Below are 55,816 nucleotides of genomic sequence, written 5' to 3'. Positions count from 1 at the left end.
GCCCAAGCCCTACCTGCTCGCGCTCGCCGCCGGCGCCGTCTGGATCGGCGCCCTGGTGCTGATCGCGTGGTCGAAGTCCGAGGGCGACCTGCGCGCCGTCGTATCGGGGCTCTCCGCCCTGCAGGCGAGCGTCGGCGCCGCGGCGCTGTTCGGCCCGGTGGTGCTGTTCGTGATCGCCGCCATGCTGGCGGTGCGCGCCCAGGAGATGCGCCTCGTCGCCCGTGCGGTGGGCGAGGTCGCGGTGCGTCTGGCCGAGCCCGAGAGCTTCTCCACCGACGCGGTCCTGACCATGTCGCAGACCGTGCGCCGCGAGGTGGCGGCGGTGGGCGACGGCGTCGAGCGGGCGCTCGCCCGGGCCGGCGAGCTGGAGACCCTAGTCCGGGGCGAGATCGCCACCCTGGAGCGGGCCTATTCCGACAACGAGATCCGCATCCGCTCCCTCGTGGACGAGCTCGTGGCCCAGCGCGAAGCGATCGTCACCAACGCCGACCGGGTGCGCAGCGCCATTGCCGGCTCCCACCAGAGCCTGAGCCAGGACCTGGAAGGCGCCTCGGACCGGATCGTGTCGGCCGTGACCGGCGCGGGCGAGCGGGTGACCGGCGCCCTGGAGACCCGCGGCGCCGCGATCACCGCCTCCCTGGGCGAGGCCGGCGACCGGGTGGTCAACCTCATGACCGCCCGCGGCAGCGACCTCGTCGACACCCTCGCGGCCACCAGCCAGGAGGTGCGCGGCGCCATCCAGGAGGTCGGCGAGACCCTGACCCGCAGCTTCGAGGACCGCGCCGGCGCGGCGACCGGCGCCTTCCAGGCCGCCGGCACCACCCTGGCCGATCGCCTGTCCGAGAATGCCGGCGCCCTCACCCGGACCCTGGAGGAGACCGGCAGCCGCGTCAGCGACGCGCTGGAGCGTCAGGCCGGCACCGTGCGCGAGAGCTTCGAGCGGTCCGTGACGGGGCTGGAATCCGTCTTCCTGTCCCGGGGCTCGGAGCTGACCGAGCGCTTCGGCGCGATGGGCGCCGACATCACCGCCCGCTTCGCCGAGACCGGCTCGGCCCTCACCCAGGACATCGCCGGCCGCGGCCTCGCGCTGCGCGCCGAGATCGAGAGCGCCGGCCTGTCGGTCGCCGAGACGATCGAGGGCCGCGGGCGCGATGCCCAGGCTGCCCTGGCGCTGGCGGCCAGCGGCGCCGGCGAGACCCTGACGGCCCGTGCCGGCGCCGTGCGCGACGACCTCGTCGGCACCGCCGAGCGGATCGCCGAAGGGCTGGCGGAGCGCGGAAGCGCCCTCGCCGAGCGGATGGACGGCATCGCGGCGCGCCTCGACGAGACCGTGACGGTCCGGGCCGCAGACCTGGAGCACCGGGTCGCGGCCGCGGCCGAGCAGGCCGGCGGCAGCATCGCGCACCGGACCGAGACGGTGGCGGCGCGCCTGGAGGCCGCCTTCGCGGCCCTGGGCCAGGGCTTCGAGGCGGGGGCCTCCTCGGCGGTCCAATCCCTGCGGGGCACCGTCGAGAGCCTGTCGGGCGAGATCGACGGCCGCACCGCCGAGGCGGTCGCGGCGCTCCAGCGCGGGGCCGAGGCGGCCACCAGCGCCCTGCGCGGCACGACCGACGAGGCCACCGGCGCGGTCGAGGCCCGGACCCTGGAGGCCGTGCGGGTGTTCGAGCGCCGGGTCGCGGATTCCGCCACCACCCTGTCGGCGCGCACCGAGGAGGCCGCCGCGGCGCTGCGCGCCGCCGCCGATCAGGCCGGCCAGGCCGCCGAGACGCAGACGCGGGATGCCGCCGCCCGGCTCACCGCGGCCCTGGAGACCCTGCGCACCGCCTCCGGCGAGGTCACCGGCGCCGTGGAGGCCGAGACCGCGATCCTCACCGCCCGGTTCCGCGACGCCGCCGACCGCGCCGGCACGGAACTCGGCGAGCGCGGCACGGCCGCCGTCTCGGCCGTCCGCGCCGCGCTCGACGACCTCAACCGCGAACTCGCCGCCCGGACCGGCGACGCCACCGGCAGCCTCGCCGAGGCCGCCCGCGCGATCTCGGCCGACCTCGCCGCCCGGATCGGCGAGATGGAAGCGGCCTTCGGCGCGCATGGCCGCGGCGTCGCCGAGCTGCTCGCCAGCCATGCCGACGAGACCCAGGCCCGGATCAGCGGCACCGGCCGCGACATCGTGCTCGCCGTGGCGAGCCAGGGCGCCCGCATCGCCGACACTCTCAGCCAGACCGGTGCGAGCTTCGCCGAGACCGCCGACGGCCGGGTCCGGGCGATCGACGAGACGCTGGGCAGCCGCCTCGCCGCCCTGCAGGAGACCATCGCCCGCGGCGACATCCTGGCCGACCGGATCGGCCGCGACACCGCCGCCCTCGGCGAGACCGTCGGCGCCCGTCTGGAGGAGATGGACCGGCTCCTCACCGGCAAGGGCGAGGCCGTGGCCGAGACGATCACGGCCCGGGCCCGCGAGGCCGGCAGCCTGATCGAGACCCATCTCGGGGGCCTGGAGACGCGGTCCGCGGAGCGGGCCGCCGCGATCGCCGCCACCGTGGCCGACCTCGTCGGCCAGATCGACGGTCATCTCGGCAGCCGCACCAGCGCGGCGGACGAGGCGCTGCGCGCCCGGACCGACGAGATGGCGCGGGTCATGGCCGAGGGCCATCGCGGCCTGATGGAGATGCTGGAGGGCCGCACCAATGGCCTCGGCCAGGACATCGCCCGGCACACGGGCGAGATCGCCCGCCGGATCGAGGAGAGCGCCGGCCATTTCGACACCGGCGTCATCGGCCGCCTGCAGGCGATCGCCGAGACCCTGGACGAGCGTGCCCGCCTCGTGGACGAGAGCTTCGGCGTGCAGGCCTTCGAGGCGATCCGCCTCATCGAGGCGCGCACCCGCGCGGTGGACGAGGAGCTGGCCGGCCGGACCCGCGACCTCGTGGCGATGATCGCCGACCGGACCGGCGGCCTCGACGGCGCCATGGCCGAGCGCGTCCGCGCCCTCACGGGCACCATCGAGGAGGCCACCCGCGGCCTCGAGACCGCGCTGGCGAATCGTGCGGAGTCGATGGTCCGGCTGGTGGACGAGCGCACCGAGAGCGCCGACGCGGCTTTGACCGCCCGCACCGAGGCCGTGCACGCCGCCTTCGCCGAGCGCGCCGACCTCCTCGGCCGTCTCATCGACGAGCGCATCGCCGCCATGTCGGGCGAGCTCGACGAGAAGGGCCGCGCCGTGTTCGGGGCGATCGGCGGCCGGATCACCGAGCTGGCCCGTCTGCTCGACCGCGGCGGCACCTCCCTCGCCGAGCTGATCGACCAGCGCGGCGACAGCGTGCTCGCCAAGCTCCAGCAGACCATCGCGGATGCCGAGCGTATGCTCGATGCCGGCGAGGGCCGCCTGGGCCACACCCTGTCGAGCCGCACCGCCGACATCAGTGGCCTGCTCGACGAGGGCGTGCGCTCGGTCCACACCCTGCTGGACGACCGGACCAACCAGATCCGCGTCATGCTGGACGACCACGCCGGCACCCTGGCCGCCACCCTCGACGGCCGCATGGGCCCGATCCACGCCGCGCTGGACGGCCGCGGGCAGGCGCTGGTCACCGCCCTGGAGGGCGCGTTCGGCTCCGCCAGCGGCGCCCTGGACGAACGGACCCGCCAGCTCGGCAGCCTGTTCGACGAGCGGCTCGGCCATCTCGAGAGCCTGGTCGACGGCCGCGGCAACCGCCTCGCCGACACCCTCACCGCCCGGGCCCAGGCCCTGCGCACCCTGTTCGAGGAGGCCCAGGCGGCCCTCGACGGCGTGGTCGAGGGCGGCGGCGGCCGCTTCGCCGCCACGGTCGATGCCCGCATCCAATCCCTGCGCGCGGTGCTGGAGGAGGCGCCCGCCGCCGTCTCGGCGCTGGTCGAGACCCGCGAGCGCCAGCTCGCCGCCACCCTCGACGCGCGCACGCAGCGCCTGCAGACCCTCTTCGAGGAGGCTCAGGCCGGCCTGCGCGACCTCGTGGACGGACGCGGCCAGGACGTCGCCGACGCCATCGCGGCCCGGACCGAGGGCCTGCGCGCGACCCTCGACGCGGCACCCGCCCAGATGGCGGACCTGCTGGATTCCCGCCTCTCGGACCTTCAGGGCCTGTTCGAGCGGGCGCAAGGCGAGATCGACCGCCTCGTGGACAACCGCGGCCGCCAGATCGCCGGGACCATCGAGCACCGCACCCAGGCGCTCCAGGCGACCATCGAGGGGGTGAACCCGGCCATCGCCGGCCTGCTCGAGGAGCGCGAGAACCGGCTCGCCGAGACTCTCAAGGAGCGGACGGGCGAGCTGCAGACCCTGTTCGATCGGGTGCAGAACCGCCTCGGCGCGCTGGTCGAAGGTACCGGCCGCGACGTGTCCGAGCGGGTCGACGCGCGCATCGAGACCCTGCGGTCGACCTTCGAGCAGGCGCGCGCGTCCATCGAGGGGCTTCTGGAGGACCGCAGCCAGGCCCTGGTGGCGGCGGCCGAGGGCCGTACCGGCGCCCTCGTGGAGGTCTTCGACACCCGGCTGCGGGATCTCGACGGCGTCGTCGAAGGTCGCACCGGCGCCCTGGTTCAGACCTTCGACGCCCGGCTGCGCGACCTCGACGGCGTCGTCCGAGGCCGTACCGGCGCTCTGGTCGAGACCTTCGACACCCGGCTGCGCGATTTCGACGGCGTCGTCGAGGGTCGTACCGGCGCCCTGGTTGAGGCCTTCGACACCCGGCTGCGGGATCTCGACGGCATCGTCGAGGGCCGCACCGCGGCCCTGGCGCAGGCCGTGGAGGCGCAGAGCGAGGCCCTGGCCCGTGGCGTCGACGCCCGCGCCGATGCCTTCACCCAGCGCATCGACAGCCGCATGCGGCTGTTCGCGACCCTGGTGGCGCAGCGCGCCGATACCCTGGCCACCGCCTTCGACGACCGCCACGAGGCCTTCGCGGGCCTGATGGACGAGCGCACGGCGTCCCTGGTCGCCGCCCTCGACGAGCGGGCGCGGGCCCATGCCGAGCAGGTCGATGCCCACAACGCGGCGCTGGCCGAGACCCTCAGCCGCCGCGAGGCCGCGCTCGCCGGCCTGATCGACGCCCGCACCGAGGCCCTCGGGGCCGGGTTCGAGCGCCGTGCCACGGCGCTCGGCGCCCTGGTGGATGCCCGCGGCGAGGCCCTGTCCCGCCGCCTCGCCGAGAGCGCCGGGACCCTGGTGCGCGCCATCGAGGAGCGCGGCGGCGCGCTCGTCGCCAGCGTCGAGGGCAGCGGCCGCGCGGTCGGCGACAGCCTGGAGGGCCATGTCGAGCGCCTGCGCGGCGCCATCGACGGGCCGATGATGGACCTGTCCCGGGCGCTCGCGGACCGGGCCGAGGCGATCGAGCGGGCGCTCGCCGAGACCGGCGTGCCCCTGGCCGAGAGCCTGCGGGCGCGGACCGAGGAACTGGCCGTGCAGTCGCGGGCCTCGGCCGAGCTGCTGCGCGCCGCCGTCGAGGACGGCGCGGGCCGCACCCTCTCGGAGCTGTTCGAGACCAACGACCGGATGGGTCGCGAACTCGGCAGCCTGCTGCAGCGGATCGAGGCCGCCAACACCGCGCTCACCGACCTCGTGGCCGGGGCCGACACCAACCTCGGCGCGATCGAGCGGGGTCTCGCCGGCCGGATCGAGCAGGTCCAGGGGGCCCTGGAGCGCATCGCCGCCGAGACCGGTCGTGCCAGCGCCGGCGTCTCGGCCCAGGTCGAGGCCCTGCGCGGCGCCGCCGACGGGGCGCTCAGCGAGGCCTCGCGCCTCGCCGAGACCCTCGACGGCCGCGGCCGCTCCCTCGGCGAGCAGACCGCCGCGCACGTGGCGGCCCTCGACCGGGCCGCGGCCTCCCTGGCGGCCATCGAGGAACGCCTGGACTCGGCCCTGTCGGGCCGCGAGACCAAGCTCACCGAGGCGCTGGCCACCTTCGAGGCGCGGGCCGCCGCCCTGGAGCAGAACGGCAACGCCCTGGCGCAGACCATCGAGCAGACCCTGCGCGCCGCCGAGGAGCGGGCCCGCAGCGTCGGCGAGTCCCTGGCCCAGTCGGCCCAGGGCGCCGGGGCCTCGGTGACGAGCGCCTTCGCCGACCTGAAGGACAGCGCCAGCGCCGAGGGCGAGAAGGCCGCCCAGGGCGTCCGGCAGGTCATCGAGGAGGCGGCCCGCGAGATGCGCAGCGGCTTCCAGGAGGCCCAGGCCAGCTTCGGCGACTCCTTCTCGGCTCTGCGCGAGATGGCGGGCTCGATCCGCGGCGAACTCGACGCGACCCGCGCCGAACTCGCCAAGGGCGTCCTCGAGCTGCCGCGCGAGACGCAGGATGCCACCGGCGAGATGCGCCGGGTGGTGGCGGACCAGATCAAGGCGCTCAACGAGCTGTCGTCCCTGGTCTCCCGCTCCGGTCGCTCGGTCGACGTCGCCCAGCCGCAGGCCCAGCCCCAGCGCCGGGTCGCGGAAGGCGGGGGCCGCGCCGTCGCAGCCGCGTCCGCCGCGGCCCCCGCGGCCGCGCCTTCGGTCGCGCCTTCGGCCGCACCGGCGGCCTCCGCCGCCCCGGCGCTCCCGGCCCCCGCGGCGGCGCCGCGCGCCGCCACGGCCCGGATCGAGGCGCCCCGCCCCTCCGCGACCGCCCGCCCGGCACAGGCCGGCGACAAGCGCGGCTGGCTGTCCGACCTGCTGACCCGCGCCTCGCTGGACGACGACGAGGAGGAGGTGCCCGCCGTCGACGCGCCGGCGCCCGCACAGCCGGCCCGCCGGCCCGCGGTGGCGGCCGCCGAGACCGGGCGGATCGCCCTCGACACGATCTCGACCGACATCGCCAAGATGATCGAGCATCGGACCGCAGTCGACCTGTGGGAGCGGTATCGCCGGGGCGAGCCGAACCTGTTCGACCCGCGGATCTACACGCCGCAGGGCCGGGCGACCTTCGCGGAGATCCAGCGCCGGTACCGGTCGGATGCGGAGTTCCGCCGCAGCGTCGACCGCTACGTCAGCGAGTTCGAGCGCCTGCTCGGCGACGTGGTCAAGAACGACAGCGACGCCAAGCGCACCGATGCCTACCTGACCTCCGAGACCGGCAAGGTCTACACGATGCTGGCCCATGCCAGCGGGCGCTTCGACGGGGCGTAGGACGGATCCCGCCGGGGCCGAGATCGGCTCCGGCGGCTTGCAGGCCGGGGTAAGAGCTGTTCCACCCTCCCCCTCACCTGAGGGGTCCGCGGCAGCAGGCCTCGCAGGCCTCGCAGGGATGCAGGGATCGCGGCGCCGTCTGGAGGGCTTCCTTCGCGGCCACCGCCGTGCGCCGGCGCCTCAGGAGGGCGTGCGGGGGACTGAGCGGTGGGGGGCGCTACATCCTCACAGCAGGCCGAGGCCGACCAGCTCGCGCCGCAGGGCCTCGGGCATCTCGGCGAGGTCCCCCGACGCCTCGGCGCCGAGGTCGGCCGGCGCGTCGCGCGCCGTGAGGTAGCGCCAGCCCTGGAAGGGCCGGCAGGGCCGGGGCGCCACCGGGACGAGGCGCGGATCGAAGACCAACCGGCAGCGCGGGATGCCGTCCTCGCCGGTCAGCGGTTCGATCGCGGTGATCGCCTGCCGGCAGGACAGAGTCCCCCGGATCACCCAGTAGATCGAACCGCGCCCGGTGATCTCCCGGTGACGCTTGGGCAGGGTGCGGGTGACGTGGAACGGGGCCGCGGGCCGGCCTTCCCGGAGCGCCTCCTCCCGGAACCGGGCCTGCCGGGCCTCGAGGTCGGCGATGGTGGCGGGGCCGACGCAGAGCTTGATCAGGTGCAGGGCCACGGACGTGCTTGCTCGGGATTGCCGGGGGCGGCCCTGATAGCAGGGTCTGCGTCGGGACGCGCCTGCCGAACCGCCTCAGGCGGATACGGCGGCGCGGTCTTCCGTGCGCGCGGATGGCCGGGGCCGCGTCGGCCTCGCTCGGAAGCCGTCAGGCGAACAGGGCGAGCCGCTGCTCCGGCGTCAGCGCCGCGATCTCGGCGAAGCTCAGGGCCGGATCCTCCGGCGGCATGGCCGGCTCGGGGGCTGCCGCGACGGCCTCGCCCCAGGCCAGATCGGCCATATCCGCTCCGAGCGGGTCGTGGGGCTCCGGCGCGGCGTCGGGCTCCGGCGCGGCCTCGGCGAAGGTGCCGGTGTCAGGGGGCGAGACAGTCTCGGGCTCGTCGGCAAACCCGGGAACGGTGTCCAGGTCGGCAACCAGGTCGGCCACGCTATCGATCTCGTCGACCGGCGCCGCGACGGCCTCCGGCTCGGAATCCGCGACCCGCTCCGGTGCTTCCGCATCCGGCTCGGCCTCCGCCGAGACCGGGAGGAACACCAGATCCTCGTGGAGCGCCGGGCTGCCGGGGCGCGCCACGAGGGCGGCCACCGTGATGGCCGGTACGTCCATGGCGATGTAGCGGTCGACGTCGCTCTGGTTCAGATCGGCCGGCTCGCCGGCCGGCCGCGCGCTCCGGTGGGGCGGCACCCGCACCGCGTCCTCGCCCCAGATGGCGATCATCGCGGAGACCCGGTCCTCCAGGTAGCGCAGGGTGTAGACGATCCGGGCGGTGCGCTGCGCGGTCAGGTCCTGGAAGGAGCAGGCGGTGTAGATCGCGGTGGCGTGGCGGTCGAGGGCGTCGCAGGCCTGCGCGTCGGCCCCATGCTCGCGGAGGGTCCAGGCCGCCTCCTGGATCGACTCGGCGGCGCTGAGGATGTCGGAGGTGGCCTGCTCGGTCTCGCGCACGATGGCGTCGAGGGCGAGCGACGCCTGCGTCAGCCGGGTCTCGTCGCTGTTCGGGGCGTTGAGCGCCGCGATCTCGCCCTTGGTCCGGCTGATCGCGTCGGCCATGTCGAGAAGGTTGCCGCGCAGGTGGCCGAAAGCCTCCTGCCCGCGGTCGGCGGTGACGCTCCGCTCCAGCCGTGCGATCGCTCCGAGCAGCACCTCGGTTTCGGGGCCCCGGTTGCGCCGGGCGTACTCGGCGAGGAACCAGCGGCCGCGCTCGCTGGCGCTGATCGTCGCCTCGATCGCCTCGTACTCGGCCGACGCATGCGCGCTCGGAGTGACGGAACCGAACATGGGCCTCTCTGGACGCTGGCGGCGGGCGCGGTAGCGGCCCGCCCAGGTGCGCGCCAATCCCCGGGAATTTGACAGACTCCCTTTAACGGGCGCTTACGGACGGCCTACGCCCCCCGCCCCTCCCGTCGAGACCCGCCTTGCCCCGCCCGTCCGGCCCGGCGCGCCTGTCGCTGCTCTACGCCGTGGTGTTCACCGAGATCGGCATCGCGATGCCGTTCATGCCCCTGTGGCTCGACGCCCTGGGCCTCGATGCAAGGGTGATCGGCCTCCTACTCGCGCTGCCGATCGCCACGCGGATCGCCGCCACGGCCCCGCTCATGAGCCTGCTCGACCGGGGCCTGGGCCCGCGCCGGCTGATCCTGCTCGGCAGCCTCGCGCTCAGCCTGACCTACGCGCTGATGCCGGCCGCGGCCGGGATCGCCTGGCCGTGGCTCGCCGCGCTCATCGTGCTCAACGCGGTCGCCGGCGCGCCCCTCGTGCCCTGCATCGACTACCTGACGCTCGCGGCCGTGCGCGGGGATTCCCGCCTCGCCTATTCGCGGATCCGGATGGCGGGCTCCATCGCGTTCCTGCTGGCGAACCTCGCGGGCGGGGTCCTGCTCTCGGTGCTCGGCGGGCGGCTCGCCGTGCCGCTGCTGCTGACCGGCCTCGCCCTCGGCGCGGCGCTGGTGGCGTGGCGCAGCCGCGCGGTGGCGGCCCTGCCGCCGTCCGCGGCGGGAGCCGGCCGGCCGCGGCTGCCGCTGAAGCTGTGGCTGTGCATCGGCGCGGCGGCCGCGATCCAGGCGAGCCACGGGGCGATCTACGGGTTCGGCAGCATCTACTGGACCAGTCAGGGGATCCCGGCGGCCTGGGTCGGCTCGCTCTGGGCGACCGGGGTGCTCGCCGAGATCGCCCTGTTCGCCGCCCTGCCCGCCCTGCCCGCCGCCTGGCGCAGCCCGGTGCGGCTCCTCGGCGCCGGGGCCGTCGCGGCGATCCTGCGGGCGGTCGGCATGTTCCTCCTCGGCGACCATCTCGCCGCGCTGGTGCCGCTGCAATGCCTCCACGGCCTGACCTTCGGGGCGACGCAGCTCGGCGCCATGGCGGCGGTCTCGGCCTACGCCCCGGACGGCGCCCGGGGCCGGGCGCAGGGCACGCTCAGCGCGGTCAATGCCGGGATCTCGGTGGTCGCGACCCTGGGCAGCGGCGTCGCCTACCGGGCCGGCGGCCCCCTCGCCTTCCTGCTCATGGCGCCGCTCGCCGCCGCGGGCCTGGGGCTCGCCCTGGCCTCACGCCGCGCTTCAGGGGTGAGGTTGGAGACGGATCGTCAACCGTAATGTCGTCATAACCGCCGGGCAGGGTGGTGCCTCGATCGAGGAGTATGGGTGTTGCTGAGCGAGGGCACTGTTCCCGGCGCCTTGGCCGGCGCCGCGCTGCGGGACCGGACGGCCGACGGCCGTCTGACGCTCGACGGCCGCTGGACCGCCGACCAGGGCCCGGCCGTCGAGGCCGCGGCCGCGGGCATCGCGGCGGCCGGCCGCGCCGGGCCGGTGGCGGTCGACCTGTCGGCCATCGAGCGCCTCGACACCCTCGGCGCCTGGGTTCTGGAGCGGACCCGCGCCGAGATCGAGCAGGCGGGGGGCGCCCTCACCTATCTCAACGCACGGCCGGAGCACCGCACCCTTCTGGGGGAGGTTCGCCTGCGCGAGCCGGACGCGCCGCCGCCCCGGCGGCACGGCCCGGTCGTCGGCCTGCTCGATGCCACCGGGCGCCAGACGGTGCAGGGCGGCCATGAATTCGTCACCGCCCTCGCCTTCCTCGGCGAGCTGATCGCCGCCTGCGGACGCGTCGCCCTGCGGCCCGGGACGTTCCGCGGCAACGCCCTGATCAACCAGATCCAGCAGGTGGCGCTCAACGGCACGCCGATCATCGTGCTGATCTCGTTCCTGGTGGGTGGCATCGTCGCCCAGCAGGGGATCTTCCAGCTCCAGCGCTTCGGCGCCCAGACTTTCGTGGTCAACCTGATCGGCCTGCTGATCCTGCGCGAGATGGGCGTGCTGCTCACCTCGATCATGGTCGCCGGCCGCTCCGGCTCGGCGATCACCGCCGAGATCGGCTCCATGCGCATGCGCGAGGAGGTGGACGCGCTCCGGGTCATGGGCCTCGACCCGGTCGAGATCCTGATCGTGCCCCGGGTGCTCGCCCTGATGATCGGCCTGCCGATGCTGACGCTGATCGGCGACCTCGCGGCGCTCGCCGGCGGCGGCCTCACCGCGATGCTCTACGGCGGCCTGACCCTCGACCAGTTCCTGGTCCGGCTCCAGGCGGCGGTGGGCGTCCACCACGTCATGGTCGGCCTGATCAAGGCGCCGTTCATGGCGCTGACCATCGGGGTGATCGCCACGATCGAGGGTTTCGCGGTCGAAGGCTCGGCGGAATCGCTCGGCCGCCACGTCACCGCGTCGGTGGTGAAGTCCATCTTCATGGTCATCGTCCTCGATGGCCTGTTCGCGGTGTTCTTCGCCGCGATCGACTTCTGAGGCCGACCCGATGACCGCCCCCGCCCCGATCATCCGCGTGCGCGACCTCGTGGTCGGATTCCGCGACCGCAACATCCTGAAAGGTCTGAGCCTCGACATCCGCGCCGGTGAGATCCTCGGCTTCGTCGGGCCCTCGGGCCAGGGCAAGTCGGTGCTCACCCGGACGATCCTCGGCCTCAACCCCAAGCGGGCCGGCACGATCGAGGTGTTCGGCCGGGACGTCGACGAGCTCACTTACGCGGAGCGGCGCCGGATGGAGCAGCGCTGGGGCGTGCTGTTCCAGCAGGGGGCCCTGTTCTCGGCGCTGACCGTCAAGCAGAACATCCAGGTGCCGATGCGCGAGCACCTGAACCTGTCCGAACGCCTCCTCGACGAGTTCGCCCGGCTCAAGATCGAGATGGTCGGCCTCAAGCCCGACGCCGCCGACAAGCTGCCCTCGGAGCTGTCGGGCGGCATGATCAAGCGCGCGGCGCTCGCCCGCTCCCTGGCCCTCGACCCCGAGATCCTGTTCCTCGACGAGCCGACCTCGGGCCTCGACCCGATCGGCGCCGGCGAGTTCGACGACCCTCGTCTCGACCCTCAAGGAAACGCTGGGCCTGACCGTCTTCATGGTCACCCACGACCTCGACAGCCTCTACACCGCCTGCGACCGCATCGCGGCGCTCGGCGACGGCCAGATCATCGCCGCCGGCACGATCGACGAGATGCTGGCGAGCGACCATCCCTGGCTGCGCTCCTACTTCCACGGCAAGCGCGCCCGGACCATCGCGACGGGCGGCGCCTCGGCTCATGCCTGACCCGATGCCTGATCACCGTCCCACCCAGATCCCGCCCTGCTCCCCTCCGGGTGCCGGGGCCACAGGCCCGGCCGCATCCCCGCCGGCCAGAACCGCAGGTTGAGCGCATGGAAACCCGCGCGAACTACGCCCTCATCGGGGCCTTCACCATCGCCGTCATCCTGGCGGGCTTCGGCACCGTGCTGTGGCTCTCCGGCGGCTCGTCGCGGCAGGTCAGCCAGATCGTCCGCATCGTCTTCTCCGGCTCGGTCGGGGGGCTCTCGCGCGGATCGAGCGTGAACTTCAACGGCATCAAGGTCGGCGAGGTCACCGATATCCGCCTCGCTCCGCAGGATCCCCGCCGGGTGCTCGCCACGATCAAGGTCGATCCCGCGACCCCGCTCCGGGCCGACACCCGCGCCCGCCTCGACTCGGCGATGCTCACCGGCGTCTCGGTGATCTCCCTGTCGGGCGGCAACGCCGACGCGCCGGTGCTGACCCCGATGGCCAACGGCGAGCCGCCGACCATCTTCGCCGATTCCTCCGACATGCAGGACATGATGGCGCTGGCCCGTCAGGTGGCGCAGCGGGCCGACGACATGCTCGCCCGCCTGGACAGGCTCGTCTCCGCCAACGAGGGGGCGATCAACCGGTCGCTGTCCAATGTCGAGACCTTCTCCAAGACGCTCGCCGATGCCGGCCCCAACATCTCCGCCCTGGTCAAGGCGGTGGACGGCGCGAAGCTCGGTCGGGTGATCGACAATGCCGACCGCTTCTCGGCGGCCCTGTCCAAGGCCAGCCCCGACATCGAGGCGGGCCTGCACGACGCCCGGCTGCTCGCCGGCAAGCTCAGCGCCTCGGCCGACAAGATCGACGCGGTGCTCAACGGCGCCGAGAGCTTCCTGGGCTCGGCCTCCGGCCAGGAGGGCTCCAGCACCTTCGCGGAGATCCGCGCGGCGGCGATCTCGGTGCGCGACGCCGGCAAGGCGTTCCGGACCATGTCGGAGAACCTCGACAAGCGCACCGCCAGCATCGCGACCAGTTTCGGACGGCTCAGCGGCACCGGCCGCCGGGAGGTGGAGGCCCTGTCGGGGGACGGGCAGCGGACCCTGAGCACCCTCAACCGCACGGTGCGCAGCCTGGAGCGCGACCCGAGCCAGGTGATCTTCGGCGGCAAGCCATCGTTGCCCGAATACAACGGTGGGCGCTGAAAGCGCGCGGGGCCGGACGGATGTGTCCCGGCGCACGGCACGGATGCCGCAGCGGATTAGTTTTAACCGCATAGCTTTTACAGCTCCGCTGCTCGCCGGCGGAGTTTCTCAGGTCATGTGTATGGTCCGCTCGTCCCACATCCTCGCCGCCGCGCTGTTCGCCGCCCTCCTGGGCGGCTGCGGCGGCGGTGTGGCGCCCCTCACCTTCGACCTCGCGGCGCTGCCCCCCGCGGGCCGGCCGATCGCGGCCGGCCGTTCGATCGTGGTGTCGGAGCCGGTGGGGATCCAGCCCTTCGAGGCCGACCGGATCATCGTGCGCGAGAACGGCGGGGCGCTGTCCTTCCTGGGCGGCGGCCAATGGGCCGACCGGCTGCCGCGCCTGATCCAGACGCGGCTCATCCAGAGCCTGGAGAATTCCGGCCGGCTCCGCTCGGTGAGTCGCCCCGGCGACAAGGTCGTGGCCGACTACCAGCTGATCAGCGAGATCCGCGCCTTCGATGTCCAGGCCGCGACCGGCGAGGCGGTGGTCGACCTGTCACTGAAGCTCGTGGCCGACGGCACCGGCAAGGTCGCCGCCGCGCGGATCTTCACGGCCCGGGTCCCGGTGTCCAAGATCGATGCCGGAAACGGCGCCCGCGCCCTCGATCAGGCGCTGGTGACCGTGCTCGCCGACGTGGTGCGGTGGGTGAACAGCGGGCGGTGAAACCGCCTCACTCCATCACGGCGGCCTTCATGATCACCACCATGGTGGCCCGGGCCGGGCCGTCCGTGCAGCGGATGAGGTGGGGCCGGTCGCAGCGGTAGCGCAGGGTCTCGCCGGCCCGCGCGCGCTGCACGCTGCCGCCGATCTCGACCTCGAACGCGCCCTCGGCGACCGACAGCGATTCCACCGAGCCGCGCTGGTGCGGGTCCGAGTCGAGGACGCCGCCGAGATCCGCCGTGACCTCGTACCATTGCAGCCACTCGATCGTCTTGAGCCAGCCGATGATCGCGAGCCGCACCTTCCCGTCCTCGGAGACGAGGATCGGCGTGTCGGCCCGGGAGGTCTTCTCGATGAAGGGCTCCTCGTCGCCCGCCGCCAGCACCCGCTCGATGGACACGTCCAGCGCCTGCGACAGGCGCCAGATGGTCGCGAGGGTCGGATTGGTCTCGTTGCGTTCGATCTGGCTGATGATCGATTTGGCCACGCCGGACTGCTCGGCGAGTTCCGAGAGCGACAGGTTGTAGGCCTTGCGCAGCCGCTGGATGGTCTTGCCGAGCTGCCCGGAGAGCGCCTGCGCGCCGGTCAGCAGGTCGCGCCCGCGCCCCCGGTCGGGCCGTTCCGCCTGATCCTGCATCGTCACCGGTCCGCCTGTACCGTTCCGTTATCCGAACGATCGTGCGCTTCTTCAAACGCAATCGCCGCCCGGTTGCAAGGCGGCGGGCGGCAGGGGCGCGGGAAAGTGCCGGCTCGGGCGTGGCCTACGACCAGAGGGCGTGGAAGTGGTGGACCGGCCCGTGGCCCGTCCCGACCGCGAGCTGGTCGGCGGCGGCGAGGGCGGCCGTGAGGTAAGCCTTGGCGGCCGCCACCGCCTCAGGCAGATCCAGGCCCTGGGCGAGTCCCGCCGCCACCGCGGCCGAGAGCGTGCAGCCGGTGCCGTGGGTGTTGGCCGTCGCGATTCGCGGCGCCGAGAGGGTCCGCAGGGTGCCGTCCGCCGTGACGAGGTGGTCGATGCTCTCGCGCCCCACGCCGTGGCCGCCCTTGATCAGCACCGCCCGGGCGCCCAGCCCCACGAGCCGCCGGGCCTGGGCCACGATCGTCGCCGCGTCCGTGGCGACGGCCTCGCCGAGGAGCACCGCCGCCTCCGGCAGGTTGGGGGTGATCAGATCGGCCCGCGGCAGCAGCCGCTCGCGGAGCGTCGCCACGGCCGCGTCCGCGATCAGCCGGTCGCCGCTCGTGGCGACCATCACGGGATCGAGGACGACCGGGATCGCCCCGGCGTGGCGCGCCAGCCCCTCGGCCACGGCGGCGATCACCGCCACCTGCGACAGCATGCCGATCTTCACGGCCTTCACGCCGAGGTCGGAGAACACGCTGTCGATCTGCCGGGTGACGAAGTCCGGCGGCACGTCGTGGATGCCCTGGACCCCCGTCGTATTCTGCGCGGTCAGCGCCGTGATCACGCTGGCCCCGTAGACGCCGAGCGCCGAGAAGGTCTTGAGATCCGCTTGGATGCCGGCGCCCCCGCCGGAATCCGAGCCCGCGATCGTCACCGCGATGGGCGCGGGGTCGCTCATCGCGAGGCCGCCCGCTCCGCCAGGGCGGCGTCGATCCGCGCGCGCAGGTCGCGGGCGCGCTGGCGCACCGAGTCCGCGCCGAACAGGGCGGTGATCACCGCGACGCCGTCCGCCCCCGCGGCGATCACCGCGGCGGCGTTGTCCAGGCCGATCCCCGCGATGGCGCCGAGCGGCAGGTCCGCCCCGCGGGCGAGGCGGGCGCGGAAGGCGATGCTGGCAAAGCCGTCGAGGCCCACGGGCGGGTCGGGATTGTCCTTGCTGGTGGTGGCGAACACGCCGCCGATGCAGGCGTAGTCGACGGGAAGCCGGTACAGCTCGTCCGCCTGGGCGGCCTTCTTGAGGGTGAGACCGATGATCGCGCCCTCCCCCAGGAGGCGGCGGGCATCCGCCGGATGGAGGTCGCTCTGGCCGAGATGCACCCCGTCCGCGCCTGCGGCGAGGGCGAGGTCGACGCGGTCGTTGACGAGGACCGGGACCCGGCCGCCCACGGCTTCCAGGATCGCCCGGAGCCGCCCCAGGGCGGCGCGGGCATCGGCGATGTCCTTCTCGCGGTACTGGAGCAGGGTGCAGCCCCCGGCCACCGCTTCGGCGCCGAGTTCAGCCAGCCGCGCCCCGTCGGCGCCGCAGACGCCGACGTCGAGGAGGCCGTAGAGTCGCAGGTCGACCGCCCGTCTCCCGGTCGATGCGGCGCTGGCGCTGGCTGGCATCGCTGTCGCTGTATCCTCGTTCCGGCAGAACCGCCCCGGCGGCGTCCGCGCCGGTCCCTCCCTGTTTGGGCAGGCATCGGCGCGTTGGCAAGCGCATGGGGCCGCTCCGTCCGACAGCGGCGTTGACGCGCGGCGATCCTGTCCCCCTATAGGTGGGATCCGCTCCGGCGCGTCCCGGGGGAGAGGCGGTCGAGGAACGATGAAGGGTGCCGCGGCGCAGACGGATGCGCGTGGGGCGCAGGCCTCGCCGGAGCGCTCCTCCGTAGGCCTCGTCGCGGTGATCGTCGCCGCGACCAAGGGGGAGCCGCGCGCCCTGACGATCCGCGTGCCCGACCAGGCACCGGGCCGGGGCGACGGCCTGCCGGCCGGCCCGCTGGTCCCCGAGCACGCGACCCTGGAACGGGGCCTGCGCGCCTGGGTGGAGCGGCAGACGCACCAGCGTCTGGGCTACGTGGAGCAGCTCTACACCTTCGGCGACCGGGACCGCTCCGGCACGGCGAACCTGTCCGGCGTGCATTCGCTCTCGGTGGCCTATCTGGCGCTCGTTCGCGAGGAGCGGCCGGCCGGCTTGGCCGAGGCCGCGTGGCAGAACTGGTACCGCTACCTGCCCTACGAGGATTTCCGCCAGGGGCGCCCCCGCCAGCTCGACGCCATCGAGGCGCGGCTCGCCGCCTGGGCGTCCGAGCCCGAGGATTGCGCTACCCGGACCCGCCGCCTGGACCGCCTCGGCCTGACCTTCGGCATGAACGGCGGCACGTGGAACGAAGAGCGTGTCCTGGAGCGCTACGAGTTGCTGTTCGAGGCCGGTCTGATCCCGGAGGCGAAGGGCAATCCCGGTCCGGCCCTCCCGAACGACCCGACTGGCGTGCCCATGGCCTTCGACCACCGGCGGGTGCTCGCCACCGCGATCGGCCGGCTCCGGGGCAAGATCAAGTATCGCCCGGTGGTGTTCGAGCTGATGCCGCCGGAATTCACCCTGCTCCAGCTCCAGCGCACCGTGGAGGCCCTGTCGGGGACGCAGCTGCACAAGCAGAATTTCCGCCGTCTCGTGGCGCAGCAGGGACTGGTGGAGGAGACCGAGAGCGTCACCAGCGGCGCCGCCGGCCGGCCGGCGCGGCTCGTGCGCTTCCGCCGGGAGGTGCTGCTGGAGCGGCCCGCCCCGGGGTTGCGGCTGCCGTCGCGGCGGGTGGGCTGACGAACGGGATCGATCTTTCCGTCGCGCCAGGATGCCGAGGCCCAGGTCGGCGTTGCGCCGTAGGTCCCCCAGGCCTTCAGCCTGTCCTGGCCGGCCCGGCCGTGGAAGACGCGGTCGGCGAAGCTGTCGGTGCGCCCCTCCGGCAGGCCGGACGGGACGGCGTTCGTCAGGACGAGGGTGTGGAAACCGGCCTCCGGATGGAGCGACACGAGGATCTGCGCGCCGGTGCTGAAGGCGCCGGCATGGCTCCAGGCGAGGCCGTGGCGGCCTTACGCGCTGGTCCAGCGTTGGTCGCCCCGTGTCGGATTCTCACCGTAGGTGTGGTCGTCGGCCGGTACAGACCGCGCCCGCGCCGGCCGTCACGGCACCCTCGAACGGGCGCGGCGCGTTCGGGTTTCGCATGCGCCCGCGCGTGGCCGGGCTATCGGAACGGGTTGTCGTCGGCCGGGGGCTTCACGCCATGGAGCATCCGGTAGAGCGTCCATTCCTCGACGATCTTGTTGCCCGGCAGGGAGCAGAGCCCGATCGCGCCCCCATCCGGCAGCTTCGCGATGATCGACCGTCCCCCCATCGTTGCGCAGAAGGCGGAGGCCGGGTTTTCCAGCGCCTGCGCCGGTCCCGGTCGGGCGATGGCGGCGCACAGCGCGAAGGCGATGACGAGCTTCTCGGCGCGACCGCCCGACGGCAGGATCGGAGGGGACATCGGCCGCCCCTGCCCTACCCGTAGGTGTGGTCGTCGGCCGGGAACCGCCCGGCCCGGACCTCCTCCGCGTAGGCTTTCACGGCCTCCTCGATATGGTTGCGCAGGCTGCCGAACTGGCGCACGAATTTCGGCGTCCGCTCGGACAGGCCGAGCATGTCCTCCAGCACGAGGATCTGGCCGTCGCAGACCGCGGAGGCGCCGATGCCGATCGTGGCGGCCGTCACCCGGGGCGAGGTCGCGATGGCGCGAGCCACCGGCTCGACGATGCCCTCCAGCACGATCGCGAAGGCGCCGGCCTCGGAGATGGCGCGGGCATCCTCCAGGAGGCGGCGCTCGTCGTCGGGCCCCCGGCCCTGGACCTTGAAGCCGCCCATCGTGTTCACAGCCTGCGGGGTGAGGCCGATATGCCCCATCACCGGTACGCCGCGCTGGACCAGGAACGCCACCGTCTCGGCGAAATGGGCTCCGCCCTCCATCTTGATCGCGCCCGCGCCCGTCTCTTTCAGCACCCGGGACGCGTTGAGGAACGCCTGTTCCCGGCTGGCCTCGTAGGAGCCGAACGGCATGTCGACCACGACGAGCGCCTTCTCGGTGCCGCGGATCACCGCCTGGGCCTGGAGGATCATCATCTCCAGGGTCACGGGGATCGTCGATTCCATCCCGTGCATGACCATGCCGAGGGAATCGCCCACGAGGATGAAGTCGCAATAGGGATCGACGATGCCGGCCGTGTGGGCGTGGTAGGCGGTCAGCGCGGTGATCTTGCGCCCCTCGGCCTTGCGCTTGCCGATATCGATCGCCCGGAGCCGTCGGGACTGCACGACCTGCGACATGATTCAGATCCCTTCCGGCACCGAGGGCAAGCGCCGGTCCCCTCTCCCGTGCGGGAGTGGGACAAGGTGAGGGGGTGACTCGTCCGGAAAGACCTGTTCCCTCACCCCAACCCTCTCCCGCTCGGGAGAGGGGGCGCGTCCCGTTTCATGCGTCCCTCTTACACCGCCCAGCGCCGCGGGTCAGCGCCCCGCCTGTGGCTCGGCGCCTGCCTTCCAGGCCGGATCGACCTGCAGGTTCGCGGTCTCGTGCGTCTCCTGCCAGCCCTCGACGCCCTGGGGGAACCAGCGCACGCCGGTATAGCCCTTCAGGATGAGGCGCTTGGCGGCGTTCCAGCTGCCCCAGCACTCCACGTGGCAGAACACCACCACCGGGCGGGCCTTGTCGCCGCCCGTCAACGCGGCGACCCGTTCGTAGAACAGCGCCTCGCGCGCGGGCGCCAGGGGCTCGGCGCCGGCCTCCGGCATCCAGACGGCCCCCGGAATCGAGGGATGCACCGGAAGCCACAACCGTCCCTCCGGGAAGTTCGACGGTTTGCGGTCCGGGGCCGCCACGTCGATCAGCACCGGCTTGTCGGGGCCCGCCATCAGGGCCGCGACGGCGTCGGCATCGACCACCGTCGCCCCTTTCAGGGTCTGTGGCGTGTAGCCCTTCGGCGGGCCAGCATAGAGCCCCTCCGGCTCGGGGACGTTGACCGGCGAATCGGCCGGCGCGGCGGCGAGGCAGAGGAGCGCGGCACAGGCCGCCGCGGCCCGGCCGGTCAGGAGGAGGCGCCGCATGGTCAGTTCGTCGGGCCCGGCGGGGTGAAGCTGTGCTGCCAGCGCCCGCCCTGGTTGTCGGAAGCCGCCACCTGGATCGGCTTGCCGTCCGGCTTGAAGGCGAAGTTGATCACCGGGTTCGAGGCGATGGAGATGTCGCCCGTCATGGTGAAGACCGTCCGGTCGCCCGCCGAGACGGTGAGCTTGTCGATGTAGCGCGCCGGCGTGTAGTCGCGGGTCACCTGGTTCATCTGCATGCCCGAGAAATTCGGGTGGCGGATCATCAGCGTCGCCTCCACGGGCTTGCCGGGCTGGGTCTCGGCGAACTTCATGCGCATGTCGCCCATGCCCTTCATGGCCTCCTCGTCGCTCATGCCCATCGGGGCCGAACAGCCGCCGGACGCCTTCACGAACTGCTTGGCCTCGTAGAGCTTGCCGTCCTGCGTCTCCACCACAGCGTGCATGTCGGTGTAGTTGTTGACCCGAACGCGCAGCTTCAACTCGGCCGGGTCGGCGGCCGGTCCGAACTCGAACTTGGCCGCGTAGGGCGCCGGGTTGTCGTCGATGATCAGCGAGACCGCCTTGATCTGCCCGTCGTTGGGCATGGTCAGGGTGATCGGCACCAGGGCGGCGTCGAGCGCCCGGGCGGGGGCGTCGATCTTCACGAGGCTGTCGGTCTGGGCGATCTGGCGGTCGCCGAAGATCGACTTGGCGATCTCCTGCCAGCGGGCCGCCCGCTCCTGATCGGTATCGGAGGCGCCCGCCGCCTGCGCAGCGTGGACGAGGGGGCCGGACAGGGCGGTCGCCGCCAGGGCGGCGCCGAGGGCGAGGGTGGAGAGGGTCTTTCCGATCCGGTGGGTCATGGCGTGCCTCCCGTTGTCATCCGATATGGGGATCCGAAAATCCTATTCCCACTCGAGTTCCTGATAGGCCACGGTGACGTTGCGGCCGTTGTAGGTCTCGAACAGCGCCCACTTGTCCCGCTGGTCCGCGGCGACGCGCGTCACCGCCTTCTCGATGGGGACGTCCTTGGCGATCGCAGCCCGGGTCCCGTCGCGGAGAGCGGTCAGGTAGCCGGTAAGGTCGGACAGCGCCGGGGCGAGATCCACCGCGACGGGGCCGTGGCCCGGCACCGCGCGAGAGGCGCCCATGGCCTTCAGGCGCTCGATCTCGCTCAGCCACCCTTTGAGGCTGCCGTCGAGGGACGGGATCCGGTTCACGAACAGCAGGTCGGCGGGGAACAGCAGGCCGCTGCCGGAATCGATCATCGACAGGTCCGAGGTGGTGTGCGCCGGCCCGTGCGCCGTGAAGGTCAGGCGGCGGTCGCCGAGGTCGATCTCGGCCGTCTCGGCCACGCTCATCGTCGGGTAGACCACCGGCCCGGTCCGGTCCTCGCCCAGGAGATCGATCAGGCGCTTGCGGTAGAACTCGCCCCGGGCCGAGAGCGCTTCGGTGAGCTTGGCGTGGCCGATGAAGACCGGCTTGTCCTGGACGAACGCCCCCGCGCCGAAGACGTGGTCGGGATGGACATGGGTCAGCACGACGTGGGTGATCGGCTTCTGCGTGCGCTTGACGATCTCGGCGCGCAGCCACTGGCCGTCCGCGAGGCTGCCGCCGGATTCCGTCACCAGCACGCCGCTCTTGCCGACGAGGAAGCCGATATTGGCGATGGCGTCCGCATTGTCGGAGGTTGCGTCGGCGATCAGGCCCTTGCGCACGAACACGCCCGGGCCGACCTCCTCCATCGTGAAGCTCTCGGCGGCGCGGCCCAGCGTCGGCAGGCAGCACAGGCAGAGCCCCGCGAAGAGCGCGTGCCGCCGCGTCAGCCCGGCGCCGGCGGCGAACGTCCTCGGATGGACGGCGGGTGCCGTCATGCCGAAACCTCCCGATCTTGATTGTCTACCATTAAGTAGGTAGATTGCTCCTCCGTCAAGGGGTGCGCCGCGATCGGGATCGCGGCCGGCCCCACATTCGCGTGAGCCGGAGCGACGATCGCCGCGATGAGGGATACCCGCGCCGAGTTGCTGATGCAGGCCGAGACCCTGGTGCGGGGACGCGGCTATGCCGGCTTCAGCTACGCCGACCTCGCGGCGGTGGTGGGCATCCGCAAGGCGAGCATCCACCACCACTTCCCCACCAAGATCGATCTCGGCGCCGCCCTGGTGGCGGCCTATGCGGCGCGCTACGCCGCCGCCCTGGAGGCGATCCGCCGGGACGTCCCGGACGGGCCGGGCCGGGTCGAGGCCTATGGCCGGCTCTATCTCGGCGGTGTCGAGCAGGGGCTCGGCTGCCTGTGCGCGGCGCTCGCCATCGAGGGCGAGGCCCTGCCCGAGCGCCTGCGCCGGGACATCGCGGCCTTCTTCGCGGATCACCTCGCGTGGCTGGAGGCGATCCTGCGGGAGGGGCAGGCGGATGGCAGCGTCCGCGGCGGCGCGGATCCGGCGGCGCTCGCCCGCTACGTCGTCGCCACCCTGGAGGGGGCGCTGCTGATGGAGCGCCTGTTCGCGAGCCCGGCGGCCTTCCGGGGCACGCTGGCGGTGCTGGTGGACGGGCTCAGGCCGCAGTGAACCGGGCGTAGCCGTCCGCCCGGAGGCGGCAGGCCGGGCAGGTCCCGCAGCCGTAGCCCCAGGGATGCCGCTGCCCGCGCTCGCCGAGGTAGCAGGTGTGGCTCTCCTCGACGATCAGGTCGACCAGCGCTCGGCCCCCCAACGTCTCGGCCAGTTCCCAGGTCTGCGCCTTGTCGAGCCACATCAGCGGCGTGTGCAGGACGAAGCGCCGCTCCATGCCGAGGTTGAGCGCCACCTGCAGGGCCTTGATCGTGTCGTCGCGGCAGTCCGGGTAGCCGGAATAGTCGGTCTCGCACATCCCGCCGACCACGTGCCGGAGGCCACGCCGGTAGGCGAGCGCCGCCGCGAAGGTCAGGAAGACGAGGTTGCGGCCGGGCACGAAGGTGTTGGGCAGGCCCGACGCCTCGTAGCCGATCGCGGCCTCCCGGGTGAGTGCCGTCTCGGACACCTGCCCGAGGGCGTCGAGGGCGAGCGTGTGGTCCGCCCCGAGGCGGGGCGCCCAGTCGGGATTGAGGCCCGTCGTGCCCGCCCGCAGGGCGGCGCGGCGGTCGAGCTCGACCCGGTGGCGCTGTCCGTAATCGAAGCCGAGGGTCTCGACATGGTCGAACCGGTCCAGCGCCCAGGCGAGGCAGGTGGCCGAATCCTGGCCGCCGGAGAACAGCACCAGCGCGGCGCGGTCCCCCGAAGGCGCGGCCTCACTCGCCATCGTACTCGGCCCAGGACATCGGGGTCTCGGCGACCCGCACCAGCGCGAGGCCCGGCAGGTCCGGCCGGAGGCGCTGCCAGATCCAGGCCGCGATGTTCTCGGCGGTCGGGTTCTCCAGCCCCTCGATCTCGTTGAGGCAATGGTGGTCGAGCCGGGCGAGCAGCGGCCCGAAGATCGACTCGATGTCGTAGAAGTCGATCACCCAGCCGGTGTGGGCATCGACCGGACCGGCTACCGTCAGCTCGACCCGGTAGGAATGCCCGTGCATCCGGTGGCAGCGGTGGGTCTCGGGCACGTTCGGCAGCCGGTGGGCCGCCTCGAAGGTGAAGGCTTGGGTGATCTTCATGGGCGGGGTTCGCGGGCTGGGACCGATCTCGCACCCGCAATAGCGCCGACGGACCGTTTCGCGCAAAGGCTGGCTGTTCCGGGGCGTGCCGCCCGCCCCTCCCCCGATGGCCGAGGAGGGCCGCCCCGGTGCAGGGTCAGGCCCGGGGGCGGTCCTCCGCGGCCTCCTCCGACCACCGGGCGTACCAGGCCTTGAACAGGCGCAGCTGCGTCTCCGCGTAGTGGCGCTGGCCGGCGCTCAGCGCGTCGGTGGCGTTGAAGTGGAGGGCGTATTCCGGGTTTCCTTCCAGCACCATGAGGTGCTTGTAGTACAGGACGAGGTCCGGCCCCTCGTCGAAGCTCGACAGGATCGCCAGTGCGGCGTCGAGCTCCTCCGCCCGGCGGCGGGCCTGGACGTCGCCCGCGGCGGCCTTCTCGCACAGGGCGACGAGGTGGAGGACCTCCCGCGGCAGGACGTTGCCGATGCCCGTGATGGCGCCCCGGGCGCCGCAATTGACGTAGCCGTGCACCACCTGCGTATCCACCCCGACCATCAGGGTGATGTCGGGCGACTGGCCGGTGATGTGCTCGGCCGCGTAGGTGAGCGAGGCCGCGCCGCCGAACTCCTTGAAGCCGACGAGGTGCGGATACCGGGTGCGCAGGCGGAAGAACAGGTCCGCCCGGGTCTCGAACCCGTAATAGGGGCTGTTGTAGATCACCGACGGCAGGTCGACCGCCGCCTCGAGGATGCCGGAGAAATGGGCTTCCTGCGCCGCGGCCGCGCTCCCACGCGACAGGACCCGCGGGATGATCATCAGGCCCTGGGCGCCGGCCGCCTTGGCGTGGGCGGCGAGCGCCGCCGCCCGCTTCGGGTTCTGGGCCCCGGTCCCGACGATGACCGGGACGCCGGCCGCCAGCAGCCGCTCGACGCCCGCCATCCGCTCCTCGTCGGTGAGCAGTGGCCAGTCACCCATCGAGCCGCAATAGACCACCGCCGACATCCCCGCGGCGACGAGGTCCTTCCCCTTCCGCGCCAGGGCGTCGAGATCGGGCGTCCGGTCCGGCCGGCAGGGGGTCATCAGGGCCGGGATCGTGCCGGAGAAGATGTGTCGGTCGAAGGCCATCGCCGGCTCGTCTGCTGGGAGGAGAATCGCCCCGGCCGGCCTGTCGGGCCTCGCGGGGTGGCGCCCCTCTCCATGGCAGCGACGCGCGATTCTGGCAAGGATTTTATACAATCTCGCGCTTGGTGGGGGTCGCCGAGGCGTCGCCCAGGAAGGCCATCAGCGCGGACGCGACGTGGTCGATATGGTCGGTCAGGAGGGCGCAGGCCGCCGAGACGTGGCCGTTGCGGCAGAGCCGGACGATCTCGCGGTGCTCGCGGTCGGCCCGTTCCAGCTCGGCATTGTCCGTCGAGAGCTGCAGGCGCGTGTAGCGGTCGCACTCGGCCAGGAGGGAGCCGACGAGAGCGAGGGCGCGGGGCCGCTCGGCCCGGCTGTAGAGGAGGAGGTGCAACTCCGTGTTGAGGGCGCCCCAGAGCGCCGTCGCGCCGTCGCGCAACGCCGCGGCGTAATCCTCCAGCAGGGCGTCGGCCCGGGCGTAATCGTCGGCGGTCAGGTTGGGCGCCGACAGGGACAGGAGGCGGGGCTCGAGGGCGCCCCGGAGTTCCAGGGCCTCGGCCGCGTCCGCCGGCGAGAGCGGCGCCACCATAGCGCCGCGATGGGGCAGGATCCGCACGAGGCCCTCGGCCTCGAGCTGGAACAGGGCTTCCCGCACCGGGATCCGGCTGGCCCCAAACTCCGCCGCGAGCCCGTCCTGGCGGAGCTGCGAGCCGGCCGGATAACGCCCGTCGAGGATGCGTCGCCGGATCTCGGTCCCGATCGAACCCGCGATGGTCCGGTTCTTCATCGTCTCGCTCCCGGTCGCCCCCGGGAGCTCCGCAGGACCCTTGACGGCGGAGCTCCGGTGTTGAAATTGTATAAAATCAATCGGGCAACGCGCTCGATCAGGACAAGGGTGCCCGCGATGAAGCTCTCCCGTCGCCAGCTTCTGGCCGGAACCGCAGGCGCGGCCGCCGGCCTCGGCCTCCCGCACCTGGTCCGGGCCCAGCCCGGCGGCGGCAGCGTGCTGCGCTTCATCCCGTCGACGCCCCTGCCGTCCCTCGATCCGATCGTCGCCACGAGCTACGTCATCCGCAACCACGGCTATCTCGTCTACGACACGTTGTTCGCCACCGACGAGAATTTCCGGATCCAGCCGCAGATGGTGAGCGACTGGCAGACCGCGCCCGACGGCCTGCGCTGGACCTTCCATCTCCGCGACGGCCTCACCTTCCATGACGGCTCCCCCGTCGAGGCCAAGGACTGCATCGCGTCCATCGCGCGCTGGTCCAAGCGCGACGCGTTCGGTCAGACCCTGGCGGGATTCGTGGCGGAATACGGCCAGGAGGACGCCCGGACCTTCACGATCAGCCTGAAGCAGCCCTTCCCCCTGCTCCCGGCGGCGTTGGGTAAGCTGTCCTCCAACGTGCCCTTCATCATGCCGGAGCGCATCGCCCTGCAGGATGCCTCCAAGCCGATCGCCGACGCCATGGGGTCCGGGCCCTGGCGGTTCGAGGCGCGGGAATGGATCCCCGGCCAGAACGCGATCTACACCCGCCACGCCGGCTACCGGCCCCGCGAGGAGGCGCCCTCCTGGGCGGCCGGCGGCAAGGTCGCCAAGGTCGACCGGATCGAGTGGCTGGCCATCACCGAGGCCTCGGCGGCGGTGGGCGCGATGATCCAGGGGGCGGTGGACTGGTACGAGCAGCCGGCGATCGACCTGATCCCCGTCCTGAAGGGCAAGCCCGGGATCGAGATCCGCAACGTGCCGCTCGGGCTGATCCTGCTGATGCGGTTCAACCACACGCAGCCGCCGTTCAACAATCCCGAGATCCGCCGGGCCGTGATGATGGCCATGCAGCAGGACGACTACATGCAGGCGGTGGTCGGCAGCCCCGAATACTACCGGGAGGCCAAGACCTTCTTCACGCCGGGCTCGCCGATGTCGACCGGTGCCGGCGGGGCTGCCGCCATGCAGGGGGACCTCGCCAAGGCCAAGGCGATGCTCGCCAAGGCCGGCTACAAGGGCGAGCGCGTTGTGCTGCTGGCCCCGGCCGACCAGCCGATCGCCTACAACCAGTCGCTGGTGACCCAGGATCTGCTCAAGCAGCTCGGGATGACTGTCGATCTGGTCTCCACCGACTGGGGCAGCTTCATCGCCCGCCGCGGCAACCGCGGGCCGGTCGATGCCGGCGGCTGGTCGCTGTTCCACACGCTCTGGTCGGGGGCCGACGTCCTGAACCCGGCGCTCCACCCGCTGATCCGGGCCAACGGTCAGGCCGCGTGGTTCGGCTGGCCGGACGACCCGACGCTCGAGACCCTGCGCAGCGAGTGGATCGCCACGAGCGACGAGGCGCAGCAGAAGGCGCTGGCCGCCCGCATCGAGGAGCGCGCCTTCGCGGTCGTGCCCTACGCCCCTGCGGGCCTCGTGCAGCAGCCGATGGCCGTGAGTTCGAAGCTCAAGGGCATGGTGATGGCGCCCGTGCAGTTCTTCTGGAACATCGAGAAGACCCCCTGATAGGGCAGGCCTGAAGGCCCGCCGTCTTTGCGAGCGCAGCGAAGCAATCCAGCGACGCTACGCTTGCCAACGTCCCGCTGCCCTGGGTTGCTTCGCTGCGCTCGCAAAGACGAGCGGGCTCGGGTGCCCACGCGGCTTCAGCCCGCCCCTTTCTCGGACACGCCGGCCTGCGCGAAGGTCGCCATGCCGGTGTGGCAGGCGAGCGCGCCCTTCAGCAGGCCCATCGCCATGCCGGCGCCCGAGGCCTCGCCGAGGCGCATGCCGAGCGCCAGCAGCGGCACCAGACCGAGCCGCTCCAGCACCTCCGCGTGGACGCCCTCCGCCGAGACGTGGCCCGCGAGGCAATGGTCGAGGGCGCTCGGGTCGGCCGCGTGGAGCACGGCTGCCGCGGCGGTGGCCACGTAGCCGTCGATCACCACCGGGATGCGCTGGAGCCTTGCGGCCAGGATCGCCCCCGCCATGGCGGCGATCTCCCGGCCGCCGAGGCGCGCCAGGACTTGGAGCGGGTCGTCGAGATGGCCGGCATGGTGGGCGAGCGCCGCCTCCACGGCCGCAACCTTCCGGGACAGGCCGTCCCGGTCGACGCCGGTGCCGCGCCCGACCCATTGAGCGGGATCGCCGCCGAACAGGGCGGCGTAGAGGGCGGCCGCCACGGTGGTGTTGCCGATGCCCATCTCGCCGATGCCGAGGCAGTCGGTACCGGCGGCCACCGCCTCCATGCCGAACGCCATGGTGGCCACCGTGGCGCGCTCGTCGAGGGCCGGCGCTTCCGTGATGTCGCCGGTGGGCATGTCGAGGGCGAGGTCGAACACCTTGAAGCCGAGGCCGTAGGCCGCGCAGATCTGGTTGATCGCCCCGCCCCCGGCGGCGAAATTGTCGAGCATCTGCCGGTTGACCGCGTCCGGGAAGGCCGAGACGCCGCGGCGCGTGACCCCGTGGCTGCCGGCGAAGACGCAGACCAGCGGCCGGTCGAAGCTCGGGGGCGCCTTACCCTGCCATGCCGCCAGCCACGTCACGAGGCTCTCCAGCCGCCCCAGCGAGCCCGCGGGCTTCGTCAGGGTCGCGTCCCGGGCGGCGACCGCGGCCTTCGCCTCCGCGTCGGGGCCCGGCATCGCCTTCAGCAGGTTGCGGATGTCGTCGAAGGGACCGGGTTCGGGAGCGGTCATCGGGTCGGTCATGGCGGCGATGATTTCCTGTGGGCGCCCCCGGACGGGGAGACTATAATGGACCGGCGCGCGGTGGCGGGCGGATGCGAGAGACCGCGATGAACAGGCAGACCGGCGGGGAGGCCGACTGGCCCGGGCGCGGCGCCCTCTACGACCTCGCCGGGTGCCTGCGCTTCTACTCCCGCCTGCCGGTGCCGCAACTGCCCGGCGAGCCGGACCCGCATCGCAGCCCCGACTTCACCACCCTGCCCCGGATGCTGCCGCTGGCCGGCCTGATCTTGGCCCTGCCCGCGGCCCTGGTCCTGGCCGGCGGCTGGTGGATCGGGCTCGGGCCGTTCCTGGCCGCGACGCTCGCCATCGCCATACTGGTGGTGGCCACGGGCGCCCTGCACGAGGACGGGCTCGCCGACGTCGCCGACGGGTTCGGCGGCGGCACCACCCGGGAGCGCCGCCTGGAGATCATGCGCGACAGCCGGATCGGCGCCTACGGGGGCGCGGCCCTGGTCCTGGCCCTGGCCCTGCGGATCGGCGCCCTGGCCACGCTCCTCGACCGGACCGGGTACGCCGCCGTCACCGGCCTGATCCTGGCCGCCGCCCTGTCGCGGGTCGCCGCCCTCGCCCCGATGGTGCTGCTGGAGCCGGCCCGGCCCGGCGGGCTCGCCGCCGCGGTGGGCCGCCCGGACCGGGCGAGCCTCGCCACCGCCCTCGGCCTCGGTGCGATGCTGGCCCTCGGCGCCGTGCCGCTCGGCCTGCCGTTCGGCGGGGTCGTGGCGATGATCCTGTGCGCCGGCCTCGCGGCTTTGGCGCTGACCCGGCTCGCCCGCGCCAGGATCGGGGGGCAGACCGGGGACGTGATCGGCGCCTGCCAGCAGGTCGCGGAGATCGCCGCGCTGCTGGCCCTGGTGGCGGCTTGGGCGGAGTGAGGACGCCAACGCGTCTTGACCCGGCCACGATCCCCCGCCCAAGGTTTCCCGATGCCGCCCGCGCCAAAACCCTCCTCGCCCTGCACCAAGGTCTGCGTGCTCGACGCCCCGACCGGATTGTGCTGCGGCTGCGGGCGGACCCGCGACGAGATCGCCGCCTGGGGGGCGCTGTCGGAGGTGCAGCGCCGCACCGTCATGGCGGGGCTCGAAGCCCGGATGCGGGCCGCCGGCCTCACGCCTCTGGAAGCGCCGCTGCCGTCATGATCTATCTCGGCCTCGCCGCCCTCGCCCTGGTGGCCGTCGCCCTGGTCCTCAGCGACGGCAGCGACAGCGTCGGCGGCGTGATCGGGCCCGATCAGCTCGCCAACCTCGCCTGGACCGGCACGATCCTGCTCCTGGTGGTGGCCGGATTCTGGCGGCAATTCACGGCGCGCCTCGGCGCGAACCTGCAGGCGCTCCTGGCCTGGGGGCTGATCGGCCTCGCCCTCGTGATCGGCTACAGCTACCGCGACCGGATCCAGGATGTCGGCGCCCGGGTGCTCGGCGATCTCCGGCCGGGGAGCGCGACCTCGAGCGGCGACGGGTCCGTCACCGTCACCCGGCGTGCGGACGGCGATTTCCGGGTCGATGCCGAGGTGAACGGCCGGGTGCAGCCCTTCCTGTTCGACACCGGGGCGAGCAGCGTGGTGCTCACCGCCGAGAACGCCGCCGCCCTGGGGCTCACCCCCGCGCCCGCCGATTTCACCGCCCGCGTCTCCACCGCCAACGGCATCACCTACGCGGCGCCGACCCAGCTCGACTCGCTCAGCGTCGGCACGATCACCGAGCGGCGGGTCAACGCCATGGTGGCCAAGCCCGGCGCGCTCTCCGCGAACCTCCTCGGCCAGACCTTCCTGTCGCGGCTGTCCGGCTACGAGGTGCGGGGCGACCGCCTGATCCTGCGGCGTCCCTGACCGGGCCGCCGCTCAGGCCGCGCGGGCTTCTTCGGGCGCCGCGCGGGAGACCAGCGCCACCGCCTCCCGCAGGGTCGCGAGGTCCGCCTCCGGGCGCATGCCGTGGGTCGAGAGATGGCGTCGGTAGGCCCGCGCCCCCGGCCGGCCGTTGAACAGACCGAGCATGTGCCGGGTCACCGCGTGCAGCCGCTCGCCCCGGGCCAGGGCCGCTGCGATATAGGGCTCGAATGTCGCGATCGCCGCGAAAGCGTCGGGGGCCGGTGCCGGCACGCCGAACAGGTCGGGATCGACACCGAGCAGCAGCGCCGGCTCGGTATAGGCGGCGCGGCCGACCATCACGCCGTCGACCTCGGCGAGCCGCGCCCGCGCGGCGTCCAGGTCGCGCAGGCCGCCATTGACCGCGATCGGCAGGCCGGGCAGCCGCTGCTTCAGCCGGGCCGCGCGTCCGTAATCGAGAGGCGGCACGTCCCGGTTCTCCTTGGGCGAGAGCCCCTGGAGCCAAGCCTTGCGCGCATGGACGATCAGCCCGTCGACGCCCGCCGCCACCACGGCGTCGGCCAGGGTGTCGAGCGCGGCCTCGGGATCCTGGTCGTCGACGCCGATCCGGCACTTCACCGTGACCGGCACGGAGACCGCCGCCTTCAGGGCGGCGACGCAGTCGCCCACCAGGGCCGGCTCGCGCATCAGGCAGGCGCCGAAGCGGCCCTCCTGCACCCGGTCCGAGGGGCAGCCGACATTGAGATTGACCTCGTCGTAGCCGAAATCCGCGGCGATCCGCGCGGCCTGCGCCAACTCCGCCGGATCCGAGCCGCCGAGCTGGACCGCCACCGGGTGCTCGATATCCGCGAAGCCGAGCAGGCGCTCCCGCGGCCCGTGCAGCACTGCGCCGGTGGTCACCATCTCGGTGTAGAGCCGGGCGCGCGCCGAGAGGGACCGGTGGAAGGCCCGGCAATGCCGGTCCGTCCAGTCCATCATCGGGGCGACGGAAAACCGCCATCCCGCCAGTGCGCCGCGTTCGTCAGCCGCCGTCACGTTCCCAGATCCGTGCTGTGACCCGTATCCCGCCCGCCATGCGTCCCGCCGGAGGCCGCGCGTCCGGGGATCCGGCCGATGGCGCGGGAGGGCGCCGGATACCACGGGAGGCCGCCCGGCGAAACGCCGTGCGGTGCCGGTCAGTCCGTCGCCGGCGTCGCGGATGGCCTTTGGCTCGGTGAGGCGCGGGCTCGGTCAGGCGCGTGGTCCGGCCGGCCAGTAAATCCCTCGGCGATCGCGCCATGTCGGTGAAAACTTGGCCGCGGCATGGCTCCCATGTGCGGCCGGCATGGAATCATTCCAATGTAAAGAAGATGATGGGCCGGTGCGGTGCCGTGGAGCATTTGATTCTTTCTCGAGCGGCTGCGTATTTTACCAATTTATATTGGGAATTAACAGAAATGACTATCGGGAAAAAGGTTTTCTATATTATAGGTGGGATAATGTTGGCATTCATATCGATCGTGGGTGTGCAGGTCTCCTCCATCGGCGGGGTGATGATGGACGGCCGCAAGGCCGCCATCCGCGCCCAGGTCGAGTCGGCCCACAGCATCGTGGCGACGTTCGCCAAGCAGGCGGAGGCCGGCGCGATGACGGCCGACGAGGCGCGGCGGCGTGCCGCCGACGCGCTGCGGGCGATGCGCTACAACGGTGGCGACTACGTCTTCGTCTATAGCTCGACCCCGGGCGATATCGGCCGCAACGTCGTGCATCCCGATCCCAAGATCGAGGGCACGCGGTCCCGCGACGACGCGGCGATGAAGAAGACCTTCGTCTGGACGATGATCCGGCACGCTCAGGAGGGCGGCGGCTTCACCGAGTACCGTTGGGCCCGCCTCGGTGAGACCGAGCCCGCGCCGAAGGTCGCCTACTCGCTCGCCTACGAGCCCTGGCAATGGGTCATCAACTCCGCCCTGTACGTGGACGACATCCACGCCTTGGACCGGGCACGGATCGTCACCACCCTGCTCTGGCTGGTCCCGCTCGCCATCGGGGTCGGGGTGGTCGGGTTTCTGCTGGCACGCAGCATTACGCGCCCCCTGAGCGCGTTCACGGCCGCCCTGCGGCGGCTCGCAGGCGGCGAGATGGATGTCGCCATCCCGGGGCGCGGCCGGCGCGACGAGATCGGCCAGATGGCCGAGGCCGCCGGCGTGTTCCGGGACAGCATGATCCAGGCCCAGACTCTATCGGCCGAGCAGCGGGCCGAGCAGGAGCGGCGGCAGGAGCGCGCCCACTGGGTGGAGGCGGTGACCCGCAGCTTCGATGCCGAGGCGAGCCAGTTGCTGGCGCGGGTCGACACCGCGGCGGCCGGGATGCGGGAAGCCTGCCGGGCGATGTCGGCGACTGCCGCGGAGGCGGCGCAGCAGGCCGGCTCGGCGGCCGGGTCTGCGCAGCAGGCGGCGGCCAACGTGCAGACGGTGGCGGCCGCCACCGAGGAGCTGTCCGCCTCGATCGGGGAGATCAGCGGCCAGGTCGCCAAGTCGGCCGAGATCGCCGGTCAGGCGGTGACGGAGGCGGAGCGGACCGACCGGCAGATCCGCGGGCTCGCCGGGGCCGCCGAGAAGATCGGGGAGGTCGTGCGGATCATCTCGGCGATCGCCGAGCAGACGAACCTCCTGGCGCTCAACGCGACCATCGAGGCGGCGCGGGCCGGCGAGTCGGGGCGGGGTTTCGCGGTGGTCGCCGCCGAGGTGAAGGGGCTGGCCGGACAGACCGCGAAGGCCACCGAGGAGATCACCGCGCAGATCGCCGCGATCCAGGGCGAGACCATGGAGGCCGTCAACGCGGTGCACGCCATCGGCGGCACGGTCGACACGATGAACGCCATCGCCAGCGCGATCGCGGCGGCGGTCGAGCAGCAGCGGGTCGCCACGGGGCACATCTCGCAGAACATCGACCAGGCTGCCCAGGGCACCGATTCGGTGAGCCAGAACGTGGTCTCGGCCTCATCGGCCGCGGAGGCGACGCAGCGCGTGGCCGGGGAGGTCGGCGCGGCGGCCGGCGACGTCTGCCGCAGCGCCGAGGCCCTGCGGTCCGAGGTCATGCGCTTCCTCGCCGAGATGCGGGCCGCCTGAGTGCGCGGTCGCGTCGGATGGGCACCACCGTGGCGGATGCCCGTCCGACGCGGCGCGTCAGAGCACCGGCATGGCTCCCGCCACCGTGACGAGCGCACCCGACGTGTAGCTGCTCTCCTCCGAGGCCAGCATCACGTAGGCCGAGGCGAGTTCGGCCGGTTGTCCGGGGCGGCCGAACGGCACTTGGCTGCCGAAGGATTTCACCGAATCCTGGCTCATCCCGGAGGGAATGAACGGCGTCCAGATCGGCCCGGGCAGCACGCCGTTCACGCGCACGCCCGTTTCGGCGAGCAACTGGGCGAGGCTCAGCACCATGTTGCTCAGCGCACCCTTGGTGGCGCTGTAGGCGAGGAGCGACGGCATCGGGTGCTTGGAATTCACCGAGGAGGTGAAGATCACCGAGGCGCCGGGTTTCAGATGGGCGAGGGCCGCCTTGGTCACGTAGAACGCCCCGAACACGTTGGTGCGGAAATGATCCTCGAACACGGCGTCGTCGATTCCGGCGAGGTCCGCGTTCGGCTGCTGGAACGCGCCGTTGTTGACCAGCACGTCGAGGCGCCCGAACGTCTCCACCGTGCGGGCAACGATCTGGCGCCCGTAGGCGGCGTCCTTGAGGTCGCCCGGCAGGAGCAGCGCGCGCCGTCCCGCCTTCTCGACCCACTGGGCGACCGCCTCCGCGTCGGCCTGCTCGTCCGGCAGGTAGGAGATGGCGACGTCCGCACCCTCCCGGGCGAAGGCGATGGCGACCGCGCGGCCGATGCCGGAATCGCCGCCGGTGATCAGCGCCGCCTGGCCGGTCAGCTTGCCCGAGCCCTTGTAGCTCGTCTCGCCATGGTCGGGTTCCGGCTCCATGCGCCCGGTCTTGCCGGGGAAGCTCTGGGGCTGCGCCGCGAAGGGCGGGCGGGGATACTTGTGCAGCGGATTCGTGGTCACGCGTCGTCTCCGGTGGGGGGTGCCGGTCCAACCGCACGGCCTCCCGGGTGTTCCGGCGCCGCGGCGCCGCGCCCCCGTCCGGCACCGTCCGGCCCCGCCCCGCCGGGGCAACACGAGTCCGTCTGCCCGCGATGGGCCGACACAGGTCAGCAACAGGCGTTCGTCAATCTCGCTGCGAGGAGGTCCCGCCATGATCGAGGTTCAGCCGGAGGATCGGGTCGCCCGCGTGATCGATCGCGTCCTGCTCTACGCAGCGATGCTCTCGCTCACCTTCGGCTTGGCCACGGGCCTGTGGGGCCTGCTGCAGTGAGCCAGCCCCGGGACGGGGACCCGGGACAGGGATCCAAGGGGCGGATCATGGTCCGGCCCGGCCGCACATCCCTGCGGCGGTCCGGACGCGACTACACCGCCGTGGCGCTGATCGGGGCGGGGCTGACGGTGCTCGTGCTCGCGCTGCTTCTGGTCGGGATCCCGTGAGCGGACGCCGGCAATGCTGCTGAACCGCGCCATCATTGCGGCGCTGATCGTCGCGGTCGCGGCCTTCCTGCTGTACCTCGCGGCGCTCGCCCGCGCGGCGCTGTCGCCCAACGAGCCCTACGCGGCCAGCATCGGCCTCACCCTCGACCAGTGCGTGGCCGCCCAGGACGGCCTGTCCGCCGAGGCGGCGCGCCTGTACTGCCGCAGGCCCGTGCCGAAACGCCTGTGACCGGCAGGGCTCCCGGCCTCCCGGAGGCACCGCGTGAGTTTTCCTGACACGCCGCGTGACGACTTGGCGATTGTTCGGATGGCGCCCGAAACCTAGACTTCGGGGCGCCGACCGGATCTCTCGCCGAGCCGGATCGCAGGAAATCGCACGGAAGGCCCAGCACCATGGCGGACGATGCGACGATCCGGTCCGGCCGCTGCCATTGCGGGGCCGTGCGCTTCGAGGCGGCCCTCGGCGACGATCTCGCGTCGATCCGCCGGTGCACCTGCTCCTACTGCCGCATGCGCGGCGCCGTCGTCGCGATGGCGCGGCCGGGCGGGGTGAGGATCCTGCAGGGTGCGGAGGCGCTGACGACCTACCGGTTCCATACCGGGGCGGCGCAGCATTTCTTCTGTTCCCGCTGCGGCGTCTACACGCATCATCAGCGGCGGTCGGACCCGAACGTCCACGCGGTCAACGCGGCCTGCCTGGACGGGGTCAGCCCCTTCGATTTTCCGGAGGTCCCGGTGATGGACGGCGTCAATCACACGAACGACACCGGCCAGCCCACGCGGCGCGCCGGCACGCTGCGCTTCGTCCCGGCGGAGTGACGGCGGCGGCCCGTCCGCGTTCCGGCGCCGGCGCAGGATTCCCGGCCGGTCCTGCGTGACCGGCCCGGTCCCCGAGCGCCGCTCCGGGCCGGGCCGGGCCAGGCTCAAACGCTAGTGATCGTGGCCGCAGCCGCAGCCCGGACCATGCACGTGGCCGTGATCGTGGGCATGATCATGGCCGTGCTTCTGGTGCCCGTGCTCGTGATCATGGCTGTGGCCATGGTCGTGCGCGTGATCGTGATCATGCCCGTGACCGTGATCGTGATGATCATGGTCGTGATGAGCGTGGGCACGATGATCGTGCCCGTGATCGTGCCCGCAGGTGCTGTGATCGTGGGCGGCGTGCTCGGGCCGGAAGGCGCGGGAGACCGGGGTCGCGACGCAGCCCTGCCCGCGGACCAGCTCGGCCGCGGCGGGTGTCGCCGGCACGTAGAGCACGTCCGCGCCGATCTCGGCATCCACGTGGCTGCCGCCGAGCTGCCAGGCCAGGCGCAGCAGGCGGGCCGGATTCTCGGCGCGCACCTCCAGGAGATCCTCGGCGGCCGCCCGCACCGCGACGAGCCGGCCGTCGTCGAGGCGCAAGGCGTCGCCGTCCTCGAGCGCCGCCGCCTTGGTGAGCGCGACGTCGAAGCCGAGACCGCCCTCGGCGACCAGGGGTCCCGTGACGGCATCCCGGGCCGCGCGGTCGAGGGTCACCGTGTCGGCGACGCGGTCGGCGCGCACCGCGGCCCGGCGGACGATCGTGGTGGCTGTCGGCATGGGACCCTCGGACATGGTGCCGGACTGATGCCGGGCGTGGTGCCGGATAGGGGGCTACGGCATCCCGGCCGGAGCACCGCCTCGGAACCGTGGCATAGGGCGAGACGGGAACCCGACGCAACTCGTCTCGCGGCCGATGGAACCTTAGCCGTATGGCCGGCATTCCTTTCCTGCTAAGCTCGACGCGATCCGCAACGATCACGGCCACCGGCCGGACCGGATTCACAAGGGAGTTCTGGGGACCATGAAGAAGCTGACGGCAGCCGCCCTCGCCACCATCGCCGCCCTCTCGCTCGCCGGCTGCAACACCCCGGAAGACCGGGCTCTGGGCGGTGCGGGCCTCGGCGCCCTGACCGGTGCGGCGATCGGTGCGGCGGCCACCGGCCGCGCGGGCGGTGCTCTGGCGGGTGCCGCGATCGGCGGCGCCGGCGGCGCCATCGTGGGCGCCTCGACCGCGCCGCGCTGCCCCTACGGCACCTATCGCGACGCCTACGGCAACGTCTACTGCCGCTAAGCGAGACTGAGCTGGGCGGGCCGGGCGCGTCCCGGCCCTTCCTCGCGGCGTGCGGAGGGTCTATCCCGTCGCTCGGCCGGGCCTGTCCCGGTGCCGGAACCCCGCCGCCCCGATGACAGAGCCGAGCCGAGGATCAGCGCCGAGACCGGGCCGCCCATGAGCCAGGGCGTCTGGGGGAAGCTCGGCGGTGCCGGCATCGGCCTCGCGATCGGCGGTCCGCTCGGGGCCCTGATCGGAGGGGTCGCGGGCCATTTCCTGCTGGACCGGGTCGGCGCACCCTTCGGGCGGACGCCGCGCGACGTCGTGTTCACCACCGGACTCGTGGCGCTCGCCGCCAAGATGGCGAAATCCGACGGCGTCGTGCTGCCGTCTGAGGTCGAGGCCTTCGGCCGGGTGATTCAGGTGGAGCCGTCCGCGCGGGCGGGCGTGGAGCGCCTGTTCGATCTCGCCAAGAAGACCACGAGCGGCTTCGAGGCCTACGCGCACCAGCTGGCGACAACCTTCGGCGACGAGCCGGCGCTGCTGGAGGACGTGCTCGATGGCCTGTTCCAGATCGCCGGCGCCGACGGGGCCCTCCACGAGGCCGAGGAGCGCTACCTGCGCGCGGTCTCGGGGATCTTCGGCTTCGATGAGGTGGCGTTCCGGCGCATCGCCGCCCGGCACGTGCGGCTCCCGGACGATCCCTACGGCGTCCTCGGGCTCGACCGGGAGGCGGACGATGCCGCCGTGAAGGCGCGCCACCGCGCGCTGGTCGCCGAGCACCACCCGGATCGGGCGCTCGCCCGCGGCCTGCCGACGGAGGCGGTGGCCATCGCCACGCGGCGCCTCGCCGCGATCAACGCGGCCTACGACCGGATCGCGCAGGAGCGCGGGCTGCGGTGAGCCTCATCCCCGATACGCCCCTCGCCCGCCGCGTCGCGCCCTCGCCGAACCACGGAGCCCGGCGCGCGGGGCCGCTCGACATGCTGGTCCTGCATTACACCGGCATGGACAGCGGGGCCGCCGCGCTGGCGCGGCTGCGCGACCCGCTGAGCGAGGTCTCGGCCCACTATCTCGTGTTCGAGGATGGCGGCATCGTCCAGATGGTGCCGGAGGCCCGCCGGGCCTGGCATGCCGGTGCCGGGGCCTGGAAGGGCGAGACCGATATCAATTCCCGCTCCATCGGGATCGAGATCGTCCATCCGGGCCATGCCGGCGGCCTGCCGTCCTACCCGGACGCGCAGATCGAAGCGGTGATCGCCCTGGCCCGGGACATCATCGGCCGCTGGCCGATCCCGCCGGAGCGGGTGCTCGGCCATTCCGACATCGCACCCGAACGCAAGGAGGATCCGGGCGAGACCTTCCCCTGGGCCCGGCTCGCGGCGGCGGGGGTGGGCCATTACGTGCCCCCGGCCCGCCTCCAGGACGGCCGCTTCTTCGCGCGGGGCGATGCCGGCCAGCCCGTCGAGGCGCTGCAGGCGATGGTCGCACTCTACGGCTACGACCAGCCGGTGACGGGCCTGTTCGACGCGCGCACACAGGCGGTGATCACCGCGTTCCAGCGTCATTTCCGTCCGGCGCGGGTGGATGGCGTAGCCGACGCCTCCACCATCACCACCCTGCGCGACCTGATCGCGGCCCTGCCGGCGGCCTGAGGACCGCCGGTCCCGCCTCAGGCGCGGTGGGCCCGGGCCTCGTGCGGAGGGACGGAATCCGCATCCGCTTGATCCGGCGCGTCGGTCCGGGTCCGCCAGAGGCTGTAGGCGACGCCGGCCGCCAGCAGCGTCAGGGTGACCACCAGCGAGACCCATGGCGGAACCGTCACGAGCCCGAACGTGTCGGCCACCACGATCTTGGCGCCGATGAAGATCAGGATGAAGGCGAGCGCGGTCTTGAGATAGGCGAACCGGTCGACCATCGCGGCCAGGGCGAAGTAGAGGGCGCGCAGGCCCAGGATCGCGAAGATGTTGGAGGTGTAGACCACGAACGTGTCGGTGGTGATCGCGAAGATCGCCGGCACGCTGTCGACCGCGAAGATCACGTCGGCGCCGTTCACCAGCACCAGGGCGAGGGCAAGCGGCGTGAAGTACAGGGCGACCCGGCCGGTCTTCGGATCGGTCTTGCGGACCGTGAAACGCTGGCCGTGCAGCTCCGGCGTCACCCGGAAGGTGGTCTTGAACCAGCGCACGACGGCGCTGTTCTGGAAGTCGCCCTCCTCCTCGTCGCCCGAGACGAGGATCTTCAGGCCGGCATAGATCAGGAAGGCGGCGAACAGGGACAGAACCCAGTGCACCTCGTGCACCAGCGCGGCGCCCAGTCCGATCATCAGACCGCGCAGCAGCACCGCCGCCAGGATACCCCAGAGGAGGACCCGGTGCTGGGCAGCCCGGGGGACGCCGAGCGCCGTGAGGATCATGGCGATGACGAAGACGTTGTCCATCGACAGCGACTTCTCGACCACGAGTCCGGTGACGTATTCCTCGCCGGACTGGGGACCCAGATACCACCAGATCCAGCCGCCGAAGGCGAGGCCCAGCGCGAGGTAGAAGCCGGTGAGAGCCAAGCTCTCCCGGACACCGATCTCGTGCTCCTTGTCGCGGTGGAGGAGTCCGAGGTCGAAGGCGAGCAGGCCGGCGATCAGGAGGTGGAACCCGAGCCACATCCACAATGGCTTGCCGAGCCATTCGATGGTGAGGACGTCCATCATGCGCGGGACCTGATGCTGATTCCGGAAGGAAAGCATCGGCTCCGACATCACGGGCGCTGGGAAGCGCCCGCCAGAGGGGCCCGCAGCCGATAGGGGCGAGGTAAGCGGTGATCGGGGCGAATCAAGGGCAGGGCTGGGGATGCGGGCCTGCATCCCCCGGATGGTTCCATCGGGAATGTGCCGGAGGGCGACGCCTGGATCGGATGTGCGGCCCGGCCGAACCGGCTCAGTCGGCTCGGCCGCCCTCGCGGCGCGTTCGGGACGGCGTGCACCCGTACTTCCGGCGATAACGCTGGCCAAAGTCGCTCATGTGCACGAATCCCCAAGCGCGGGCGATCTCGGCGATCGACCAGCTCGATTTCGCGACCGCCGTCAGATCCTCGTGGGCGCGCGCCAGACGCCGCTCGATGATGAACTGAACGGGCGTCCGGCCCAGCTCCGTGCGGAACTTGTTCTGAAGCGACCGGACACCGATCCTGGCCGCCGCCGCGACATCGGCCAGCGACAGGGCGGATGAGAGATTGGCCTCGATGTACTCGATCGCCAGCCGGAGATGGAGCGACGCGACATCCGGCAGTCGGGCGGCCGTCCCGGCGGCACGTTTGGGCCAGGCGGAGAGCAGCTGATAGCTCATGACTTCCTGAAGCAGGGGGAGCATCAGGTCGGCCTGCCGGTGTGACGCCTGTAGGCGGCGATGAATCAGCCGGATCGAGCAGAACAGAGCCGTCATACCGGGCGTCGTCATCTCGGCGATCGGCGCGAATGCCGGCAGGCCGGGATGATCGCACCCCGTCAGGGCCTCATGGGCCGAAGAGAGCGCCTCAACCGCCAGTGTCGCGCTCACCGCACCGACCGCGGTCGAAGCGCGAACCTCGTGAATGTCCTCGAAGCTCGTCAGAGTGGCAATCGTCGGCGAAGCCAGAATGTCGCCTTGGCGATGCGCATAGATGATATGGCCGCTTGTGACAAAGCGGACCGTCACGAGGCCGGCAGAGAATTTCGGCTTGGTGATGAAGCCGCTCGAAGACCGTGTTTCCCAGAAGCTCAGCGTTTCGCTCTGGCTGCCGGCAATTTCAATGTCCGGAATTGTAGAGTGTGTGGTGTCCAGATGGACGGCAATCCCGCCGCTATCGTTGAACGTCTTGAGCTGACGAAGAGAGACGATATTTGCCGAAAAACTTGCCTGAGGCCGCCAGATGCTCGGATCGAGACCGCTCTGATCTGCCGCCATGATGATCATGTATGCCCGATGCGGGTTCATTGGGATTGAATAGGGGCTCACTGTGCGCGGAATTAATATAGGTTGTGTGTGCATTGCAAGTGCCCTGTGTGTCGCGGCCCGGTTATTGGCGCCGATCGGGCCGTTGTCATGAAAACGAAATTCCTGCAATTTTTGCGAATACTTGAAGTTTGGGAAATTTTAATCGATATCGCGTAGTCCTTAGATCAAATTTGCGGGCTCATTCTTGTTTCGTGGGCCCAAACTCTGCGCGCCATGAGGTTTTCGATGCTGGGTTTTTGGTCTTCCACGGAGCGCGCGCTTCTGGCTGCTCTGGATCGCACCCAGGCTGTCGTCGAACTCAGGATGGACGGTGTGGTTCTGGGGGCCAACCGTGCGTTCCTGGCTCTGACGGGCTTCAGCCTCACCGAGGTGCAGGGGCGTCATCACAGTCTCTTCGTCCCGATCCGTCACCAAGGCGGCGCCGCGGATCGTGCGGTGTGGGAGGATCTGCGTGCGGGGCATGTATCCAGCGATGAATTTCAGCGGGTGATGAAAGACGGGCGCGAGATCTGGGCCCAGTGCAGCTATGTCCCGATCTTCGGACTTGGCGGTCGGCTGGAGAGGGTCGTAAAGTTCGTGACCGACATCACGGGGCTGAAGGCGCAGTCTCTGGATCTCGACGGGCAGATTGCCGCGCTTCATCGGTCCCAAGCCGTGATCGCGTTCGATCCGGACGGAGTGGTTCTGGAGGCCAATGCAAACTTCCTCGACGCCATGGGCTACGGCCTCGACGAGATTCGAGGACAGCACCACAGCCTGTTCGTGGCTGCGGACGAGCGGGCGGGTGAGGCCTACAGGGGGTTCTGGGACCGCTTGGCGGCGGGGCAATTCGCGGCGGGTGAATTCCGGCGCATAGCCAAGGGCGGCCGCGACGTCTGGATCCAGGCCACCTACAATCCGATTCTCGATGTCGACGGACGCGTGGTCAAGGTCGTGAAGTTCGCGGCCGACATCACCGTGCAGGTTCGGGACCGCCAGCGGCGGGTTGAAGCGCAGCGGGTGATCGGCGCGGACCTCGACGCGATCGGCAGCGCGGCCGAGGACGTGGCCCGTCAGACGGTCGCGGCGGTCGATACGGCCGGGCATGTTTCCCACGAGATCCAGTCCGTCGCGTCGGGTACGGAGGAACTCTCGGCCTCGGTCGGCGAGATCAGCCAGCAGGTCAGCCACGCCGCCCGCATGGCCTCCGAGGCGGTCGAGCAGGCCCGGCATACCGGCGCCATCGTGGAGGGGTTGAGCGGACAAGCCGCGCAGATCGGCGAGGTCGTGACCCTGATCCAGGGGATCGCCGGACAGACCAATCTGCTGGCGCTCAACGCCACCATCGAAGCCGCGCGGGCCGGCGCTGCCGGCAAGGGCTTCGCGGTGGTCGCCTCGGAGGTCAAGGCGCTGGCCGAGCAGACCGCCCGGGCAACCGATCGGATCCGCGGACAGATCGTGGCGACGCAGGCGGCAACCCGCGAGGCCGTCGATGCGATCGGCTCGATCCGGATGACGATCCAGGCGCTGGATCATGTCTCCGGGGCGATTGCGGCTGCGGTGGAGGAACAGTCCGCTGTCACCCGGGAGATGTCGGGCAGCATGCAGACCGCCGCGCGCGGCGTGGCGACGATCGCGAGCGGCATGGACGCGATCGCCCGGGCGAGCGAGCGCGTCGACGCCGCCACGCGGCAGGTGCGCGAGGCCGCGCGTGCGGTGTGTTGACGGGTTGGGCGAGGGATCCGTTTGCCGGGCGGCACGGTCCAGATCTGCGAGAGCGTCGTCGATCGCAGCGCCACGTGCCCCGAGACGGTCTTCGCTCTGCACCGGCCAAGCACGCCGGCCAAGCACGCCGGCCAAGCACGCCGGCCGGCCGAGCGACGCCGCAGCCGAGGTTCCGAACCCTCAGCCCGGGTCGCCGGTAGCCGGTTCCCCGCCCATCCGCGGCGATGCGCGTTCGCGCAGGGGCCGCTCCTCCATCAGCGCCAGGAACGTGAAGGCGCCCAGCAGGCCGAGGCAGGCGGCCAGGAAGACGAAACGGAAGGTCAGGGCGAGCTGCGCCGGGTCCGCGCCGCGGATCAGGCTCTCCACGTCGTGGCCTCCTGTCCCGCTCCCTGCCCCGCCCGCGACGCCGCCGAGCACGATCGTGCCGAAAGCCGCCACGATCAGCGCCCCGCCGAGCGACCGGAAGAAGTTCATCGCGGCGGTGGCGATCCCGAGCTGGTGCGGTTCCACCGCGTTCTGGATGGCGATGGTGGAGAGGGGCAGGATTGTCCCGATGCCCATGGAGAGCAGCGCGAACAGCACCTCCATGAGCCAGAAGGGCAGCGCCCGGCCTTCCCAGGCGATGGTGGCGCAGCAGGCGAGGCTGAGGCTCATCATCGCGAGGGGCACGCGCTTGTAGTGCCGGAAATGCAGCATCGATCGGCCCGACAGCGTCGCGCCCGTGACGGTGCCGATCATCAGCGGCACCAGCGCCACGCCGGACTCGCTCGCCGAGAGCCCGATCACCCCTTCGAGGAAGATCGGCACATAGATGGTGAGGCCGATGAAGGTGCCCATGGCGAAGCAGGCGGCCAGCGTCGCGCTGTAGACCACCCGGTCCTTGAGCACCTCCGTGGGGATCAGCGGCTCCGACGCCGTGGCGAGCCGCGCCGCGAAACCGCCGGCCAGTACGGCCGCCCCGGCGAGGAGGGCGAGGATCGTGGGCGAGCCCCAGGGATAGCGCACGCCGCCCCAGCTCAGGGCCAGCAGGAGGGTGACAGAGCCCGCGACCATCAGGGCGGCCCCGGGCCAGTCCAGCCGGTGCTGGCGGTCGTGGCGCGGCAGGCGCTTCAGGTTGGCGTTGGTCAGCGCGAAGGCGAGGATGCCGATCGGCAGGTTGATCCAGAAGATCAGCGACCAGTGCAGGTGCTGGGCGAAGAGGCCCCCGAGCAGCGGCCCCGCCACCGAGGCGGCCACGAACACGCCCGCGATCACCACCTGATAGCGGGCGCGCTCCTTGGGCGACATGATGTCGGCCAGGATGGTCTGGGAAAGCGCGATCAGCCCGCCACCGCCGATCCCCTGGAGGCCCCGGGCCAGCGCCAGCGTCACCATCGTGGGGGCGAGCGCGCAGGCCAGCGACCCGAGCCCGAAGGTTGCGATGGCGATCAGCAGCATGATCCGCCGGCCGTGGATGTCGCTGAGCTTGCCATAGAGCGGGGTCACCGCCGTGGAGGCCAGCAGGTAGGCGGTGACGATCCAGGGGAGGTTGGCGGCGTCCCCGAGGTCGAGCCCGATGGTCGGCATGGCGGTCGCCACGATGGTCTGGTCGAGGGCCGCGAGCAGCATCGCGGTCATCAGGCCGTAGACGATCGCGCGGATCTCGCTCTGGCTGAGGCGATCTTGAGGGGCGCCGGTCTGCGCCTGTGTCTGCGCCGGGGTTCCGGTGACGGCAGCGGGGCTGGCCACGTGTCTGAGCCTCTGATCCGAGCCGTGCCGGCCGACCATCCGGTGCGAATGGGGACAGGGCGGCGAAAGGGGATGGCGGACGGCCCGCGGCCGCGGCTCGGGCCGCCGCTATCCGCGAGGCCCGGGACCAAGAAGAGCTTCCGCTCGGCCGTATCGATCCTTAGCGCAGCGCCGGAGGGCAGCCCATGCCGTCCGGCACCGATCCGGTCTTCGCCCTTGACAGGACTGGCGGCCTGTCGCTCTCCCGGCGGATGCCGGATGACAGGGATGCAATCGCCATCGTGGGCGGCGGGCCGGCCGGGCTCGCCGCGGCCGAGGTGCTGGGAGGCGCTGGCCGCGCGGTCGCGGTCTACGAGCGCATGCCCTCGGTCGCCCGCAAGCTGCTGATCGCCGGGCGCGGCGGCCTCAACATCACCCACAGCGAGGCGCGGGCGGACTTCCTCGCCCGCTACCATCCGCACGGCTGTCTCGATGCCGCCATCGCGGCCTTCCCGCCCGACGCGCTGCGGGCGTGGTGCGCGGAACTCGGCGAGCCGACCTTCGTCGGGTCGAGCGGGCGCGTCTTCCCGCGCAGCTTCAAGGCCTCGCCCCTGCTCCGGGCATGGCTGGCGCGGCTCGACCGCCTCGGGGTCCGGATCCACACCCGCCACCGGCTCACGGCCCTGGGCGGGACGCTGCATTTCGACACCCCGGACGGGCCGCGCGCGATCCGGCCCCGCGCCACCCTGCTGGCGCTCGGCGGGGCGAGCTGGCCGCGCCTCGGCTCGGACGGGCGCTGGGTGCCCCTCCTCGAAGGGCTCGGGGTGGCGGTGGCGCCCCTGCGTCCGGCCAATGCCGGCTTCGCGGTGGCGTGGTCCGACCTGTTCCGGGAGCGGTTCTCCGGCGCGCCGCTGAAGCGGGTGGCGCTCGCCTGCGAAGGCACCGTGGTGCGGGGCGAGGCCGTGATCACGCAGACCGGCATCGAGGGCGGAGCGATCTACGCCCTCTCGCGCGCCTTACGCGAAGCGATCGCGGCCGGGGGCCGCGCGCGGCTCGTCGTGGATCTCCGCCCCGACCTCACCCGGGAGGCCCTCGCCCGCCGTCTGTCCGGCGCCCGGCCGGGCGACTCGGCCGCGACCCGGCTGCGCAAAGCCGCGGGCCTCGCGCCCGTGGCGGCGGGATTGCTGCGCGAGGCGGCCGGCGCCGCCCTCCCGGCGGATCCCGGGGCGCTGGCCGGATTGATCAAGGCCGCGCCGCTCACCCTCACCGCCTCCGCGCCGATCGAGCGGGCGATCTCGACGGCGGGCGGCGTCCGGCTCGACGCCCTCGACGAACGGTCGATGCTGCGGGCCCATCCCGGCCTGTTCCTGGCCGGGGAGATGCTCGACTGGGAGGCGCCGACCGGCGGCTACCTGCTCCAGGGCGCCCTCGCGGGCGGAAGGGCGGCCGCCGCCGGGATGCTCGACTGGCTGCGCGAGACCGGCGGCTGACGCGCCCGCCTCACGGCCGCGTGCAGAACCCGACGATGCCGGACGCGTCCGCGGGGCAGCTGGCGCCCTCCCCGTCATAGACCGGCACGCCACCCTTGAGGCAATGGGCCGTGACCAGCATCTCGCCGGTCCCGCAGGTGATCGTGCAGCCCCCCGGGCAATCGGATTTGCGCACGGGTCGCAAGCTGGCGGCTGTGGCCTCGCCCTTCGGGCCCGGGCCGCCCTGCGGTCCGACCGGACCCCGCGGGCCCGGAGGACCCTGCAGGCCCGCGGCCCCGGCATCGCCCTTCGGGCCCGGTGCGCCCTGCGGGCCGACCGCGCCCTGGGGGCCGGTCTCCCCTTTCGGACCGGTCTCGCCCTGAGGACCCGTATCGCCCTTAAGACCCTGCTCGCCCTTGGCTCCTTGGTCTCCCTTGGCCCCCTGATCGCCCTTGAGACCGGCCGCGCCCTTGGCCCCCGTCTCCCCGGGCGGTCCTGCGACACCCTGAGGGCCGGGCGGTCCGGGCGGACCCTCCGGCGCGCAGTTCGCCACAACCGCCTCCCGCTCGTCCGGCTCCGCCTTCAGCGTCACCACGCAGGTCGAAGGCCGGTAAGGCAGCCGGAAGGTGAACCGTCCGCGCCGGTCGGCCTGGATCGAGATGTCGTCGTCCAGCACCACGATCGCCCCGGGCTTGCGCACCGAGCCCGAGATCCGGAGGTCGCCGGCCTCGATGCGCGCGTCGTAGACCATGATCGGCTGGCTCGGGGTCTGCGCGTGCCGGACCCGCGGGCGGGCCGGGCGCGATCGCCCTGCGGCGGCCGCGGCCGGATCCGGACCTGCGCCACCCGGCGGATCCGCCTGCTGGCCGAGCGCCGCCCCCGACAGGGCGAGCAGGATCGTCAGAGTGAGGGCTGAGCGCATGCGCGGTCCGGTTCGGCCGCGTCACGCACGCGGCGGCCCGACATTGGTCTCGCCCTGCGAGGGAGGTCAACCGGGGCGGCGGAACCGGCGGTGGCGGTCGATTCCACAGGCGTCCACAGCCATCCACAGGCCAAGCCGCTGCTTCCGTGCGCGATTCCGGGACGCCGTGGAAACCGTTTGTGTACGTTCCTGTTATGTTCCTATCGTCCGGCATGACCGGAGCCGACGGAGATGGGGCTGGACCCTGCGGACGAGACCGAGGGGGCGATCGCGCAGGGCGATCCCCGGGCCCGGCTTGCGGCCCTGCGGATGCGCCTCGCGCCGCCGGCCGGCGAGCGGGACCTGCCGCCGGTCCTGCCGCCGGTCCTGCCGCTGGGCGTACCGGAGCTCGACGGGCATCTGCCGGGCGGTGGCCTCGTCCTCGGGCCGCCCCACGAGATCGCGCCGGCCGAGCCCGTGGACGGGGTCGCGGCCCTCGGCTTCGCCCTGGCGCTGTGCGCCCGCCACCTCGCTGGCCGGCCTGGTCCGGCGCTGATCGCCGCCGCGCCGGGGCAGCCCCTGCCCTACGGCCATGGCCTCGCGGGACTCGGCCTCGATCCCGCCCGGCTGCTGCTGCTGGAGGCCGGCAGCGATGCGGAGGTGTTCCGCGCGCTGGAGGCGGCCCTGCACGCCCGGGCGCTCACGGCCCTCGTCGGCCTCGTCCGGGACGGCCTGCCGCTGAAGCCGGGCCGGCGCCTGCAGCTCGCCGCGGAAGGGTCTGCTCCGCCGCTGCTGCTGATCCTGCGGCCGGCGCCTGCCGGCCTGCCCAACGGGGCCGCCACCCGCTGGCGGATCGCCGCGGCGCCCGCGGCGCGGGACCGGTTCGGCACCCTCGACAGGCCGCGCTGGCGGGCGCGGCTCGAACGCTGTCGCAACGGGCGGGGCGGCGACTGGCTTCTGGAGTGGGACCATGCCGCGCATCGTCTGCATCTGCCTGAGCCACTGGCCGGTGACGCGGCTGCGGCGGGCCGGTCTCGCGCCTGAGCGCGGCCCCCTCGCGGTGGCCGCCGAGGGCCCCGGCGGCCTGCGGCTCGTTGCCCTCGACCCGGAGGCCCGCGCCCTGGGCCTCCAGCCCGGCGAGCCCCTGGGCCGGGTCCGGGCGCGGATCGGCGTGCCGCTCCAGGTCTATCCCGCCGACCCGACCGCCGACCGGGACGCTCTGCTGCGGCTCTGCCGCTGGGCGGGCGGCTACGCGCCCCTCGTGGCGCCGTTCGGGCCGGCCGAGGCGGGGGACGGGCTCTACATCGACGTCGCCGGGGCGAGTCACCTGCGCGGCGGCGAGGCGAGTCTCGTCGACGATCTGGCAGACCGTCTCGCGCGGGGACATATCCCCGCCCGGATCGCCCTTGCCGACACACCCGGGGCCGCCTTCGCGCTGGCCAGCCACGGCGGGGTCGACCGGATCGTCGTGCCGCCGGGCGGGGCGGCCGAGGCTCTGCGGGGTCTGCCCGTGGAGGCCCTGCGGCTGGATCCCGGCACGGTCTCGGGGCTGAAGCGGCTCGGCCTGCGCCGGATGGGCGAACTCGATGCCCTCCCCCGGGGACCCCTCGCCCGTCGCTTCGGCGAGGCGTTGCTGTTGCGCCTCGATCAGGCCCTGGCACGCCGTCCCGAGCCGCTGGCGCCCCTGTCGGAGGCCGCCGAATACGCCGCCGCCCGCGGCTTCCTCGACCCGATCGGGCGGCAGTCGGACATCGTCCGGACCGCCCGCGACCTGATGGCCGAGATCGCCCCCCGCCTGGAGCGGGACGGGCTCGGTGCCTGTACCCTGCGCCTCGCCCTGCACCGGGTCGACGGCGCGGTGCGGGCCCTCGACCTCGGCCTGTCGCGCCCCGAGCGTCACCCCGAGCGGGTCGCGGCCCTGGTTTCCCTGCGCCTCGACCGGTTGGGCTCCGCCCTCGAGGCCGGGTTCGGCTTCGAGACCGTGGCGCTCGCAGTGACGGTGACCGGCGCCATGCCGGCCCGCCAGACCGATCTCGGGGCGGACGCCTCCGGCGATGGGGTCGCCGTCCTGGCCGATGCCCTGGCGCAGCGCCTCGGGCGGGGGTTGCTGCGCCTGGAGCCATGGGCGAGTCACCTGCCGGAACGGGCTGATCGGAGCGGTCCCTGGGTTGCCGGAGAGGGGCACGGATCGTCAGCGGACAAGGACATCGGCCGGACGCGCGCGCATCGCCCTCTCCCCTCTGCGGAGGAGGGTGCCCCCCGAAGGGGGACGGGTCGGCACGAAGTCCCGCGCGGGGGGAGCGAGGGTGCAGGATCCGGCCGTGGCCTTCATGAAGCGCGCGATCCCTCCGGAAGCGGCTTTCCCCTCTCCCGGCCCCTTCTGAAGCAGGAGCCAACCTCCCCCGCAGAGGGGGGCGTGAGGGCGCGGGCCTTTCCCATCTCCGTCCCCTGCTCCATCCCCTGGCCCGATCACCTCCCGCCCCGCCCCCTTGTGCTGTTCCCCCGGGGCGAAGCCGCGTGCGACGTGCTCTCCGCCGTCCCGGAGGGGCCGCCCCGGCGCTTCCGCTGGCGCGCGCAGGTTCACCGCGTCGCCCATGCCGAGGGGCCGGAGCGGATTTCCGCCGAATGGTGGTGCGCGCCCGGCGCGGAGCGCGACTATTACCGCGTCGAATGCGAGGCCGGTCACCGGCTCTGGCTCTACCGCGACGGGCCGCACGCCCCCGGGCAGCCGGCCGCGTGGTACGTCCACGGGCTGTTCGCGTGAGCCGCCCCGAGATCCCTTTCGCCGAACTCGCCGTCACCACGAACTTCTCGTTCCTCCACGGCGCCGCGCACCCGCAGGACTATGTCGTGCAGGCGGCGGCCTACGGCCTCGCGGCGATCGGCATCGCCGACCGCAACACCGTGGCCGGCGTGGTCCGGGCGCATGCGGCGGCGCGGGCGCTCGAAGCGGAGGGCACGAAGATCCGGATCCTGCCCGGCGTCCGCCTCGTCACCGAGGAGGGGTTCGAGGCCGTCACCTACCCGATGGACCGGGCGGCCTGGGGTCGCCTCTGCCGGCTGCTCACCCTGGGCAACCGGCGCGTCCGCAAGGGTGAGTGCCGCTTCGCCTTCGCCGAGATGCTGGAGGCCGCGGAGGGGCAGATGTTCATCGCCATGCCGCCGGCCCGGCGCCTGCCGGAGGGCTTCCGGGCGCGTCTGGAGGCGCTTGCCGCCGCGGCCCCGGGCCGGACCTTCCTCGGGGCGAGCCATACGCGCCGGGGCGACGAGCGGCGCCGCCTCGGTCTGCTCGCCGAGCTGGGCGCGGCCGCCCGCGCGCCGATGGTCGCGGTCTCGGACGCGCTCTACCACCATCCCGAGCGGCGCCCGCTCCAGGACGTGGTGACGTGCATCCGCGCGGGCTGCCGGATCGGCGAGGCGGGCTACCGGCTGGAGGCCAATGCCGAGCGCCACCTGAAGCCCCCCGCCGAGATGGCGCGGCTGTTCGCCGACCACCCGGAGGCGGTGGCCCGCACCGTCGAGATCGCCGAGGCCTGCGGCTTCTGTCTGTCCCAGCTGCGCTACGAATATCCCGACGAGCCGGTGCCCCCCGGGCGCACGCCGCAGGAATACCTGGAGGAGAAGACCTTCGAGCGGGCGCACTGGCGCTACGGCGGCGATATTCCCTCCGCCGTCGCGGCGACGCTCCGCGAGGAGCTGCGGCTCATCGCCAAGATGGACTATGCCCGTTACTTCCTGACCCTGTTCGACGTGGTCGAGTTCGCCCGCGGCAAGGGGATCCTCTGCCAGGGCCGCGGCTCGGCGGCCAATTCCGCCGTATGCTTCTGCCTGGGCATCACCGCGGTGGACCCGTCCAAGCACCGGCTGCTCTTCGCCCGCTTCATCTCGGAGAACCGGGGCGAGCCCCCCGACATCGACGTCGATTTCGAGCACGAGCGCCGCGAGGAGGTGATCCAGCACCTCTACGCCCGCTACGGCCGGGAGCGGGCCGCCCTCTGCGCCACGGTGATCCACTACCGTCCGCGCATGGCGATCCGCGAGGTCGGCAAGGTCCTCGGGCTCACCGAGGACGTGACCGCGGCGATCGCCGACACGGTCTGGGGCTCCTGGGGCACCGGGATGCCGGACCAGCATGTGCGCGAGGCCGGCCTCGATCCGGGGAACCCGGCGATCCGGCAGGCGCTGGACCTCGCCCATCAGCTGATCGGTTTCCCCCGCCACCTGTCCCAGCATGTCGGCGGCTTCGTGCTGACCCGCGGGCGCCTCGACGAGACCGTGCCGGTGGGCAACGGCGCCATGGCGGACCGCACCTTCATCGAGTGGGACAAGGACGACATCGACGCGATCGGCCTGATGAAGGTCGACGTGCTGGCGCTCGGCATGCTGACCTGCCTCAAGCGCGGCCTCGCGTTTCTGGAGAAGGACCACAATACCTTCTACGAGACGCTGGCCGACCTGCCCCAGGAGGATCCCGCCACCTACGCGATGCTGGCGAAGGCCGATTCCGTCGGCGTGTTCCAGGTCGAGAGCCGGGCGCAGATGTCGATGCTGCCGCGCCTGAAGCCCAAGGAATTCTACGACCTCGTCGTGCAGGTGGCGATCGTGCGCCCCGGTCCCATCCAGGGCGACATGGTCCATCCCTACCTGCGGCGCCGCTCCGGGATCGACCCGGTGGAGTACCCCGCCCCGCACCCGGACCACGGGCCGGCGGACGAACTGAAGGAGGTCCTGCAGAAGACCTACGGGGTGCCGCTGTTCCAGGAGCACGCTATGCAGATCGCCATCACGGCGGCGGGCTTCACCCCGGCCGAGGCCGACGGCCTGCGCCGGGCGATGGCGACCTTCCGCCATGTCGGCTCGATCGGCGGCTTCGCGGACAAGTTCGTGGGCGGCATGACCCGCCGGGGCTACCCGCAGGACTTCGCCGAGCGCTGCTTCGCGCAGATCCGCGGCTTCTCCACCTACGGATTCCCGGAGAGCCACGCGGCGAGCTTCGCGCTCCTCGTCTACGCCTCGGCCTGGATGAAGTGCCGGCACCCCGACGTCTTCCTGGCCGCGATCCTCAACGCCCAGCCCATGGGCTTCTACCAGCCGGCCCAGCTCGTGCGCGACGCCCGCGCCCACGGGGTCGAGGTGCGGGGCGTCTGCGTCAACGCCAGCGACTGGGACTGCACCCTGGAGCCGGCCGGAAATCCCGCGCTGCACGCCGTGCGGATCGGCCTGCGGGTGGTGCGCGGCCTGCCCGAGGCCGCCATGCGCCGGCTCGTGCGGCTGCGGGCCAACGGCTATGCCAGCATCGAGGGCCTGCAGGCCGCCCTCGCCCTGCCCCGCAACACCCTGGAGCGGCTGGCCGAGGCGGACGCGTTCCGCTCGCTGGGCCTCGACCGGCGCGCCGCCCTCTGGATGGTCCGCACCCTGGAGGGGACCTCGGCGCGCAAGGCCGCCAAGGCCGACCCGAGCGCGCGCCGGGCCCATCTCCTCGACGCGCCCCTGCCGCTCTTCGCGTGGCACGCCGATGACGGCCTGTTCCGGCACGAGCCGGCCGTGGACCTGCCGTCCCTGGCCCCGTCCGAGGCGGTGGCCGAGGATTACGCCGCCACCGGCCTGTCGCTGCAGGGGCACCCGGTCGCCTTCTTCCGGGGGCGGCTCGCCCGGATCGGCGCGATCCCGGCCCGGGCGCATCTCGATCCCGCCCTGCCCCAGGGGGCGCGGGTCACGGTGGCGGGCCTCGTGCTGATCCGCCAGCGGCCCGGCACCGCCAAGGGCGTGGTGTTCCTGACCCTGGAGGACGAGACCGGTATCGCCAACGTGATCGTCTGGAAGACGGTGTTCGAGGCCAACCGCCGGATCGCCATGCAGGCCCGGTTCCTCGCCGTGCGCGGCCGGATCCAGCGGGCGGACGGGGTGGTCCATCTCGTGGCCGAGGGGTTTCGCGATCTCACCGCGTCCCTGCGCGACCTGCGCGAGGCCGGGATGAAGCTGCCCCCCGAGAACACGGATTTCGGCGTGCCCCCGGATCGGCGCGTGTATCGCAGCCGGGATTTCCACTGAGGAACGCCCCTCGACAGGCCCCGCGCCGCGCGTAGAGTGCGGCCATGTCGAGCTTCGCCGTTCCGCGCCTCTTCCTCGCCGCCTGCCTCGCCGCCTGCGCGGCCCTCCCCCTCTGGGCGGAGGCCGCCCGGGCCGACAGCTGCGACGACCTCACCCGCCAGATCGCCGGCGCCATCGGCGGCAAGGTCGGCAAGCGGGCGGGCCCCAGCATCGACATCCGCATGGCCGGCCCGATCAAGTTCGACGTGACCTGCCGGGCCGAGCCGATCGTGCAGGCGACCTCGGCCGAGCCCGCCCCCTCGGCGACCTTCTTCCGCGACCTGTCGGTGGCCTCCGAGATCCTGGTCGGCGAACCGGCCGCGACCGTCGAGCCGATCATCGCCAGCGCCTACCGGACCGCGCTGTCGGAGCGGCGCAAGTCGTTCATCCAGCAGAACGGCTGGTCGGCCTCCTGCTACACCGACCCGGGCAGCACCGCGATGCGGACCCTGTGCTCGGTGGGGCGCATCCCGCCGGGGTGATGCGATATCGACCCCGGCAGGATGCGCGCGAAGGGGCCGATCAGTACTCGATCACGCCGTCCAGGGCGTAGTGCTTCACGGTCTTCCGGTTGGCGATCAGCTCGTCCACCGTCGGCTCGCCCTTGAGGGCGCGGGCGATGGCGAGCTTCGTCGCCTCGTAGTTGGTCCGGTAGAGGTCCTTCTGGTCGAGGTTGTCGTCCTCGGCGCAGCGCTGATCGAGCCAGATCATGATGATCATGCACAGCTCGTCGAGCCCGTCCTTGGGCAGGATGCCCTCGATGATGCAGTCCACGATCGCGTCGCCGGTGGCGGCCTGGACCACGCCGCCGAGGAGCTCGGCATACTCGGCCGTGTGGATCGTGACCTTGGTGGTCATCATCGTGGCGGGGCGCACGAGCTGGTTGAGGTCGCGGACCACGAACATCCGCGTGTGGCCCTGGACCTGCCCCATCATCGACGCGAAGGCCTGGCCGACCGGACCGCGCACCGAGCCGATCAGCACCTCCGGCATGGCGTCGGTGTACTGGCCCTCGGCCGCCAGCACCGTGGCCTCGCCCGTGCGGAACCAGATCTCTTGCATGTTCGAACTCCACCTGATCGGAGCCCGCGGGAGACATCATCGGAGGCCCCGCGTCAATCGCGTCAGAGCAGGCCCACCCCGTCCAGGACGCCGACCATCGCGAACGCGATCGTGATCCCCGACACCGCGTAGACCACCCCCTTGTAGACGCCCGCCACGCGCTGCCCCTCGGGCAGGGCCCGGGTGGCGAGGAGGATCAGCAGGCCGAGCGCCAGGGGCAGGAGCAGCGCGTTCATCACCTCCACGGCGATGTTGAGCGCCACGAGATCCGGCACGAGCTGCACGGCGACCGCGCCGGCCGCGACCGCGAGCGCGAAGGCGCCGTAGAAAGCCGGAGCCTCCCGGGGCGACTGCTCCAGGGAGTGCGGCCGGCCGGTCACGTCGCCGAACCCCCAGGCCAGCGCCAGGGCCACGACGTTGAGCGCCACGAAGGCCGCCGCGATGATGCCCACCCCGAACACCACCTGCCCGAGCCACGGCCCCAGGGCCGGCGTGAAGGCGCCCGCGAGATCGCCGACGGTCTCCAGCCCCTTCGCGCTGCCCTGCCCGGCCTTGCCGATCGTGGCGGCGGCGGCGACGAGGATCGCGCCCATCACGCATTGCGAGACCACCGCACCCACGAGTGTGTCGAGCCGCGAGCGCCGCGCGTGCTCCCAGCCCAGGCCCTTATCGACGATCGCCGACTGCTGGTAGAAAATCATCCACGGCATGATCACCGCGCCGATATTGGCCGCGATCAGCACCCGGAACTGGCCGTCGCCCAGCGGCATGTGCCCGAAGGAGGCGACGATCTCGGGCACGTTCGGCCGCGCCGCGACGGCGAGCCCGACGAAGACCAGCTCGAACAGGCCGACCACGATCGCCACGACCTCGACGCGCCGGTAGCTCTCGGTGAAGACGAGCCCCAGGAGCAGGCAGGCCGGCAGGCCGAGGCTCACGAGCCGCGGCACCCCGAACAGGTCCCCGATGCCGGCGATGCCGGAGAATTCCGTGACGATGGCGCCGATGCCGGCGACCACGAGGCCGCCGTACGAGATCCAGGCCCAGACCGGCCCGTAGCGCTCCCGGATCAGCGCGCCGTGGCCGCGTCCGGTGGCGGTCCCGAGCCGCACCGTCAGCTCCTGGACGACGTACAGGATCGGCACCAGCAGGATCTGGAGGAGCAGGAGCGAATAGCCCCAGCGCGCCCCGCTCTGGGCCGCCGTGATGAGGCTTCCGACATCCGTATCGGCCAGCATCACCACGAGTCCCGGGCCTGCGGCCTTGAGGTAAGCGGACAGGCGAGGCAGGGAAGCGCTGGGCACGGCTCGGGAACAGTCCCGCGCACGGCCGGTTCCGGCGGGCGCCTGCGGCGTTTTCCCGGGGCAGGCGGGAGGGACATGTGATGGCGGAGAGCACGGATCGGGGCTCCGGCTGGAGCCTGCAGGCGACCGCCGTGCCCGACGGGGTGCGCCTGGAACTCGCCCTGGCCGACCTCGGCGGCGCGCCGGTCACCGCCGCGATCGTTCTCGACCGGGCGGAAGCCCGGGCCTTCGCACGCGCCCTGCTCGCCGCCGCCGGCGACGCGGCGGAACGGACCTTCCCGAAGCCGGGCGCCTGACGGCGCGCCGCCGGTCGGTCAGCGGGCGAGACCGGGATTGCGGCCGGGCAGGCGGGGGACCACGGTGCCACGCTTCTCGATCGGCGTGTCGCAGGCGTAGGCGAACTCGGTCTTCAGCGGATCGAACACGGTCTCGCCGGTGATCCGGCAATCCTCGCGCACGGTCTCGTCGAGATAGGCCCGGGCGGCGGTGCGGAAGCGCTTCACCCGGGTGGCGTCCGGCTCCGGATCGATCCGGGCCTCGCTCAGGTTGCAGCCGGTATATTCGCGCAGGGCGTTCGAGACGATCAGCATCCGGCGCATCTGCCGGTTGTCGTAGACCTCGTAGGGCTCCTTGCAGCCGATCGTCACCACCTGGGGGGTGAGCGCCACGTAGTTCCGCGAGATGTAGGAGAACCCGGTGGTGC

Annotated in this window: 49 protein-coding genes and 1 pseudogene (2 of these 50 only partly in view); 25 read left to right on the top strand and 25 right to left on the bottom strand. The window is 72.5% G+C overall.

The window, feature by feature from the left end:
• Window positions 1-7,129: the 3' portion of a hypothetical protein gene (locus ABC766_RS30635; protein ID WP_345820284.1), read on the top strand. The gene continues 350 nt to the left of window position 1, outside the view; 7,129 of the gene's 7,479 nt are visible here — the last part of the coding sequence; the start codon falls outside the window, past its left edge; its stop codon occupies window positions 7,127-7,129.
• 225 nt (window positions 7,130-7,354) lie between these two features.
• Here ABC766_RS30635 and ABC766_RS30630 read toward each other — a convergent pair whose 3' ends face one another.
• Window positions 7,355-7,795, bottom strand: coding sequence for a DUF1489 domain-containing protein (locus tag ABC766_RS30630; protein ID WP_345820283.1), 441 nt, complete (start codon window positions 7,793-7,795; stop codon window positions 7,355-7,357).
• Between the two features lie 148 nt (window positions 7,796-7,943).
• A complete protein-coding gene (locus ABC766_RS30625) occupies window positions 7,944-9,071 on the bottom strand; it encodes a hypothetical protein (RefSeq protein WP_345820282.1) in 1,128 nt (375 codons plus the stop codon).
• A gap of 137 nt (window positions 9,072-9,208) precedes the next feature.
• Here ABC766_RS30625 and ABC766_RS30620 point away from each other — a divergent pair, with 137 nt between their 5' ends.
• The 5 genes and pseudogenes from ABC766_RS30620 to ABC766_RS30600 all read left to right on the top strand — a co-directional run bounded on the left by ABC766_RS30620 (window position 9,209) and on the right by ABC766_RS30600 (window position 14,277).
• Window positions 9,209-10,384, top strand: coding sequence for an MFS transporter (locus ABC766_RS30620; RefSeq protein ID WP_345820281.1), 1,176 nt, complete (start codon window positions 9,209-9,211; stop codon window positions 10,382-10,384).
• A 48-nt stretch (window positions 10,385-10,432) separates the two neighbouring features.
• The gene (locus tag ABC766_RS30615) at window positions 10,433-11,587 is read left to right on the top strand and encodes an ABC transporter permease (protein ID WP_043355836.1); all 1,155 of its coding nucleotides are present in this window, start codon (window positions 10,433-10,435) and stop codon (window positions 11,585-11,587) included.
• 10 nt (window positions 11,588-11,597) lie between these two features.
• Window positions 11,598-12,384, top strand: a pseudogene (locus ABC766_RS30610) (ABC transporter ATP-binding protein).
• A gap of 107 nt (window positions 12,385-12,491) precedes the next feature.
• Window positions 12,492-13,574: an MlaD family protein gene (locus ABC766_RS30605; protein WP_043355838.1), complete on the top strand. Its 1,083-nt coding sequence runs from the start codon at window positions 12,492-12,494 to the stop codon at window positions 13,572-13,574.
• A gap of 121 nt (window positions 13,575-13,695) precedes the next feature.
• The gene (locus tag ABC766_RS30600; RefSeq protein ID WP_043382003.1) at window positions 13,696-14,277 is read left to right on the top strand and encodes an ABC-type transport auxiliary lipoprotein family protein; all 582 of its coding nucleotides are present in this window, start codon (window positions 13,696-13,698) and stop codon (window positions 14,275-14,277) included.
• Between the two features lie 7 nt (window positions 14,278-14,284).
• Here the strand turns inward: ABC766_RS30600 and ABC766_RS30595 are convergent, their stop codons facing one another.
• From ABC766_RS30595 to thiE, 3 genes are all read right to left on the bottom strand, one after another.
• Window positions 14,285-14,911, bottom strand: a complete 627-nt coding sequence (locus tag ABC766_RS30595; protein WP_043355842.1) for a helix-turn-helix domain-containing protein — start codon at window positions 14,909-14,911, stop codon at window positions 14,285-14,287.
• Between the two features lie 124 nt (window positions 14,912-15,035).
• Window positions 15,036-15,851, bottom strand: a complete 816-nt coding sequence (thiD, locus tag ABC766_RS30590; RefSeq protein ID WP_345820280.1) for a bifunctional hydroxymethylpyrimidine kinase/phosphomethylpyrimidine kinase — start codon at window positions 15,849-15,851, stop codon at window positions 15,036-15,038.
• Window positions 15,848-16,558, bottom strand: coding sequence for a thiamine phosphate synthase (gene thiE, locus ABC766_RS30585; RefSeq protein WP_287091154.1), 711 nt, complete (start codon window positions 16,556-16,558; stop codon window positions 15,848-15,850). The genes thiD and thiE overlap by 4 nt, the downstream gene beginning before the upstream one ends.
• A gap of 199 nt (window positions 16,559-16,757) precedes the next feature.
• Here thiE and ABC766_RS30580 point away from each other — a divergent pair, with 199 nt between their 5' ends.
• The gene (locus ABC766_RS30580) at window positions 16,758-17,753 is read left to right on the top strand and encodes an NUDIX hydrolase (protein ID WP_043757173.1); all 996 of its coding nucleotides are present in this window, start codon (window positions 16,758-16,760) and stop codon (window positions 17,751-17,753) included.
• A gap of 421 nt (window positions 17,754-18,174) precedes the next feature.
• On the opposite strand, the gene ABC766_RS30575 is transcribed toward ABC766_RS30580, so the two are convergent.
• The 5 genes from ABC766_RS30575 to ABC766_RS30555 form a co-directional block, all read right to left on the bottom strand.
• On the bottom strand, window positions 18,175-18,456 hold the full coding sequence (locus tag ABC766_RS30575) for a DUF333 domain-containing protein (protein WP_345820279.1): 282 nt from the start codon (window positions 18,454-18,456) through the stop codon (window positions 18,175-18,177).
• 14 nt (window positions 18,457-18,470) lie between these two features.
• Window positions 18,471-19,289 carry a 3-methyl-2-oxobutanoate hydroxymethyltransferase gene (gene panB / locus ABC766_RS30570; RefSeq protein WP_043355852.1) on the bottom strand — a complete coding sequence of 273 codons (819 nt, stop codon included), beginning with the start codon at window positions 19,287-19,289 and terminating at the stop codon, window positions 18,471-18,473.
• 180 nt (window positions 19,290-19,469) lie between these two features.
• On the bottom strand, window positions 19,470-20,066 hold the full coding sequence (locus ABC766_RS30565) for a rhodanese-like domain-containing protein (RefSeq protein WP_075380157.1): 597 nt from the start codon (window positions 20,064-20,066) through the stop codon (window positions 19,470-19,472).
• A gap of 2 nt (window positions 20,067-20,068) precedes the next feature.
• On the bottom strand, window positions 20,069-20,908 hold the full coding sequence (locus ABC766_RS30560) for a quinoprotein dehydrogenase-associated SoxYZ-like carrier (RefSeq protein ID WP_051045068.1): 840 nt from the start codon (window positions 20,906-20,908) through the stop codon (window positions 20,069-20,071).
• Window positions 20,909-20,950: 42 nt separating this feature from the next.
• Complete coding sequence (locus ABC766_RS30555) at window positions 20,951-21,919, bottom strand: quinoprotein relay system zinc metallohydrolase 2 (protein WP_345820278.1); 969 nt, start codon at window positions 21,917-21,919, stop codon at window positions 20,951-20,953.
• 126 nt (window positions 21,920-22,045) lie between these two features.
• Between ABC766_RS30555 and ABC766_RS30550 the strand changes: the two genes are divergently transcribed.
• Window positions 22,046-22,612 carry a TetR/AcrR family transcriptional regulator gene (locus tag ABC766_RS30550; protein ID WP_345820277.1) on the top strand — a complete coding sequence of 189 codons (567 nt, stop codon included), beginning with the start codon at window positions 22,046-22,048 and terminating at the stop codon, window positions 22,610-22,612.
• Here the strand turns inward: ABC766_RS30550 and queC are convergent.
• The 4 genes from queC to ABC766_RS30530 all read right to left on the bottom strand — a co-directional run bounded on the left by queC (window position 22,599) and on the right by ABC766_RS30530 (window position 25,547).
• A complete protein-coding gene (queC, locus tag ABC766_RS30545; RefSeq protein WP_182592263.1) occupies window positions 22,599-23,318 on the bottom strand; it encodes a 7-cyano-7-deazaguanine synthase QueC in 720 nt (239 codons plus the stop codon). The genes ABC766_RS30550 and queC overlap by 14 nt on opposite strands.
• Complete coding sequence (gene queD / locus ABC766_RS30540) at window positions 23,308-23,664, bottom strand: 6-carboxytetrahydropterin synthase QueD (RefSeq protein WP_043381990.1); 357 nt, start codon at window positions 23,662-23,664, stop codon at window positions 23,308-23,310. Before queD ends, queC begins: the two co-directional genes overlap by 11 nt.
• 136 nt (window positions 23,665-23,800) lie before the next feature.
• The gene (locus tag ABC766_RS30535; protein ID WP_043355863.1) at window positions 23,801-24,766 is read right to left on the bottom strand and encodes a dihydrodipicolinate synthase family protein; all 966 of its coding nucleotides are present in this window, start codon (window positions 24,764-24,766) and stop codon (window positions 23,801-23,803) included.
• A gap of 103 nt (window positions 24,767-24,869) precedes the next feature.
• A complete protein-coding gene (locus tag ABC766_RS30530) occupies window positions 24,870-25,547 on the bottom strand; it encodes a GntR family transcriptional regulator (RefSeq protein WP_043381987.1) in 678 nt (225 codons plus the stop codon).
• Window positions 25,548-25,664: 117 nt separating this feature from the next.
• Here ABC766_RS30530 and ABC766_RS30525 point away from each other — a divergent pair, with 117 nt between their 5' ends.
• A complete protein-coding gene (locus ABC766_RS30525) occupies window positions 25,665-27,257 on the top strand; it encodes an ABC transporter substrate-binding protein (RefSeq protein WP_345820276.1) in 1,593 nt (530 codons plus the stop codon).
• Between the two features lie 137 nt (window positions 27,258-27,394).
• On the opposite strand, the gene cobT is transcribed toward ABC766_RS30525, so the two are convergent.
• Window positions 27,395-28,435 carry a nicotinate-nucleotide--dimethylbenzimidazole phosphoribosyltransferase gene (gene cobT, locus ABC766_RS30520; RefSeq protein ID WP_342141827.1) on the bottom strand — a complete coding sequence of 347 codons (1,041 nt, stop codon included), beginning with the start codon at window positions 28,433-28,435 and terminating at the stop codon, window positions 27,395-27,397.
• A gap of 86 nt (window positions 28,436-28,521) precedes the next feature.
• Between cobT and cobS the strand changes: the two genes are divergently transcribed.
• Genes cobS through ABC766_RS30505 form a run of 3 tightly spaced genes read left to right on the top strand, consistent with a single transcriptional unit; the run spans window position 28,522 to window position 30,299 of the window.
• Window positions 28,522-29,346 (top strand): adenosylcobinamide-GDP ribazoletransferase, encoded by an 825-nt coding sequence (gene cobS, locus ABC766_RS30515; RefSeq protein ID WP_342141826.1) that lies wholly within the window; start codon window positions 28,522-28,524, stop codon window positions 29,344-29,346.
• Window positions 29,347-29,397: 51 nt separating this feature from the next.
• The gene (locus ABC766_RS30510) at window positions 29,398-29,610 is read left to right on the top strand and encodes a DUF1289 domain-containing protein (RefSeq protein ID WP_075380162.1); all 213 of its coding nucleotides are present in this window, start codon (window positions 29,398-29,400) and stop codon (window positions 29,608-29,610) included.
• Entirely contained in the window at window positions 29,607-30,299 is a 693-nt protein-coding gene (locus ABC766_RS30505) for a retropepsin-like aspartic protease family protein (RefSeq protein WP_182592267.1), read from the top strand. Before ABC766_RS30510 ends, ABC766_RS30505 begins: the two co-directional genes overlap by 4 nt.
• Before the next feature lie 12 nt (window positions 30,300-30,311).
• On the opposite strand, the gene dusA is transcribed toward ABC766_RS30505, so the two are convergent.
• Window positions 30,312-31,331, bottom strand: a complete 1,020-nt coding sequence (gene dusA, locus ABC766_RS30500; RefSeq protein WP_345820275.1) for a tRNA dihydrouridine(20/20a) synthase DusA — start codon at window positions 31,329-31,331, stop codon at window positions 30,312-30,314.
• A gap of 443 nt (window positions 31,332-31,774) precedes the next feature.
• On the opposite strand from dusA, the gene ABC766_RS30495 reads away from it, so the two are divergent.
• Entirely contained in the window at window positions 31,775-33,406 is a 1,632-nt protein-coding gene (locus ABC766_RS30495; protein ID WP_342141824.1) for a methyl-accepting chemotaxis protein, read from the top strand.
• Between the two features lie 57 nt (window positions 33,407-33,463).
• Here the strand turns inward: ABC766_RS30495 and ABC766_RS30490 are convergent, their stop codons facing one another.
• Entirely contained in the window at window positions 33,464-34,339 is an 876-nt protein-coding gene (locus ABC766_RS30490) for an SDR family oxidoreductase (RefSeq protein ID WP_345820274.1), read from the bottom strand.
• 490 nt (window positions 34,340-34,829) lie between these two features.
• On the opposite strand from ABC766_RS30490, the gene ABC766_RS30485 reads away from it, so the two are divergent.
• Both ABC766_RS30485 and ABC766_RS30480 read left to right on the top strand, forming a co-directional pair.
• On the top strand, window positions 34,830-35,045 hold the full coding sequence (locus tag ABC766_RS30485) for a hypothetical protein (RefSeq protein WP_342141822.1): 216 nt from the start codon (window positions 34,830-34,832) through the stop codon (window positions 35,043-35,045).
• A gap of 164 nt (window positions 35,046-35,209) precedes the next feature.
• The gene (locus tag ABC766_RS30480) at window positions 35,210-35,635 is read left to right on the top strand and encodes a GFA family protein (protein WP_345820273.1); all 426 of its coding nucleotides are present in this window, start codon (window positions 35,210-35,212) and stop codon (window positions 35,633-35,635) included.
• 111 nt (window positions 35,636-35,746) lie between these two features.
• On the opposite strand, the gene ABC766_RS30475 is transcribed toward ABC766_RS30480, so the two are convergent.
• Window positions 35,747-36,394 (bottom strand): urease accessory protein UreE, encoded by a 648-nt coding sequence (locus ABC766_RS30475; protein WP_345820271.1) that lies wholly within the window; start codon window positions 36,392-36,394, stop codon window positions 35,747-35,749.
• A 244-nt stretch (window positions 36,395-36,638) separates the two neighbouring features.
• Between ABC766_RS30475 and ABC766_RS30470 the strand changes: the two genes are divergently transcribed.
• The 3 genes from ABC766_RS30470 to ABC766_RS30460 all read left to right on the top strand — a co-directional run bounded on the left by ABC766_RS30470 (window position 36,639) and on the right by ABC766_RS30460 (window position 38,542).
• Window positions 36,639-36,908 (top strand): hypothetical protein, encoded by a 270-nt coding sequence (locus ABC766_RS30470; RefSeq protein ID WP_043347377.1) that lies wholly within the window; start codon window positions 36,639-36,641, stop codon window positions 36,906-36,908.
• A 156-nt stretch (window positions 36,909-37,064) separates the two neighbouring features.
• A complete protein-coding gene (locus tag ABC766_RS30465; protein ID WP_345820270.1) occupies window positions 37,065-37,790 on the top strand; it encodes a TerB family tellurite resistance protein in 726 nt (241 codons plus the stop codon).
• The gene (locus ABC766_RS30460) at window positions 37,787-38,542 is read left to right on the top strand and encodes an N-acetylmuramoyl-L-alanine amidase (protein ID WP_342141819.1); all 756 of its coding nucleotides are present in this window, start codon (window positions 37,787-37,789) and stop codon (window positions 38,540-38,542) included. The genes ABC766_RS30465 and ABC766_RS30460 overlap by 4 nt, the downstream gene beginning before the upstream one ends.
• A 17-nt stretch (window positions 38,543-38,559) precedes the next feature.
• Here ABC766_RS30460 and ABC766_RS30455 read toward each other — a convergent pair whose 3' ends face one another.
• Window positions 38,560-39,594, bottom strand: a complete 1,035-nt coding sequence (locus tag ABC766_RS30455; RefSeq protein WP_342141818.1) for a TerC family protein — start codon at window positions 39,592-39,594, stop codon at window positions 38,560-38,562.
• A 226-nt stretch (window positions 39,595-39,820) separates the two neighbouring features.
• Window positions 39,821-40,834: a helix-turn-helix transcriptional regulator gene (locus tag ABC766_RS30450; RefSeq protein ID WP_345820269.1), complete on the bottom strand. Its 1,014-nt coding sequence runs from the start codon at window positions 40,832-40,834 to the stop codon at window positions 39,821-39,823.
• 267 nt (window positions 40,835-41,101) lie between these two features.
• On the opposite strand from ABC766_RS30450, the gene ABC766_RS30445 reads away from it, so the two are divergent.
• Complete coding sequence (locus ABC766_RS30445) at window positions 41,102-42,580, top strand: PAS domain S-box protein (RefSeq protein ID WP_345820268.1); 1,479 nt, start codon at window positions 41,102-41,104, stop codon at window positions 42,578-42,580.
• A gap of 180 nt (window positions 42,581-42,760) precedes the next feature.
• Here ABC766_RS30445 and ABC766_RS30440 read toward each other — a convergent pair whose 3' ends face one another.
• A complete protein-coding gene (locus ABC766_RS30440) occupies window positions 42,761-44,308 on the bottom strand; it encodes an MDR family MFS transporter (RefSeq protein WP_345820267.1) in 1,548 nt (515 codons plus the stop codon).
• 251 nt (window positions 44,309-44,559) lie between these two features.
• On the opposite strand from ABC766_RS30440, the gene ABC766_RS30435 reads away from it, so the two are divergent.
• A complete protein-coding gene (locus tag ABC766_RS30435; RefSeq protein WP_342141839.1) occupies window positions 44,560-45,777 on the top strand; it encodes a TIGR03862 family flavoprotein in 1,218 nt (405 codons plus the stop codon).
• A gap of 10 nt (window positions 45,778-45,787) precedes the next feature.
• Here the strand turns inward: ABC766_RS30435 and ABC766_RS30430 are convergent, their stop codons facing one another.
• A complete protein-coding gene (locus tag ABC766_RS30430) occupies window positions 45,788-46,678 on the bottom strand; it encodes a collagen-like protein (protein ID WP_345820266.1) in 891 nt (296 codons plus the stop codon).
• A gap of 231 nt (window positions 46,679-46,909) precedes the next feature.
• On the opposite strand from ABC766_RS30430, the gene ABC766_RS30425 reads away from it, so the two are divergent.
• The 4 genes from ABC766_RS30425 to ABC766_RS30410 are packed head-to-tail and all read left to right on the top strand — an operon-like array spanning window position 46,910 to window position 53,229.
• Window positions 46,910-47,701, top strand: coding sequence for an ImuA protein (locus tag ABC766_RS30425; RefSeq protein WP_345820265.1), 792 nt, complete (start codon window positions 46,910-46,912; stop codon window positions 47,699-47,701).
• Window positions 47,628-49,421, top strand: a complete 1,794-nt coding sequence (locus tag ABC766_RS30420) for a DNA polymerase Y family protein (protein WP_345820264.1) — start codon at window positions 47,628-47,630, stop codon at window positions 49,419-49,421. The genes ABC766_RS30425 and ABC766_RS30420 overlap by 74 nt, the downstream gene beginning before the upstream one ends.
• The gene (locus ABC766_RS30415; protein WP_345820263.1) at window positions 49,418-52,708 is read left to right on the top strand and encodes an error-prone DNA polymerase; all 3,291 of its coding nucleotides are present in this window, start codon (window positions 49,418-49,420) and stop codon (window positions 52,706-52,708) included. The genes ABC766_RS30420 and ABC766_RS30415 overlap by 4 nt, the downstream gene beginning before the upstream one ends.
• 44 nt (window positions 52,709-52,752) lie before the next feature.
• Complete coding sequence (locus tag ABC766_RS30410) at window positions 52,753-53,229, top strand: hypothetical protein (RefSeq protein ID WP_053608490.1); 477 nt, start codon at window positions 52,753-52,755, stop codon at window positions 53,227-53,229.
• Between the two features lie 40 nt (window positions 53,230-53,269).
• On the opposite strand, the gene fae is transcribed toward ABC766_RS30410, so the two are convergent.
• Together fae and ABC766_RS30400 are read right to left on the bottom strand one after the other, a co-directional pair.
• A complete protein-coding gene (fae, locus tag ABC766_RS30405; RefSeq protein WP_020092273.1) occupies window positions 53,270-53,809 on the bottom strand; it encodes a formaldehyde-activating enzyme in 540 nt (179 codons plus the stop codon).
• 62 nt (window positions 53,810-53,871) lie between these two features.
• On the bottom strand, window positions 53,872-55,113 hold the full coding sequence (locus tag ABC766_RS30400; RefSeq protein WP_345820262.1) for an NRAMP family divalent metal transporter: 1,242 nt from the start codon (window positions 55,111-55,113) through the stop codon (window positions 53,872-53,874).
• 80 nt (window positions 55,114-55,193) lie between these two features.
• Here ABC766_RS30400 and ABC766_RS30395 point away from each other — a divergent pair, with 80 nt between their 5' ends.
• Window positions 55,194-55,409 (top strand): hypothetical protein, encoded by a 216-nt coding sequence (locus ABC766_RS30395; RefSeq protein ID WP_043349581.1) that lies wholly within the window; start codon window positions 55,194-55,196, stop codon window positions 55,407-55,409.
• A gap of 18 nt (window positions 55,410-55,427) precedes the next feature.
• Here ABC766_RS30395 and ABC766_RS30390 read toward each other — a convergent pair whose 3' ends face one another.
• Window positions 55,428-55,816, bottom strand: partial view of a hypothetical protein gene (locus tag ABC766_RS30390; protein WP_043349584.1) — the 3' portion only. The gene runs 58 nt beyond the window's last position; 389 of the gene's 447 nt are visible here — the last part of the coding sequence; its start codon lies off the right edge, out of view; the stop codon is at window positions 55,428-55,430.

It is taken from the genome of Methylobacterium fujisawaense (assembly GCF_039619325.1).
Classification (GTDB): domain Bacteria; phylum Pseudomonadota; class Alphaproteobacteria; order Rhizobiales; family Beijerinckiaceae; genus Methylobacterium; species Methylobacterium fujisawaense.
This window is presented reverse-complemented; position numbering and strand designations above follow the sequence as displayed.

Coding starts and splice junctions, on each gene's coding strand:
- ABC766_RS30575 (WP_345820279.1), bottom strand. CDS start 18,456: ATGTCCCCTCCGATCCTGCCGTCGGGCGGTCGCGCCGAGAAGCTCGTC.
- ABC766_RS30525 (WP_345820276.1), top strand. CDS start 25,665: ATGAAGCTCTCCCGTCGCCAGCTTCTGGCCGGAACCGCAGGCGCGGCC.
- ABC766_RS30595 (WP_043355842.1), bottom strand. CDS start 14,911: ATGCAGGATCAGGCGGAACGGCCCGACCGGGGGCGCGGGCGCGACCTG.
- ABC766_RS30420 (WP_345820264.1), top strand. CDS start 47,628: ATGCCGCGCATCGTCTGCATCTGCCTGAGCCACTGGCCGGTGACGCGG.
- ABC766_RS30555 (WP_345820278.1), bottom strand. CDS start 21,919: ATGACGGCACCCGCCGTCCATCCGAGGACGTTCGCCGCCGGCGCCGGG.
- ABC766_RS30485 (WP_342141822.1), top strand. CDS start 34,830: ATGCTGCTGAACCGCGCCATCATTGCGGCGCTGATCGTCGCGGTCGCG.
- ABC766_RS30565 (WP_075380157.1), bottom strand. CDS start 20,066: ATGCGGCGCCTCCTCCTGACCGGCCGGGCCGCGGCGGCCTGTGCCGCG.
- ABC766_RS30530 (WP_043381987.1), bottom strand. CDS start 25,547: ATGAAGAACCGGACCATCGCGGGTTCGATCGGGACCGAGATCCGGCGA.
- ABC766_RS30410 (WP_053608490.1), top strand. CDS start 52,753: ATGTCGAGCTTCGCCGTTCCGCGCCTCTTCCTCGCCGCCTGCCTCGCC.
- ABC766_RS30495 (WP_342141824.1), top strand. CDS start 31,775: ATGTTGGCATTCATATCGATCGTGGGTGTGCAGGTCTCCTCCATCGGC.
- thiD (WP_345820280.1), bottom strand. CDS start 15,851: ATGAGCGACCCCGCGCCCATCGCGGTGACGATCGCGGGCTCGGATTCC.
- queD (WP_043381990.1), bottom strand. CDS start 23,664: ATGAAGATCACCCAAGCCTTCACCTTCGAGGCGGCCCACCGGCTGCCG.
- ABC766_RS30465 (WP_345820270.1), top strand. CDS start 37,065: ATGAGCCAGGGCGTCTGGGGGAAGCTCGGCGGTGCCGGCATCGGCCTC.
- ABC766_RS30470 (WP_043347377.1), top strand. CDS start 36,639: ATGAAGAAGCTGACGGCAGCCGCCCTCGCCACCATCGCCGCCCTCTCG.
- ABC766_RS30605 (WP_043355838.1), top strand. CDS start 12,492: ATGGAAACCCGCGCGAACTACGCCCTCATCGGGGCCTTCACCATCGCC.
- ABC766_RS30395 (WP_043349581.1), top strand. CDS start 55,194: ATGGCGGAGAGCACGGATCGGGGCTCCGGCTGGAGCCTGCAGGCGACC.
- ABC766_RS30600 (WP_043382003.1), top strand. CDS start 13,696: ATGGTCCGCTCGTCCCACATCCTCGCCGCCGCGCTGTTCGCCGCCCTC.
- fae (WP_020092273.1), bottom strand. CDS start 53,809: ATGCAAGAGATCTGGTTCCGCACGGGCGAGGCCACGGTGCTGGCGGCC.
- ABC766_RS30450 (WP_345820269.1), bottom strand. CDS start 40,834: ATGATCATCATGGCGGCAGATCAGAGCGGTCTCGATCCGAGCATCTGG.
- ABC766_RS30445 (WP_345820268.1), top strand. CDS start 41,102: ATGCTGGGTTTTTGGTCTTCCACGGAGCGCGCGCTTCTGGCTGCTCTG.
- ABC766_RS30580 (WP_043757173.1), top strand. CDS start 16,758: ATGAAGGGTGCCGCGGCGCAGACGGATGCGCGTGGGGCGCAGGCCTCG.
- ABC766_RS30430 (WP_345820266.1), bottom strand. CDS start 46,678: ATGCGCTCAGCCCTCACTCTGACGATCCTGCTCGCCCTGTCGGGGGCG.
- ABC766_RS30560 (WP_051045068.1), bottom strand. CDS start 20,908: ATGACCCACCGGATCGGAAAGACCCTCTCCACCCTCGCCCTCGGCGCC.
- ABC766_RS30480 (WP_345820273.1), top strand. CDS start 35,210: ATGGCGGACGATGCGACGATCCGGTCCGGCCGCTGCCATTGCGGGGCC.
- ABC766_RS30535 (WP_043355863.1), bottom strand. CDS start 24,766: ATGGCCTTCGACCGACACATCTTCTCCGGCACGATCCCGGCCCTGATG.
- cobS (WP_342141826.1), top strand. CDS start 28,522: ATGAACAGGCAGACCGGCGGGGAGGCCGACTGGCCCGGGCGCGGCGCC.
- queC (WP_182592263.1), bottom strand. CDS start 23,318: ATGGCGAGTGAGGCCGCGCCTTCGGGGGACCGCGCCGCGCTGGTGCTG.
- ABC766_RS30425 (WP_345820265.1), top strand. CDS start 46,910: ATGGGGCTGGACCCTGCGGACGAGACCGAGGGGGCGATCGCGCAGGGC.
- panB (WP_043355852.1), bottom strand. CDS start 19,289: ATGTCGCAGGTCGTGCAGTCCCGACGGCTCCGGGCGATCGATATCGGC.
- ABC766_RS30505 (WP_182592267.1), top strand. CDS start 29,607: ATGATCTATCTCGGCCTCGCCGCCCTCGCCCTGGTGGCCGTCGCCCTG.
- ABC766_RS30550 (WP_345820277.1), top strand. CDS start 22,046: ATGAGGGATACCCGCGCCGAGTTGCTGATGCAGGCCGAGACCCTGGTG.
- ABC766_RS30435 (WP_342141839.1), top strand. CDS start 44,560: ATGCCGGATGACAGGGATGCAATCGCCATCGTGGGCGGCGGGCCGGCC.
- ABC766_RS30510 (WP_075380162.1), top strand. CDS start 29,398: ATGCCGCCCGCGCCAAAACCCTCCTCGCCCTGCACCAAGGTCTGCGTG.
- thiE (WP_287091154.1), bottom strand. CDS start 16,558: ATGCCAGCCAGCGCCAGCGCCGCATCGACCGGGAGACGGGCGGTCGAC.
- cobT (WP_342141827.1), bottom strand. CDS start 28,435: ATGACCGACCCGATGACCGCTCCCGAACCCGGTCCCTTCGACGACATC.
- ABC766_RS30475 (WP_345820271.1), bottom strand. CDS start 36,394: ATGCCGACAGCCACCACGATCGTCCGCCGGGCCGCGGTGCGCGCCGAC.
- ABC766_RS30455 (WP_342141818.1), bottom strand. CDS start 39,594: ATGATGGACGTCCTCACCATCGAATGGCTCGGCAAGCCATTGTGGATG.
- ABC766_RS30625 (WP_345820282.1), bottom strand. CDS start 9,071: ATGTTCGGTTCCGTCACTCCGAGCGCGCATGCGTCGGCCGAGTACGAG.